This is a genomic window from Dysgonomonas sp. UBA7630 (assembly GCF_002483985.1).
GTDB lineage: Bacteria > Bacteroidota > Bacteroidia > Bacteroidales > Dysgonomonadaceae > Dysgonomonas.
The window spans coordinates 1-57,671 of sequence record NZ_DLIY01000014.1; the positions used below are offsets into that span (position 1 = coordinate 1).

The window sequence follows — 57,671 nt, forward strand, 5'->3', positions numbered from 1 at the left end:
CTGTCGGCTTCAATGGTTGAAAAGGCGAAGTCAGGACACCCGGGGGGAGCAATGGGTGGAGCGGACTTCATCAATGTTTTATTCACTGAATTTCTCGTTTACGATCCGCAAAACCCCACATGGGAAGGTCGTGACCGTTTTTTCCTCGACCCCGGACACATGTCACCTATGCTTTACAGCACATTGTGCCTGACTGGAAAATTCACACTCGAAGACTTACAACAATTCCGCCAATGGGGAAGCGTTACTCCCGGACACCCTGAGAGAGATATCAACCGCGGAATAGAAAATACATCCGGACCACTGGGCCAGGGACATACTTTTGCCGTAGGAGCCGCAATCGCTGCGAAATTCTTAAAACATCGCTTTGGTGAGCGTATGGATCAGACCATATATGCATTCATCTCGGATGGAGGTATCCAGGAAGAGATTTCGCAAGGAGCAGGGCGTACAGCCGGACATCTGGGACTTGATAACCTGATCATGTTCTATGATTCGAACGGAATACAGTTATCTACCAAAACCAAAGAAGTAACAGAAGAAGATGTTGCCGCTAAATATCAGGCATGGGGATGGAGAGTGATCACCATCAAAGGTAATGATGCCTCCGAAATACGTGCTGCTCTGACAGAAGCTAAAGCTGAAAAAGAAAAGCCGACCCTTATTATCGGTAAAACAATCATGGGTAAAGGTGCTATTAAAGCAGACGGTTCAAGCTTCGAAAATGAGACTGAGACCCACGGACAACCCCTAAGTGCTGCCGGGGCTTCTTTCGAGAAAACAATCGAAAACCTAGGAGGTGACCCCACAAATCCGTTCGTTATTTTCCCCGAAGTAAAAGAGCTATATGCCAAACGTAAGGCTGAACTCGAAGAAATAGTGACAAAGAAACACGCCGAAAAAGAAGCCTGGGCTAAACAAAATCCTGAGCTTGCCGAAAAAATGCAGAAATGGTTCAGTGGCTATACACCGGCAATCGATTGGGCAGCCATAGAGCAAAAACCAAATCAGGCGACTCGCGCGGCATCGGCAACCGTGCTGGGTGTGTTGGCAAAGCAAGTGGAGAACATGGTTGTTTCCTCTGCCGACCTTTCCAACTCGGATAAAACAGACGGTTTCCTGAAATATACCCACAGCATGAAAAAAGGGGACTTCTCGGGGGCATTCCTGCAGGCAGGGGTATCGGAACTGACAATGGCTTGTCTGTGTATCGGCATGACACTGCATGGCGGTATCATTTCGGCTTGTGCAACTTTCTTTGTTTTCTCTGACTACATGAAACCGGCCATACGTCTGGCTGCTCTGATGGAACTGCCGGTTAAGTTTATCTGGACGCACGACGCTTTCCGTGTAGGGGAAGACGGACCGACACATGAACCCGTAGAACAGGAAGCCCAGATTCGTCTGTTGGAGAAATTGCAAAATCACAACGGGCACAACTCCATGCTGGTACTGCGTCCGGCGGATGTTACAGAGGCAACCGTTTCGTGGAAAATGGCAATGGAGAATCAAACAAGCCCGACAGGACTGATTTTCTCGCGTCAGAACATCAACGACCTGCCGGCAAAAGAAAATCGGTATACTGAAGCTCTCCAAGCAGAGAAAGGAGCATATATAGTGGAGGAAGATGCCAATTACGATATCATCCTACTGGCTTCAGGATCGGAAGTATCGACACTCGTTGACGGAGCAAAACTACTGAAAGAAGACGGTATAAAAACACGTATTGTTTCCGTTCCATCCGAGGGAGTATTCCGCACACAAAGCAAAGAATACCAGGAAAGCGTATTGCCGAAGGACAAGAAAAAGTTCGGATTGACTGCCGGGCTACCCGTGACATTACTTGGGCTGGTTGGCGACAATGGCAAAATTTGGGGTATGAACTCTTTCGGGTTTTCTGCTCCGTACAAAGTACTCGACGAAAAACTAGGATTTACACCTGATAATGTATATAAACAGGTCAAAGAATATCTGAAGTAATATAAAAAAGCAAAGCTGATATACAGAATGGCTCGTTAACCAACCAGAAGTATATCAGCTTATCTATTTTTAATAGTATTTATGTATAGAAATTAAATCAATATCAATGAAGAAATTATTTACAACAATATTCTCTTTCGTTTGCGTCATTCACTTTTGTGCTCAGGAAACTACTCCTAAAATAAAATATTTTGATCTGAAAGACATAACGTTATTGGATAGTCCTTTCAAAAGGGCACAGGATCTTGATAAAAAATATCTTTTAGATTTAGATGCAGATAGACTTTTGGCACCATTCTTAAGAGAAGCTGGATTGCAAAAAAAGGCAGAGAGTTACACGAACTGGGAAAACACTGGTCTTGACGGACATATCGGAGGGCATTATGTTTCAGCTCTAGCTTTAATGTATGCTTCTACAGGAGATGAACAGATAAAAAATCGTCTTGACTATATGATAAGTGAATTGAAACGATGTCAGGATGAAAATGGTAATGGATACATTGGAGGTGTTCCGGGCGGAAAAGCTATTTGGGATGAAATAGCCAAAGGTGATATTCGAGCCTCTGGTTTTGGGCTAAATAACAGGTGGGTTCCTCTCTACAATATTCATAAAACTTATGCAGGCTTACGTGATGCCTACCTTATTGCAGGCAATGAGACAGCAAAGGATATGTTGATTAAAATGACAGACTGGGCTATAAAACTAGTATCGAATTTGTCTGAAGAGCAAATACAAGATATGCTGCGCAGCGAACATGGAGGATTAAACGAAACTTTTGCGGATGTTGCCGTAATAACCCAAAATGAAAAATATTTGAAATTAGCCCATCAGTTTTCTCACCAGTTAATACTAAACCCATTATTAGCTCATGAAGATAAACTAACGGGCTTACATGCGAATACGCAAATCCCTAAGGTACTGGGCTTTAAACGAATTGCTGATATTGAAGGAAATGAATCTTGGTCGGAGGCTTCTCGTTTCTTTTGGGAAACCGTAGTAGAACATCGCTCGGTATGTATAGGCGGAAATAGTGTAAGAGAACACTTCCACCCAACAAATGATTTTTCGAGTATGATAACAAGTAATGAAGGCCCGGAGACTTGTAATACATACAATATGCTACGTCTATCTAAAATGTTTTATCAAACATCCTTAGATAAGAAATATATTGATTATTACGAAAAAGCATTATATAATCATATCCTTTCAAGTCAAAATCCTCAAACCGGCGGCTTAGTTTATTTCACACAAATGCGCCCCGGACATTATCGTGTATATTCGCAGCCTCAAACCAGTATGTGGTGTTGTGTTGGATCTGGAATAGAAAGCCATGCAAAATATGGAGAAATGATTTATGCACACACAAGTGATGCTTTATATGTAAACCTATTCATTCCTTCTTCATTAAACTGGAAAGAAAAAAATGTTGAGATTGTTCAGGATAATAAATTCCCCGACGAATCAAAAACAGAAATCACTGTAAACTCTAAGAAAAAAAGTGAATTTACAGTGTATGTACGCTACCCATCATGGGTAGAAAAAGGAACAATGAAAATTAGACTCAATGGAAAAACATATTCTGCAAGTGAAAAGGATGGTTATATTGCAATAAAAAGAACTTGGCAAAAAGGAGATCGTATAAGCGTAGAATTACCGATGACTATTGTTGCAGAGCAACTTCCTGACAAATCAAATTACTACTCATTTCGATATGGACCAATTGTTCTTGCTGCGAAAACAGGACAGGAAGATATGACTGGTTTGTTTGCTGATGATAGTCGTGGCGGACATATAGCACACGGAACTCTTCTTCCTTTGTCCGAAATGCCTCTACTGGTTAGCGATAAACAAGATATTACTTCAAAAATTAAACCTGTACCAGGTAAGCCTGTGACTTTCAAATTGAGTAGCCTTTATTCCACCAAATATCCGTCAGAATTGGAATTTATTCCTTTTTTCAGACTGCATGAGTCTCGCTATATTATATATTTGCCCCAAACAACAACTGAAGGATTAGCTAGTTTGCATGAACAAATAAAGCGAGAGGAACAAGAACGTATAAAATTAGACTCTAAAACCATAGATAAGGTAGCTTGTGGAGAACAACAACCGGAATCAGATCACTTTATACAATTCGAAGAATCGAATGCAGGATCATTCGAGAACATTCACTGGCGAGAAGCAAAAGGTTGGTTTAGTTATCAAATGAAAAATAAAGAAAAGAAAGCCAATGTTCTATATGTCAAATATCAGGCTTCTGATAAACCAAGTATTTATGAAATTTCGGTCAATGGGGAGAAAATTCAGAATCTAAGCATAGATAATAAGCCAGAATCGGGAATCCAATTTATACTATTAGATATCCCCCAAAGTGAGAGGACAAAGGATATATTAGATATTAAATTTACTGCAAACAAAGGATATACAACACCAAGAATTGTAGAGGTTAGGTTATTAGAAGATAAATAGCTGTTTAGTATTACCTTGCATATTAAAGTAAAAAAGAACCAAGACTAGCTGCGTCTTGGTTCTTTTTATAATAACATTAATGGTATACACCAAATATTAATCAACATAAGAAAAAAAGGAATACCCTTTTTTCAATAATTCATCATATTTTTCTTTGTTGAATTTGTAGTAAAAAGCACCTCGCTTCGAGGTTGATTTATCTTTATCCTGTTGCTTTTCCAAAACATTCATTTCCAGCATCTTCTTTCTAAAATTACGTTTATCTAATTTTGTTTGATAGATTGCTTCATAAAGGGATTGCAATTGAGGTAAAGTAAATTTTTCAGGTAATAAATTGAAACCGATAGGCTGAGTCGCCGCTTTTCGTCTAAGTATCACTAATGTATCTGATAGCATCTGGTTATGGTCGAAAACTAATTCTCCAACCTTATCCACTTCTTCCCATCTGGCATTGTGGACCTTACAAAGTTTATCATCGAACAACTCCAGATCAATCAATGCATAATATGCGATAGACACAACCCGTTCTCCTTTATCACGATTAATATCACCATATACACCAACCTCTTCCATATATACGTTCTGAATACCGGTATATTCATAAACAACACGAGAGATTGTTTCATTAAGATGTTCATTCGAACGCAAAAATCCACCCATGAGTGTATCATGACCTTCTAATGGATTAAATTTTCGCTTCGAAATAAGTAAATACATTTTATCGTCTTTAAAACCAAGTATTATACAGTCGACGGATATATAGAATTTTTCTTGCTCTTTATAGAATGATGGTGTCATCTCAATTTATTTAAATTAAAAACAAACAATAGAGTGTATAATAAACACTTATTACATGCAAATATACCATCTTTTTTATAATTATTTATCCGACCCGTATTCATTATATAATATTGCATCATCCGACAAAAATATGAATAGACAACAACTAGAATAAAGACACAGATAGCTAAACACTTAACTACGAACTATATTATATTCTCTAATAAGTAAAACTTGTTTATTCTTGAAATATTCGTCTGACAAAATTATACAGGCTATTCTTCCATACATCAAAATCGTGCCCTCCGGGTGTAATGTAATAGATATGCTCTATTCCATTCTTATTAAGTGTATTATTATATACTTCTGGCCATTCTTTTACGACATCATCATTGCTTCCTTTTACTATCATTATCAGAGTCGATTTCTTATACTTTGAAGGCACAGTAAGCGTTTCTTGTGTAAAAAGACCTTTCTCTACATCATAAGGCAGAACACCTACTGCAGGAGTGAATGCTCCGATATATGCAAATTCATCAATCATTTCTATTCCAATATGGAGAGCAGAACGACCTCCCATGGATAGACCTGCTACAGCACGATTATCTCGTCCGGAAAGCACCGGATAATTTTTCTCTATATATGGCAACAGGTCATTTTTAAGGTCATTCAAAAAATTATCATATTCCTTAAAATGTTGGACAGAGTAAAACTCCGGGGCAACTTTCACACTATCATGCCTGGCTTTGATATTGGGAATAACAACTATCATTTCTTTACATTTTCCCTCATGGAGTAAGTTCGATATAATTTGATCCGGATTGCCGCCAAACCAGTCATTCTCATTTCCACCCAAACCATGAAGAAGATATAAGGTCGGGTATTTCTTATTCTTATCATAATTTGGCGGTAAAATTATTTTAGCGAGCCTATTGCTATTGGTTGTCTTCGAAAAATAGCTGACATCGTTAACTACACCATACCTTACATCCGGTTTGCGTAGATCGAAGCCAATAGGTGCATCATAATTGTTATCTACAAATGATTTCACCTTAGATGTAGTACAACTTACTAATAAAATCAGAGATATACTGAACAGAAAGAACAGCTTTTTCATCGTTTTTGTTTGAATATTAGAGGTAAAAATTGATTAAGGCACCGTCTCCAAGTAAGCCACTCATGATGAGTTCCTGGAGATTCGTAATATCTATTATTTATACCATTTTCCTTTAAGAAATCACTGATGCGTTTGCTGCCCATTCCCTCTTCTGAACCCATACCTAAGAAAAGAGTATGAACTTTTTTGTTGAAAACATCGGGCTGTGCAAAAACACCGTTGTAGGCTTTCTTTAGATTGTCTTCTTTCAAAAAGAAAAGAGCTCCACTAAAGGCTCCTATATGTGAAAACTTATCTATATTATTTAATGTAGTCTCAAATGTCTGATGTCCTCCCCACGACAAACCAGCCATGGCTCTGTTATCTCTATCCGAAAGGGTCCGGAAATTTGAGTCAATATAAGGTATAATATCATTCATAAGTATTGGGGTAAATAATGCTCCAAACTCCTTTTGAGATTCTCCTTTTTTAGTTCCATGTATATATCCACAATTACCATAATCCATTACAACAATCATCGGAACACACTTCTTTTCACTTATCTGGTTATCTAAAATAAATGCCATTTTTCCTTGTCTGCTCCAGCCGGTTTCGTCTTCGCCCATACCATGTTGAAGATACAGTACAGGATAACGTTTTGTAGGATTCGTTTCATATTCGGCAGGCGTATATACAAAACATCTACGTTGCTTCTCCTCTACTTTCGAAAAATAATAACATTCTCTAACTTGTCCATGAGGAACATCTTTTTGATACAAATAATAGACAGATTCTGCTTTAGGTTCCGGAATTTCTATGCCGCTCGCCATTCTTCCACAACCAAAAAACGTCTGGCTAGCGGGATCTACTACAGATACTCCATCTATTAATAAGAAGTAGTAATGAAATCCTACCACCAATGGGTCTGTTGTTGCTTCCCATATACCAGCTGCATCTTTTGTCATCGGATATTTTTTCCCGCATATATCAACTTGCACGCTTTGCGCAGAAGGAGCTTGGATGCGGAATGTAGCACTTAAATCTCTATTCACTATAGGATATTGACCTTCAGGAATATTGTACTCAGACGAAATCCCTCCCTCTAAGTCTTGTGCTAGGGCATTAGAGGCAATAGACAGAACTAAAACAAACAGAAAAATACAGTTTTTCATAATAATTAGATATTTAATAGTTAGGACGGAAATATTATTTTATAGTTTCCGCTTAAATGCATAAAAGCAAACAAATATAATAGTCCATCATAGTATGCATCGAAAAATCCATCTTCGTATGGCTTATGTTCAGAATTCCAAAGATGATGAACAAATTCACTCCTCTTAGGATAAGTAGACATTGTAGTTGCTGCAGCACTTGTAGCAACTAATCCTAAGGAGTGTCTTAAATTCTTTTTATAGTTCCCTGCCGGTAATGTATCAGAAACCATTCCTCCATCAATCGTATACTGGTCTACAAATGTTTCCAACCCTTGAGAGTATAAGAAACTTTGTATCTTAGTGCCGTAGTCTTGTTGCCATTCTTTGTCTGCACAACTCCACGAATAATCTAATGCTATATTCAAAGGGACTCTCCAAGAGTCAAATCGAAAATCTTCACCTACAATACCATATTCAGTGCGAAATGGTCTCCCGTCGTAATATGAATAATCAGGAGTTAAGCCTGTAACAGGATGTACAGCCTTATGCAGATAGTCTCGGCTAGAACGAGCACATTCTTTCCAAAAATCAGAACGTCCATCTGCAGCCCATTTAGCCCAAATTTCATAAAATACAGGAATGTGATATGATGGATCGGTAAACAGAGCGGCACCTCTGAAAGGCACAAAAGTAATCAGCTTATGCTCTACATCGATAAGGTTAGTCACTCCTTCTTTTCCCCCACCCTTGTTCATCGAACAGTTAAGTATATTCTGAGCTTCTTTCAAATAATCGATCCCTTCATCATTCCCCCAAAGATTAGATGCAAATATCAAAGAAGTAATATAATAGAGCTCTCCATCAGAGGCCGGTCCTTTTGCATTAGGTGTCCCATCAGTTTTGCAACTCCATGCGAAATAACCTTCAAAAGGTCCATCTTGATGTTGCATATTCTTTTTGCTCCAACGCCATAAACGATCAAAAATATCCTTCTTGTTCAGTTGTACAGCAATCATCATTCCATAAGACATTCCTTCTGTCCGCACATCATTATTTTTGACATCTGATATGTAAGCCATCGAATCTCCTACTTCAAAGTAAATCTTGTTCGGACCGAAAAAGATACCTTGAAATATTCCCTGTAATTTCTCATCAACCTGTTCTTTAGAGTATCCTACTTCAGTAAAAAGATTTCTATATTTCTGGGATTCAAAAGCTCCTATCTCCCATGGAGTGACTTCGATATGTTTATTATGATTACACGATATCAAAGAAAACAAGAAAAGGGCCGTGAATAATAATCTAGAATAATATTTTTCCATAAGTACACTTTAATTACTTCTTTAATGAACTTTCTTTATACAATTGCAGCATTTTCTCTGCATATCTAGTTCCTAAAGTTCGATATCCGGCAGCACTAAAATGCAATCGGTCTTTAACCCCTTCGCATCCTTTTGATGAAATGACATGGGCATTCGGTATAACGCTGGGTAAAGTATTTATTATTAAATTCATGTTTGCGCATGCCCCATATTGTTCTTCATCTAATAGTTCTCCAGCTAGTAAGGGGATTGAATTCGGCTCGAAATTGAGATCTTTTAGTATATTGTCATATACTTTTCTGACTTTTTCCGGCCAATCAGTCTCTCCGTTATTAGACTCACCTTGATGAAGTAATATACCTTTAATCACACCACCGTGACTTTGAGCCAGCTTAGCCATTTCTATCAATCGGGCATAAGGATTGCCATTATATTCATTAACCATATTTTTGAGCCATTCTGGAGATTGATCTACATAAGATTGAAAATTTTCTTTATCAAAGAGTTCTATTCTACAACCACCTACCGCAACATTGATTACACCAACCTTCGTATCTGACGGAAGATTTGCAACCATCGTTCTTCCAAAATAATCAGCAGGACTAAGTCCTGTATGACATCGTGCTAATGGTGGAATAGCTTTATACCAGTTTCCCTTAAAACGTCCCAGTTCAGGACAGTCAACAGTTTGCAACATCATAAAACGACCATCTATATCAATAGTATCTTGTGCTTCAATCTTCGCATGCCCCTCCATGTTGGATTGCCCAAAACATAAAAAAACATGAAACTTTTCCTGAGCCACAATGGACATATGAAGTGACATAAAAAACAATACAATAAAAAAAATATTTTTTTTCATATAAATGCATATTTAATAGTAAAATCTAAAGATATAATTGATTATAAAAGCATTATATCATTCAGCAAACCTCCAATAATCAAAGTACATGACATCAGTATTCTGAGGCCCTTTGAATACGAAATATAAATCATGTACACCTGTTATCTTAGGAACATCAATCGAAACCAACTTCCACCTGTCACAGCCTCCGGTACGTGGAACTTTTATTGTACCGAGTAAGGCTCCGTCTAGTTTATCTTGACGAATTTCAAATGTAACATTCGCATTATGAGTGGTTCCTATTCGTGCAAAAAACTTAGAAGCTCCTTTGTTTTGGAAATCAACATCTCTAACTTTTATATATGCCCCATCCTTTTTTGCGGTTACAAATACTCCCACCTGTTTATTTTGAGATGCCTTTATACCTTCAGACCAAGCAATTGTTTCGGCTTCTGTTTTTCGATAAGGATTGAGAGTCCCTATTCCTTGCTTAATTCCTTCTGTCATTTTCAATTGAGGGATAGAACCATCTGTATTAAACGTCATTTCCTCAACACAGACAGACCTTGTAAAACCGCTTCCACCGGGCAGTGCTCCATTATGATAGAAAAAGTAAGTTTTTCCTTTAAAATCGATCACTCCGGGATGGTTTGTAAAAGATTTACCTTCTGTAGGCATAACAATACCACCATATTTCCATGGTCCTATAGGGCTTTTGCTTGTCGAATATCCTATAAATTCGGGTAAAGGTCCTCCCGGCCAAAATAAATAATAAAGATTATTACGCTTATATAACCATGGCCCTTCCTCGTATGAAGTCGGTCTCTCCGGATTATTTTCTCTTTTGCCGAATGATTCTGCAACCATCGGAACACGGACTACATCACCCGAATAAGAGATCATATCTTCATTTAGCTTAACATAGTACAACTTAGGATTTCCCCAGTAAAGATAAGCCTGACCATCATCATCAATGAATACTGTAGGGTCTATATCTCCCCATTCAGTTTGTACTAAAGGTTCACCAAGAGCATCATAAAAAGGACCATACGGACTATCTGCCACTGCAACGCCTATTGCCCCCCTATTATTTATTCCGGATATAACAGGTACATACATATAAAATTTCCCATCACGCTCGATACATTGAGGAGCCCAAGCATCACCTTTAGCCCATTCGAAGTCTGTATATTTCAGAATTACACCATGATCTGTCCAGTTAACCATGTCATCTGTAGAATACAACTTCCAATCATTCATTGTAAACCATGTAGAGTTATCTTCATCATGAGTTGTATAAACATATAATCTGTCATTATACACCATTGGAGCCGGATCGGCTGTATACATCGTTTGTATGATCGGATTCTGTGATTGCAATAATGTTGGCATAAATATTGCCAACATTATTAAGTATATTTTCTCTTTCATATTTTTTTCGGATTCTAATTTTATTTAAATTCCCAATAATCAAGGAAGAACAAGTTATTTTTCTGAGAGGTGCTTCTAAAACAGAAATAAAGATCATGTACCCCCTTAGCACCATTTACTGCACACGACATCAGCTTAAACCGGTCCATTGCGCCCGAACGAGTTACTTCTAATGTGCCGATCAAAGGTCCACTGGTACTATCTAGGCGAATATCGATATAACCACCATTTACATTACATGCAGCAAGCACTGAAAATTCTTTTGCTCCTTTACCAAAATCAACTCCACGAACACACAATGATTCATTATCATCAATTCCGGTAAGACAAATTCTGCCATCAGGCATCTTTTCCGTTTTCAAACCATATCCCCAAGCCATAGTTTCGGCTTCCACTCTGCGATACGGATTAAATAATTCAATTTGCTCTAATACATTCTCTGTCCAATATGGAACTTCCTGAATGGTTCCATCCACATTATAATGCATTTTTGCTGCCATAGACGACCTACGCTCATGATGTTTAAAGGTTTCTAGGTGCATTAAATCGTAACTCAACCCAAACACATAAGAACTACCCTTATAATCGATTATACCAGGATGGTTTCCTCTAGTACGCTGGGTTGGTTTCATTATGTATCCTTTGGTTGTCCACGGGCCTGTAGGTTTGTCGCTCATGGCATACCCTAATCCTTCGGGACAGCAAGTAGCGGCAAAAGCCATATAATAATGTCCATTCCGTTTATATACCCAAGGTCCTTCCTGATAATGTTCAGGATTCTTATCTAATTTCACAATATTTCCAGAATAAGAAATCATATCTTCATTCAGTTTCACATAATAAACATTCGGATTCCCCCAATACATATATGCCTGTCCATCATCATCAATAAGAACGGTAGGGTCTATATCCTCCCAATGTTCTTTTTGCCAGACAAGTGGTTTGTTTATAGGATCTTTAAATGGCCCATAAGGAGAATCAGATACTAAAACACCAATACCTTGCCCATGTATCGGACAATACATATAGAATTTACCGTTTCGTTCAATAACTTGTTGAGCCCAAGCTCCATTATCTTTTGTAACCCAACTAAAGCTTTTTAATGATGCAACAGTCCCATGATCTGTCCAGTTTACCATATCCGTAGAGGTATAAAGCAACCAGTCGAGCATTTTAAATCCCTGAGAATCGTCCTCGTCATGGGTGGTATAAAGGAATACGGTATCATTATGTACCATTGGAGCCGGATCGGCTGTATATCTTGTCTGTATAAGTGGGTACTGTGCCTTAATTTGTGATAAATTAATAACAAAAAGACACACAAAACAGCTTAAAAGAGTTAATCTTATATTCATAATTTATTTTAATAAGTTAATACAAATCCTCCCTGAGACAAAATAGATATTTCTATATCTCCATTCTGTTTCACTTCTATTTCCTTCAAATAGGTTTCTCTATTTTTATCATCATTATACATTTTAATCTTCTTACCGGCATACATAGGTAAGTTTAATTTTAACTTCTGAGTTTCCTTCAAGGCATTTACTCCGGCAACATACCACTGATCTTTATTACGGCGGGCAATCACAGCATATTTCCCCGGATATCCGTCAATATATAATGTCTGATCCCAAGTTGTAGGTATTTTTTTCATAAAATCAAGAATGAAGCCTTGTGTATCTGTAAGGTTATTAGGTGTAAGAGCAAACATTTGAACAGCATTCTGATATAAAATACCTGTTGCCAGCTGAAAAGCATCGGTCGTTAATCGCTTTTGTCCCTGTTTGTTCCCTTTATTCAGGTATTTATTCAGGAATACACCACCAAACTCCATAGATCCTACCGTATTGCGAATAAACGGATGCAGCGAGGAAAAGAATGCCTCATTTTCTCGTATACCTTCCGAAAACACAAGCATTTCAGACGCCAATACAGCCTCGCTACCCACATAGTTCGGATACATGCGTTCCCAACCACGAGGAAGAGTACATCCATGGAAAATAATCATCAGTCCATAATCGTTAGCATCTGAAAGAATATCTTCGTACAAGCGCATCGTCTCTTGCTTATCACCACCGAAAAAGTCAACTTTCAGTCCCTTAACCCCAATCTTCTTTAGCCATTTCATTTCTTCTTTACGCGAAATAGATGTATTCATCTTATTTCTTGGCCCTTGAGGAGCATCATTAAAGCCTCCATTAGAATTATACCACAAGAACACATCTACATTTTTTGACTTCGCATATTTTATCAACTCTTCAATTTTTGTATAGCCGATATTTACATCCCATAATGCATCAATCAAAATATATTCGTATCCCATTTCGGAAGCTAAATCAATATATTTTACCTGATCATCCCAGTTCATACTATTATCTTGCCATACAATCCAACTCCAAGTTGCCCGACCATATTTATATGATTGGCTTGCTTGATATAGAGGATCAACAACATCAAATGGAATAGTAGTTTCTACAATAGGTTTGAGAGTTTCTCCTACAGTTATCGTACGCCAAGGTGTAATACCGGGCAAACTAACTTGAGCACCAGTGCTGCCAAATCCGTTATTTTGCCTTTTATCCGGAAATGCTACTGTGTATAAGCCTTCTTGCGTACCATCACTTAAATGTGATGCGCAATACAAACTGTTGACTCCTGTTTCTGAAACAAGAACCCAGCCGGCATCATTTATACGAAATAGACCGGGAAAAACATATCCTTGATTTTCGTGGGTTGGTTTTCCTACTTGTTCATCGTTGGTATAACCACTTTCGTAACTCGGTGAAGTACGAGCAAAAGCTTGCATCGGACTCATCATATATGACAAAAAGGTTGTAGTCGATTGAGGAAATTTAAAACCGGTAGCTTCCTTTTCTATAACACAAGCCTTTCTCTCACCCCATTCCGGAAGTTCGTAACGGAAAGCAATGTTATTGTTACTAACCTGAAACAGGATAGATACTTGATTCCCTTTTGGATTCTGAAATGTGCAAATCAAAGAATTTGCATTATAATGGATCTCTGATTGCTTTATCTTATCTTGTGTATATTTTTTATCTACTGCTCCCTCTTTTTTTGAAATATATTCGAGTCCTTTACTAAAATCACCTTCATTTGTAATAATACCTAATGGAGACTTTTCGAGCATAGCCTTATTTTTATACTCAACGGCATACATAGGAATCCCATTATCAAGGAAAATATTTACCGATAATAGTCCATCAGGGCTAGTCACTGTTGCTTTCTGACTATATGCCTGAAACATAAAAAAGGCTATAAAAACTAAACAAACAATTCTTTTCATTTTTTCTTTTATTCTATATTTAAGTATATATCAAAATTTTATTTCTAACTTATTACCATCGTATTCAACTGTCTTCTGGGTAGCATCCTGAAGAATTATTGTGAATTTTCGACTAAGTAACATCCCTTTATAAGATCCTTTTCGATCTCCGATAATTAAGGTACGGGAAGCATTATTCCATATAATAGGAATCTCAGTATATTCTCCCTTTTCATAATTATAATTGTCAAATTCATCTTCGTAAAGAACAAATGACCCGTTAGCACCTGTATATACACGTAGTTGCAAGTGAACCCATTGTTTCTCTGTGGCATATTGTACTTTTGGTCCAAATGGAATAATACTTCCGGCTTTAATAAATAATGGAGTATTATCGATAGATGTTTCCAGCTCTATTCTTTGTCCGCCTTTATATTGTTGATTAGTCCAGAAATCATACCAAGTAGTTCCTGCGGGGAGATATACCTGAGTACGCTTTTTCGCTTTAAAATCAACAACCATATTGCCATCCGCATCTTTTGCTTGATCTCTGTTCCATCCTTCTTCTTCATTTACCTTTACAATCTTTTCGGGCGTATATTGTGCTTTCACGATAGGAGCTACAAGGATTGATTTACCAAACATAAACTCGTCATTCAGGTCTAAAGCTTTAGGATCATTCGGGAAATCCATTACTAAAGCTCGCATAAAACTAGACTGCTTATTCGTTACTTCCCATGAGGTAGAATAAATGTATGGCAAAAGCGCGTAGCGCAGATTAATCGTTTTTTCAATAGCATCATAAATAGGCTCTCCTTTTGTTCCGAAATGATAAATCTCCCTTGGAGTATCTGTTCCGTGCGAACGCATCATCGGATTGAAAGCCCCAAATTGTAACCAACGAACATACAATTCCTGAAACATTGGATTACGAGTTGCACTGCCGTCATTCCACGTTTTATTATAAGCACCGGCAAAGAAACCTCCGATATCGCTATTCCAATGAGGCAATCCACAAATAGAAAAGTTAAGACCAGCCGGAACCTGATTGCGTAAAGATTCCCAAGATGAACTAACATCCCCAGACCAAACGTTAGCTCCATATCGTTGCTGACCGGCAAAACCAGAACGGGTAAGTATGAATACACGCTTATCGGAAGAGGTAGCCCGCTGATGATCATAAACACCGCCTACCGTCATCAAAGGAAATGCATTACGCACTTTTCTAAACGAACCGAGATAAGTTTTGATATCCATATCTTCGGGTTTCCAGTCCAAGTGGTCGGGTTCGGTAGAATCCATCCACCAGCCATCTATTCCGTATTTAAAAAGACCGCTATTTAAATATTTCCAATAGATATCTCGTGCTTTAGGGCTATAGGCATCATATACACGCACACCCGATGGATAATCCATATTAGGAGGCCAAGTATCCATACCGGACTGAGGCCATGTTGTAAAATTAAAGAGTAATCCGTTTTTGTCGAGTTCTCTGTAAGGCTTTGTTGCAGGACCGAATGACGACCAAATAGAAATAATCATATGAGCATTCATCGAATGAATATCATCAACCATTTTTTGAGGATCGTTAAATAGTGGGTTTTGAAAGTCCATCGCATTCCACAGATAATTATGTCCCCAGTATTGCCAATCTTGAATAATTCCATCAAGAGGAACGCCCAAGTCTCTATATTTTTTTACAACACCAACTGTTTCATCCTGACTTTTGTATCGTTCTTTACTTTGCCAAAAACCGTATGTCCATAACGGAAACATAGGTACTTGTCCTGTAAGTTCGCGCATTTGAGCAATTACTCCATCCGAATTTCCGCCATACATAAAGTAATAATCAACACAATCTCCTACTTCAGAGAAAAAAGAAGTCTCTTCTTGATCATCCTTAAATGTAGTTGGAGAATAATTGTCCCAAAATACACCATAGCCTTTATTTGATTGGAAAAATGTTACAACATTCTCTACATTTCCCTGAATTAAATATTTGGTTAAATTTCGTTGCTTCATTTTTCCATTTTGCAGCTGTCCTAAACCATAAATTGATTCATCCTTTTCAAGAGCAAATTTTTGAGAGACCGAAAACGTTTTCTCTCCGGCATCATCAAAATCCGTAAATACAGGCTTACCTTTTTCCTTTAGCAAAAGTCTATTTTGCGCATTGTAAAAAAACATTTGTCCGGATTTTAAATCCAGAGTAACATGCATTGAAGGAGTCTTCAATATAAGCTCATCTCCCTTTTGCTTTTTTTCGATATTTACAGTACGATTATTCTCAATAACCGAAAGACTTTCCTTTTTGTATTGATGATTTTGTGGAGATTTTAGAATTCTTACACAAGATGGGGTATAAAAGCGAAGCTCTATATCTATGCCATCTATGGTAGTTCGAATACCGAATTGTGTATCCTGATAATTTTGAGCTATTGACGGCAAAGTATAGCCACATGTCAGAAATAGAAGTAAAAAAATGAGACTGGGTTTCATTGTATATTAGATTTCATTAACAAATATGATTTAACAAAACTAATATCAGAACTCACTTTTTCATGTTTGATTTCAGATAAAAAACCTTACATTTTAGACAAATCAGCCTGTTTATTCCGATTACATGCCGTGTTATTATATTTCTGTTGGCGATTTTCCAAAATATTTTTTGAATGCTGTGCTAAAATAATTATTACTCGAAAAGCCACAGATATCACTTACCTCCGAAATAGTATATTGGTGTGTTTTCAATAATTCCAAGGCATGATTAAATCTTATTGATCTGATGAAATCGATAGGTGATTGTCCTGTAAGTGCCTTCAGTTTCTGATATAGAAGAGAAGAGCTGATGTGCATTTCTGAAGCAAATTCGTCTTTCCCAAATTGAGTGTTTGACATATTTTCATGAACTATACTCAATGCTTTTTTTATAAATTTATCATTCAACTCATTTAGGAAAATATCTTGCTCTGCATCAGATTGACTAATTAGCTTTAGAGCTTTATCCCGGACTATAATTCTATTTTTTAAGATTGTACTGATTCGATAATTAAGAATACGGATATCAAAAGGCTTTGTTATATAATCATCTGTACCAAGATCCAATCCTTCTATCAGATTTTCTTTTTCGGCAAGAGATGTTAAAAGTATAACAGGTATATGTGATGTTTCGAATGTTGATTTTACTAATTTACACAATTCCAACCCATTCATCTCAGGCATTAAAATATCAGAAAGAATTAAATCAAAAGATTTGGATTGAATAATTGCCCACGCTTCACCCCCATTACTTGCCGTTGTAACATTATATTGATCTCTAAAAGAACAAGCTAAAAAATTCTGAAGATCTATATTATCCTCCACAAGCAATATCGACATTAGTTTATCTTGAATATTTTTCTGATCTATATCTTTATAAAGCGAAATGTTATCTTTTAATTCTGTATTATTTTTCATTTCAGACAAAGCTGGTTTAGGACTTACTTCCTCAACGTGTTTATAAGGAACAACTATTTTAAAGCTAGAACCTTCATTTTCTTTACTTTCGAAAAGAATATTGCCTTCATGCATGAGTATATAACTTTTTACAAGTAATAGCCCAATACCCGAGCCAACTATTTTGGAATTTATATTATTGTCTCCTCTGTAAAATTCTCTAAATAATTTACCTTTTGCATTTTCGGATATTCCTAGTCCGTAATCTTTAACCTCTAAAATCCATTGTTTAGGCTCACATGTTAAAATTATATCGACTTGGGTATCATCGTGCGAATACTTTATTGCATTGGAAATAAGATTATCTACTACTTTCTCTATTTTCATATCATCCAATGCAGTAATATATGAATTTTGATTTGAAGAGAAGTTTAATTTTATATTTCTCTTTCTTGACATTTCTTCAAACATCAAACATCGCTGAGATATTAATGCTACAATATCTGTCTTCATCAAAAAAACCTGTCCTTTTCCGATATCTACTTTTTGGAAATCCAGCAATTGTGTGGCAACAGAGAGTAAACGTTTCGATTGACTTTGTGCTAAAGACAGGTAATATTTAGATTTTTCGGACATCATTTGATCTTTTTCGAGTTCTTCAATCGGAGAATTTATCAATGTTACCGAAGTTCGGATATCATGTGCAATATTGGTAAAGAATCGTATCTTATCTCTGGCATGCTTTTGTTTTAACCTATTGGAATATGACCTTAGAAGGTAAGCTATAATTCCTATTATAATTATAAAAAGAATAAGACGAAACCACCATGTTTGCCAAAATGGAGGGGTTACATTTATAAACAACGAACGTTCGTCAAGCTGATTGCCAGAACTATCAAACATTCGTATTTTCAAATTGTAATTTCCCTTCTGGAGATTTGTATATGTCAGAATGGATAAATCACTGGGGTTACTCCAGTCTGAATCAAATTCTTCTAATTTCCATGAGAATTTATATCCACTTAAAGAACTGCTTAATGGTAATAATTCGATCGTAAAATTATTTTGGTCATACCTCAATGTTAACCCAGTTCTTTTATTGATTGGTATATCACTCAATAAATCCTTATTTTGTCGTATAGATTTTCCTGATATAATTATATCCTGAATAAATATCTTCCCTTTAGTTTCATTATTATATAATAAATCAGGATTAAAAATAACCGCTCCTTTATTTGTACCCCAGATCAAGTTCCCATTTTTCTGTCTGTATTTCGAATTTGTATTAAATGATACTGTTTTTAATGATAATGATGATGGGTACTCATATACTGATTTATCTTTTATACTGAATCTACATAAACCACTTTCGGTACCAAGCCATAGACAATCATCGTCCAACATAATGCTATTTATGTAGTTCGAAGTCAATCCTGATTCAATAGTATATTTCTTTGAATTTCTTGTTTTATAATTGAAGTAAACCAATCCATTTCCTGAAGTCCCCAGCCAGATATCATCCCCATTAATAAGAATATCCTGTACAAGACAATCATTTAAGAGTAACTCTTTATTACCTGTATTTTTATTCATAGATATTAATCCATAATCACAAGCCAAAAGAAGTTTATCGGACGACAACTCTGCAAAAGCATACATGGATTGACGATCAAAAACACGAAAACGCTTTTCTTTCTCTTTATAACAAATAATATTGCCGGTGCCTCCAATCCAGATATTACCTTGAGAGTCTTTAAATATATCGGATATAAATTTACCGGAAAAACCATTTTCTTCTTTCTCTTGAAAATAATGATTCAGTTCTCTTCCTGTATCACCATCAAGAACATATACTCCGGACGAATAACTTCCTGCCCAAATATTCCCATCATTATCTTCACATAAGGCTAAAAAGACTTTAGCCTGTTCTTGTTTATTATCGTAAAATGCATCCCATTTATTTGATTTTGGATTCCATCTATTTACGCCATTATTCGTTGCAAACCATATATTTCCTTTTTTATCTTCAATTACCTTATTTACATGATTATTTATTAGCGAGTTTGAGTTATTAATTTGATGGGTAATTTGGTTTACAGGGAATATTTTTTGTTCAAAGAATGATAGACCTCCGGTATAAGTTGCCACCCAGATACGTTCATTATCATCACAGAATATATCATATACACCATCTCCATGAAGCGAGAAAAAGTCGTTAACATCTTCTTTATAGATATTCAATACTTTATCTCCATTTTCGCTCAACTCCCATAATCCTTGACCATCAATACCAATAAGAAGAGATGAGGTTGTATTTTTTTTTATCGACAATATAGGTTGTCTGGGCAATTTATTTGCTTCTTTATTCAATAATTGACGATTACTAAGATCATAAGACCAAAGCCCATTCGAAATTGTTCCTATCCAAATTTTATTTGTTTGCGCATCGTATAAAAATGAGGAAACTTCCAATTCGTTATCCCGACTATAGTTATATATATACTCGAGTTTATCTGTATTCGTATAAAAAACAGCCATTCCTTCAGGAGTAGCCAAGAACAAGCTGTTTGAAGTATATTTACTTATGAAAACGATCTCTACATCGTGTACTTTTAATTTCAATTGTTGATTCTCATACTTGTACAAACCATTCGAGGTGCCAATCCAAATACTTTTATTTTTATCTACTACAGCTCTTTTTGTAGCAATATATTCGTTATTCAATGATCGTTTCAAATCTACTTCTAGATTAAACCTATCATATAGAGGATCATATTTAAATATCTGGCTATTATTGGTATAAGCAATTAATGTCGAATCAGAATAATCAAGTCTTGTAAAATAAATATCAGTAGATTTATGGGGTAGTTGATATTTTTTATAATTATTAGAAGATATCCTTAATATGCCCGTTTTGGAGGCACCCCAAATAAATCCATCGTGATCTTTAGTTATAGAATATACTTCACGAATAGACGTTCCATAAACATCATTTATATTATAAAATCGGATATCAGCAGCTAGTGTACTAATTGTAAATATAAAAAAAAGAAGCAAAAGTAAAATATTCTTCATGATATATGATGTCCATTCATTAAAGCTATAATAGGCATAGTACTTTCTTTGCCTTGTATATAATTTCTGGGATAGAAAGAGTTAAAGATATCAGCTTTAAGATTATAACAAAAGTCTAAAACAGATAACAAATATAATTGAATAAAGCCATAAAAAAAAGAAATACAAAGAATAGAATCCTACTGATCACACATAAAAACACTGAAATAATAAATCTTTATATTTGATAGAATGATAGAGAGAATGTCAGATGTAATTAATACGATAGCATTTTTTGACCAATAGTCTAATTCCTGTGATTTGTGGACATTTACTGTTGAGTATTATCTATTAACTTTGTCAAATGAAAAAGTATCAATTAAAAAGCTTCAACAGTGTATTTTTCCTGCTATGGATTATTATTGCAGGTATCATATGGGCTGTAGATGACTCTAATTATCCATTTTTATTTCAAAAAATATTATCGGCGATTGCTCTTTTGGGAACTTTAATTGTTACTACACACCTTTTGTGCAATCGTATATTATCAGGAGCAATCCTAAAAAACAGAATGCCTCTAATAGTCTGCTGGATTTTCCTAATGGCTATTACTCAATCCATTCTGTTGTCGTTATTTTTAGAGGGATTCTACTTATTGGAATCACATGGAATATTGCCATTATCTGAAAATTCAGAAAATAAAGAGCTGTTTTTTGCAGAAGTATTTGGTTTTTTACCATTGACTATTCTGGTTAATCTTGGTTTTGGCGGGCTAAAGTTTTATTTTGAGCATGCTAAGCTCTATGAGCAACATCTTATATTACAAAAAGAACATCTGGAAACTCAACTTCAATCCTTGCAAGCTCAGATCAATCCGCACTTTATGTTTAATGTGCTAAATCACATACATATACTGATACAAAAAGATTCAGATTTGGCCTCTTCGTTGCTCATAAAATATTCAGACATTCTTCGCTATCAACTCTATGGCTCTGATAAAGAGAGTGTGAATATAGAAGATGAAATGCGATTTATGAAAGGTTACATAGAAGTTGAGAGGTATCGTTGGGAAAACACCCTGGTTTTTAACGCGAACTGGCAATTGGAAAACCCTAAGATGCAAGTACCACCACTACTACTTATTCCGTTTATAGAAAATGCTTTTAAACATGTTTCGCGGTCAAAGTCACAAAAAGGATATATCAGCATCAATCTGAACCAAAACAATAAAGAATTAACTTTTGAGGTTGAGAATTCAAAATCATCTATAAAACGAACAACAGCTTCCAATTCGGGAATAGGACTGGATAATGTCAAAAAACGTCTCAATCTTTTGTACCCCAATAAACATAGTCTCATAATCAGTGAAACTGAAAATGTTTATCATTCGAAACTTATAATAAACTTCAGCAATGATGGAGAATCTAAATAATATACGACTGAGATGCTTGATTATTGACGATGAGCCGGGCGCAATAGAAGGAATCAAACTTTATATTGGCAAATTAGATTTTCTAGAAATTGTAGATACCTGCTTCTCTGCTATCGATGCATCCACCATACTCAAAGAAAAGGAAATTGACCTGATGTTCCTTGACATTAACATGCCGGATCTCACTGGGCTTGAATTTCTCGAATCGTTGGAAACTGCGCCTTTAACTATTCTTACAACAGCATACTCTGAATATGCTTTGGAAGGTTATCGTCTCAATGTTATCGACTATTTGTTGAAACCTATTGCTTTTCAACGCTTTTTTCAAGCTGCACAAAAAGCGAAAAATACTTATACTTCGCAGTTACTCTTCAAACAAAATTTGGAAAATGATGACAATGATATTTATATTAAGCAAGGCGATTCATTTATACGTATTGTATGGACAGATATACTGTATATAGAGTCGATGCAAAATTATGTAAAAATTCATCTGCCGGATAAAATTCATATCGTACATCAGACAATGGCTGCTACTGAGGAGATGCTACCTAAAGAATCATTCTTCAGAATCCACAAGTCTTTTCTTGTAAATATCTCACATATCGACAGTATAAAAGGAGGTAGAATTTATGTAAAAAATAAGGAACTGCCTCTATCAAAATACCGGCGCGGTGATTTATTTAAAATAGTTATCAATAAAAAACTCTTTGGTAAGTAACCTTTATCAGAAGGTATAAGATACTCCTATGCTATACTGTTTTTGGGAAATAATAGGAACAATAGCCAGGTTCTTATTAACATCTTCAATTCCAAACATTTTCTTAATATGAGGTAGCAACAGATAAGCTGTTTCTGCACTCAAAATACCAATCCCTGCTCCTGCCACTACATCGCTCACCCAATGTTTATTATTCATCACTCGCAAGACTCCTGTTGCAGTAGCAACGGCATAACCACTTACAGCCAGCCACAAATTAGAATCCCGGTACTCTTTGAATAGAATATGTGCATTAACAAATGCGGTAGCTGTATGCCCTGAGGGGAAAGATTGCCTGTTTGAACCGCTCGGACGCATAACTTTAGTGGTATGCTTCAATGTCTGTACCGTCGCACACATCAAGAGATTCGATGTTGCCATTAGAATTGTACGATCCCTGAGGTTGTGTTTTGCTTTTATTCCCATCAAATCAAAAGCATAGACACCTACTGCTGGAGCAAACTGAATATAATCATCTGCCGGGATACGCTTGGTTACATGCTTTATTGCAGATAATTGAGCTTCTTTATCTAATTTCTGCAAAGGCTTGACATATTGAGCAGCAATACCATAAGAGATCAACAACGATGGAGCGATCAGATTCACATAAGGAATCTTTATTTTAGGCTGGTTATTATTCTCAAATTTCAAATCGGCTAGTTTCAAATCTATATTATCTTCTTCTAACCATACGGGAGTAAGTATCGGCTGTAAAAATACAGAATCAGCCTTCCCCTCCATATCAATTTGCTTGTTAAGTAGATGTTTATGCAATATCAATGTATCATTTTTTATTTCGGTCTGCCCCTTAAGAATTAAATAGAAGAAAATAAGAAGGATAGAAATAGAAGCTCTTTTAGTCATATCAATACTTTAATAGTTTACAGACACAAATTTCTTGAGCTTTAAGAGGCTTTTCAAAAAGGATTGACAAGTGGACATTAGGTGTTGACCCATGGACTAAATAATATATCAAGTAGATGTTTGAATATTAGAGGAGGAGAAGGTAAAAATAAGAGAAAAGGCTCGTTATACCCCATTTTAATATTTTGAATATCTTTGTTTTCGAAATACGTAATAGAAATCGAATGATGGATAAAATTTTAGCATTGTCTACACAAAATCAGCAAAAAGCTTGGGAAATTATTAAGGATACTAACGTAATAAATATATGGAAATCTATAGGAGCAACAATCAATCTGATTGGGTCTTTAAAGCTGGGACTTATGATGAAGCACTGCGATATCGATTTTCATATATACACATCTCCATTCTCGTTAACTGATAGCTTTGCAGCTATGGCTCAACTAGCTGAGCATCCTTCTATAAAACGAATAGAATATAGTAACCTTTTAAAGGAAGAGGATGCTTGCCTCGAATGGCATGCATGGTATGAAGACAGGGATGGAAAAATGTGGCACATTGATATGATTCATATCGTCAAAGATTCTCGCTTTGATGGATATTTTGAAGATGTTACGAATCGTATTGCTAGCGTATTGAACGAAGAAACAAAAAATACTATTCTACGTTTGAAGTACGAAACGCCTGACGATCAAAAAATAATGGGAATTGAGTATTATCAGGCTGTAATTGAAGGAGGTGTGAGAACATATCAAGACTTTATCCAATGGCGTAAGGAAAATCCGGTGACAGGTATAGTAGAATGGAAACCCTAATTTTAGACATTAAACAATCTCATTTAAGCCCATAAAAGAATATTAGTAAAAGAATAAGCATAGAGGAAAATAAGCATAAGAAAAACGAAGGCATCTCAATGCGAGATGCCTTTGCTTTTATAAAGATTTTTATTTTCTCTATTTTTATTTTTTAGTTGTCAGGCGTAATACTGTCAACGAATTACCAGGGAATAAACGTGTAAGTTTTTTCCCTGAGAATTTGAAATTCTCACTCTTAGGCGAAACTTTTGTGGGTTCGTCCAATGTGTTTTCATCAAAGGGACTAGCAGACGTCAATACTATAGCCTCCCCATTTCCTGTAAGCAAATCAGTACCCTTCAAGTCAATCTCAGTCTTTACACTTTTACCCGTAACATTCACGATTTTCAAAATAATATCGCCTGTTTTATCATCACGTGAAGCACTTGAGCAAAGACTTTTTACTTTCAGACTTTCATCAGCAGAGACTTCCTGTATAAGTTTACCGTCCAGATATGCTTTCACTGAAGTGCCGCGAAGCTCTATCTTCACGTCATACCAACGACCGGGTTCTACATTATAAGGCATACTTTCCGTTATCAAACCGACCTCTAACATGTTCACAGAGTTCGTAAATCCACCTAAATCCCACCGAGTACGCTCTCCTCTATTCTTATTGTGGAAATAAATTTGAAATCCATTTTCTCCTTCAATCTTACGAGCTTTCACTTTTATAGTGTAATCCGTCCAGAGGGTATCTCCCATATAAATAGTGGTATTTGGTGAAATTGCAGATTGTTTCAACACACCATTGGTTGCAGACCATTCACTGCTAGGTGTATGTTTCCATGTTTCATCTATTTTACTAAAATCTGGTTTGAATAGTACTTTACCATTCGGTGCTGTTACCTCCAAATCTTTGAACTCTGCCGAATTCAACCAAGTTCCCAATCCAATACAACCGCTCGAACGAGGCATCTCAACATTCGGGGCATAGTCTATATTAACGGGCAAATTTACTGTCCCTTGATTGGTTGCGAACATCTGCTGAACATAATAGCTTGGAATACCGAACCAACGATTATTATCAAAATTGATCAGGTTTACAGGCCATGCCTTATGCTTGGCATGACAAAAAAGTGGCGCATAAGCTGCCATAACCACGATATCAGAATTGCGTTCCATACCCGTCATCCAAGCTGCTTCACCGATAGCTCCACGTAGATTTCCATTCCCTGTACCACTTGTGACAGCATACTCTCCCACAAATATTTTAGAGCCATTGCGATCATAACTGTCATATTTATTTGAATTCCAAATAAACCAATCAGGATTGCTATAATAATGCTCATCCACGATTTGTGGTTTTGGATTTTTGGGATGTCCCCCAGCCCATTCGTTAGCAATTAAAACAATATCAGGGTATTTATCATGAATAGCCTTCACAAAGAGTTCCCAGCGTTCAGCATAAGGAGCCATTCCATTTTCATTACCTATCTCTAAATATTTCAAGTTGAATGGTTCGGGATGTCCGTTTTTGGCACGAATACTCCCCCATACAGAAGTGACAGGACCATTTGCATATTCAATCGCATCCAAAGCATCTTGTATCCATTGTCCCATCTGATCCATTGGAACCACCTCGCGGTGCGAAATACCGGCATTAATGCAAAATAAAGGTTCAGCGCCAAGATCTTCGGATAATTGTAAATATTCATGATACCCCAGGCTGTGTGTAGCATTATATCCCCAGATATTCCACAATGGAGTACGGGTATCTATATTACCGATAGTTTTTTTCCAATTGTTCATATGGGCTAAATCTTCGCCTTCTACCCAACAGCCTCCTGGGAAACGAAGAAAGGTAGGTTTTAAAGCGTTGATTGATTCAGCCAGGTCGATACGTAATCCACTGTTATTCCACGTTTTCTCAGGAATCAATGAAACCATATCCAGAAATAATTTGCCATTTCCACTACTTGAAATTTCAAGCCGGGCATTAGAGTCTCCTGCCGATGCTGTAAGTACGAGAGGATAATATTTCCATTCTGAAGTGATACCGTTTATTTCACCCGAAGCAAGAACATTTCCGTCTGCACTCACAATCTTTACTTGCAATGGGGTTTTTAGTCCGCCAACAGCGCAGGCAGCCAATTTGAACAAATATCGTTCACCACTAGCAACATGAATCCCCCAATAACCGTTATTTTCTAATTTGAAGGAGCCATCAAAATCGATAAGAAGTGACTTACGATTGTAAGGATTTAACGGTGGCACGGGTGGACTCGAATGAACATTGGCCTTAATGATACTAGCTGTTGATTTTTTTTGAGCCCCAATAAACTTCCAGTACTGTAATGTATCGGCATCTTCAAACGAACGGTTGCGAATCAGTTCTGCATACAACCCTCCATCAGCCGACAAGTTTATATCTTCGAAAAATATACCGAACAAAGTAGGCGAAATTGTATGTCCCGGTGTTCCGACATCAACAGTTATTTTAGCCGTCGAAGATTTCTGAGCATAAAGTTGCAAAAACGAAACAGATAAAGTCAGGCTCAAAAAGAGACAAGCTTTTCTAATTATTTTTGTTGTCATAATTCTAAATGATATAATTTCAGTTCTTGATATACTTTATCAAACGGGCTTTACACCTTCTTTTGTTTGTACAACTTTCTGAATCGTCCCATCCGGATTAAAATATAAATAATCTACACAAATAGAACGGCGATAGCTTCCTCCAGTAGGAAGAGCCCCGTTGTGATAAAAGAAATAAGTATTGCCTTTAAAGTCAAGAATTCCGGGATGAGTCGTAAAACTATTGGGTACATTATCTTGTATTATTCCTTTATATTCCCATGGTCCTTCAGGACTATTCGACATACAGTATTCGATCATCTCGGGTTTTGTACCTGCTCCTGCATAGATTAAATAATACATTCCATTTCTCTTGTAAAGCCACGGACCTTCAATATATCCTTCCGGCTTGAAAGCTGTGATCTCACTATCAAGTTCAATCATATTTTCTTTCAGTTTAGCCCATTTGCAACTGCCGTTTCCCCAATAGAGATAAGCTTGTCCATCATCATCTATAAATACAGCCGGATCAATATCATCCCATCCATGTTTCATATCTGTAGTCATTTCATTCACGACGAGGGCTTTTCCTATTGCATCCTTGAATGGTCCTATAGGACTATCAGAAACAGCGACACCTATTGCTGCGCCGCCTTTAGAATTTTCGTCACTTTTATGAAAAGTTGAGACATACCAATAGAATTTGCCATTACGTTCAACACAATGTGCAGCATAGGCATCGCCTGTAGCCCACGAAAATGTTGAAGGTGAAAGACATGATCCATGATCTTTCCAATTTACCATATCGGTAGACGAAAAAACATACCAGTCGGGCATTTTATAATTTGTATCTTGTTCGGTTGCACCATCGTGACCGGCATAAAGATATACTGTGCCATCGTGTACCAAAGGTGCAGGGTCGGCTGTAAACATGTGAGTGATAATTGGGTTTTGAGCATTAGTAGCTATCGCCAATGGCAAAACACCCAAGAAAAAAATCAAAGCTTTCTTTTTCATTAGATTATATTTTGTTGTTCCTTTAACAATTGTTTTTCACGTATATGATACTTGTCAATTATATTCATTTCTTACAATTCAATCTTTAGACTATTATTATTTTCGTATAACAATCTAATTATATCGTTACTTAAATAGCAACTCAGCAAATTGATTCAATGATCTTCTCCATGTCAACCATTCGTGGGATGTTCCCGGCGATTCGTAATAAACATGTTTAATTCCTGCTTTCTCGAATTCTTTATGAAAGTTATTTACGGTTTGATACATATTTGTCGGCTCGGCAGTTCCAATACTTAAATATATCAATTTCACTTTTTTGTTGAATGCATCAACGTCGGCCCAAACATTATTATACATTTTAGAAAAATCAGCGCCTTGTTCTATTATTCCGCCTCCGCTAAATCCGCCTACATAAGCAAATTTATCCAAATTTGTCATAGCAATCTGGAATGACTGAAACCCTCCCATCGATAAGCCTGCCATAGCTCGATGATCACGATCCGGAATAGTACGAAATTCTTTATCTACCAAAGGGATAATCTCGTTAATAAAAACTTTTTCCAATGCACTGTTCTGAAACAATCCTCTAAGCCCCTGAGGTGAATTAGCTGAAGATGCCGACGGATCTACAGCATAGCCGTTATCCATAACTACGATCATCGGCTTAGCTTTACCTTCTGCTATTAGATTATCCATAATTGCATCCATTTTGCCTTGGTTAGGCCATCCTGTTTCGTCTTCGCCTCCACCATGCTGTAAATAAAGTACGGGATATCTTTGCGAAGTATTTGTATCATATCCTGCCGGCGTATATACAAATGCTCTACGCCATGCTTTGGTCACATCTGAGAAGTAACGAATCTGCCTTATTTGTCCGTGAGGTACATTCTTTAAGTTATAGTAATCCACCCCTTCTTCCGGAATTTCAATCCCGCTTGCCATACGGCTCATACCATAAAAAGTACGACTTGCAGGATCACAAACCGCAACACCATCGATAAGGATAGAGTAATAATGAAATCCTTCAACAATAGGTTCGGTAGTAATTGCCCATGAACCTTCTTCTTCTCGAACCATGTCATATTTCTTTCCTAAATCCACTTGCACTCTTTTAGCATCAGGTGCTTTTATGCGAAATAACACTCTGTTCTCAGATAATATCTGAGGATATTGAGCCCCGGGAACATTTGTTGATGCAGGGATACCGACCTCTGCTTCTTCAGGAATATAGCTGTATTGTTCGATTAGATCAGCGGTCACAGGTTTAAAAAGCAATTGGGAGAACATATACAAGTTTTGCTTCCAAATATTAAAATCGTGATATCCATTCGGTATAACCTGATAAACATGAGGAACTTGATTTTTAGCTAAGTAGTCATGAGTACGCTTACTGAAGTTAAGTAATCCGTCTTTGTCTCCACAAGATATCCAAAGGAGCTTTAATTTTTTCTTTGCTTCATCTGGATTTGGGACTAACACTTCTGGAGCTTTAGTGTTTGGCGCAGAAGAAAAACCTCCTACCCATGCAAATGTATCAAGATTCCCGAGGCCAAAATTCAAAGATTGCCCCCCCCCCATCGATAAGCCGGCAAGCGCACGATTTTCCTGATTTTTCAACACAGGATAAGTTTTCTGGATAAAAGGAATGAGGTCATTTAACAAATCTTTCTCGAAAGTAGCAAATGCCTCTACTTTTGGTGCCTCCATTATATTTCCAATAGCACGATCATCTTTCATAGCACGTCCGTTGGGCAATACGACAATCATGGGTACTATTTTCTTATCAGCATACAAATTATCAAGAATTACTTGAGGCTGTCCATGGCTAAGCCACTCTTTTTCATCGCCTCCAATACCGTGCAATAAATACAATACAGGATATTGTTTGTTTTTAGAGTATCCGGGAGGAGTATAAACGAGCGCTTTTCTATTAGTATCTACGGTCTTAGAATAATAAGTTACCGTATCTATTTGTCCATGAGATATTCCAGTGCGGGGTACATCGTATCCATTCGGCGCACTTTTATAATTTTGACTGATAGCCCCGACAGTCAGTCCCCANNATAAATTTAAAAAGAAAATTTTTTTCATACTATATGATTTAGATTAAGTATATCAACTTATGCATAGAATAAAAACACTACGGTTAGGATTTATTTCACCTTAGAAACTATTTAGCGCTTGTACATTCATATTATTCGCTTTTAGCATATTCAAAATAGTCAATATCAACATACCCTCCAGCAGCTTTAGTGGCATAATTGTATATTGCAAAACGGTTGCCCATAAAATGTTTCAGGTTATAAATCATATGAAATTCGGTACCTAACTGTATCCAATTTTCTTTATCAACACTATAGAAAAAATTAGCATTATCGGTATTGAAATCACAATCCATACGTAAATATATCTTATCAACAGACAGATCAACTCTAGCTTTTTCTTGATCTCGGTCTGTCATAACAAGGTACTTTTTATTCCCTTCCATTACCACGGATATTAATCCCGGTTCTGCACAGTATGCTCCGAGCCCTGCAATATCTCCATCTTTCATATTCGAAATATCCATAGAAATAATACCACTACATTTTGGTCCCTCTGTCCTTTGTGATAAAATATTACGAGCTTCAAATATAGTTTCAACTACTTTACCTGTTTTCAATCTCATATAACCTGGACGTTCTGATAAAGACCACAGATTATTATCGGGATTATGATTCCATTGCCAGTTTAGAGCTAATTTATCATTATCGAAATTATCGCTTATAACTAACGGTGTTGCATTAAATCCTTGTATAGGCTTTTCCATTACTTTAGGTACTTTTCCTTCTTCATTACCTAGTATTGGCCAACCATCTTCCCAACGGCAAGGCATCAATACCGGCACGCGTCCTACAGCACCTCTGTCTTGAAACAAGAAACCATACCAATCTCCATCCTCTGTGTCAATAATAGCACCTTGTGCAACACCAGCACCGGGTCTATCCATAAAGTCCGACAATATTACTTTTGATTCATAAGGACCTCCGATCTGGTCTGAACGAAAGCATAATTGAGTACGAATGCCCCCCTGAGGCCACCAGATTAAAAACATATAATATTTATCGTTGTATTTATATAGATGAGTACCTTCCAACAGATTAGGAAAGCCATCTTCTTTTCCTTTGATTACAACGACATCAAGTCCGTCAGGTTTAATATCCGAAAGATCACTCTTCAATTCTGTTATGCGAATCTGACCGCTACCATACGCCAGATACACTTTACCATCATCGTCGAACAAAAGTGATGCATCATGGAAGTTTTTATCAAACTCGCTTATCTTCTTCCACTTGCCTGTAGGATCTTCTGTCTCATAAATATATGTTCGCTGAGGTCTGTTCGTAGCAAACAAAACATAAAATTTCCCATTATGATATCGAAGAGATGACGCCCATTGCCCTTGCCCATATATATTACCACCTTCTAAATCATACAAAGGGCTATCTTTAATTTCATCAAAAAGGTAACTTACAATTTCCCAATTAACAAGATCTTTCGATCGCATAATAGGAGCTCCGGGCATTAAATGCATAGTAGTACTAACCATATAGTAGTCACTACCAACTCTGATTATATCCATGTCAGGAACATCTGCATATATTACAGGATTCGTAAACTTATCTTTTTTGACTGAAGGTGTGTTTTTACACCCAGCCAAAGCTGATATAAATAAGGCTAATACTAAAATAATATTTTTCATATGGTAAATATTTAGATTATTTATTTTTCATATTTAGAATAAGGATTTTGATTATTCACATTGGTAGAGACCAAACCAACGGCATACTACAAAATTAAAACAAGCAAAGAGAAACAGAGACTATTGTTGTATACTATTACCCAAGTAAATGTCTTATCTATATTGTATTTGTTGCATATCCTTTCGCTATTGTTGCACACGATAAACACGGCCACTTATCTACAAGAATAATTATAGCCTCATTTTTAATCACATATAGACACTTCACATAAAAAATGACCTAGACACAAACATTATCGCCTCCTCCCCCAAAAACATGTGGCAGTAAATTTTATTACATCCGCAGCGAAATCAGAAATAAAAAATCTCTATTCGTTTTTAAGAAAAAAAATACAATTAGCTTACCAATTATTTACCGACATTCATATTTTTCTTTATTTCAACTCTCAACACTTCTTAAACAAAGGCCTCCTATATTTCAATTAATATTAAAGAACTCCTGCCGAAAAACAATATAATTTTAAAAGCAACAATATTCAAAAGAAATACAATTTCACACGAACCTAAAAACAACAATTTAAGACAGTTTTAATTCTAAAATTAAACAATAAGACAAAAACGAAAGGATATGCAACAAATACAATATAGATAAGACATTTACTTGGGTAATAGTATACAACAATAGTCTCTGTTTCTCTTTGCTTATTTTAATTTTGTTTAATACATATTGTACATAATCTTAGACTAAAATTAATCGGTTTTATATCGGTATGATGATAAAACTATCGATACTGAAAATCTATCATATATCATGAAAAATATAAAGTACATTCTATTAACGATCTGCTTATTTCCTTTGATTTTATTTGCTCAAGCGGATCAATTTGTATCCTTCTCTCACAAAGGGGATGCTTTCACACTGATAAAACCTTTTGTTGCTGCACCTATATTGATCGATAACAATATAGATTCCGGAATACTGAAAGCAATAGTCAACCTATCTGTGGATATAGATAAGGTAACAGGAGTATCTCCCATATTGAAATTAGATAAAGTGTCTGCCGAAGAAACTGTATTGCTGATCGGCACTATAGGTAAATCCAAGTACATTGATGATTTGGTAAAAAACAAAAAGATCAATGCCTCTGAATTGCAAGGGAAATATGAGAAATATCTGATTCAAACGGTACAAAATCCTTTCGAAGGAGTAAAGGAAGCCTTAGTTATAGCTGGTAGCGATAAACGAGGGACAATATATGGTATATACGAACTGTCTAAACAAATAGGAGTTTCTCCTTGGTATTATTGGGCAGATGTTCCGATAAAAAAACAACAGAATATATATATAAAGAGAGGAAAATATACAGAAGGAGAACCTGCTGTAAAATACAGAGGCATATTCCTGAATGATGAAGCCCCTGCCCTTAGTGGTTGGGCTAATGTAACATTTGGCGGCTTTAATAGTAAATTTTACGAGAAAGTTTTTGAGTTAATTCTTCGCCTGAAAGGCAATTTCCTCTGGCCGGCCATGTGGGGAAGCGCATTCTATGACGACGACCCTCAAAATGGAATTTTAGCAAACGAAATGGGGATTGTCATGAGTACATCTCACCACGAACCCATGGCTATGGCACAATCTGACTGGCATCGTTATGTAAAAAGAAATAACTTACCAAATATGTGGGATTATACTAAAAACACAAAAGCGCTACAAGAATCTTGGAGGTTCGGAATGAAGCGAGCTAAAGACTGGGAAAAAGTAGTAACAGTGGGCATGCGAGGCGATGGAGACGAAGCAATGAGCGAAGATACAAACATAGCTTTACTCGAAAAAATAGTGAAGGATCAACGAAAAATAATAAGCGAAATTACAGGAAAGAAACCAGAGGAAACGCCTCAAGTTTGGGCTCTGTATAAAGAAGTACAAGACTATTACGATCAAGGTATGCGAGTGCCTGATGACGTCACACTCCTTTTTTGTGACGACAATTGGGGAAATGTACGAAAACTTCCCGAAATCAACTCGAAACCGCATAAAGGAGGATATGGAATGTACTATCACTTCGATTATGTAGGCGCTCCCCGAAACTCGAAGTGGATCAATATAAATCCGATACAACGTGTATGGGAACAGATGAATCTTACTTACACACATGGAGTAGATCGTATATGGGTTGTTAATGTAGGAGATCTTAAACCAATGGAATATCCAATCAGTTTCTTCCTCGATATGGCATGGAATCCCAGCCAATTCAATCCGCATAACCTTTTGGATCATACAGAAAAGTGGTGCGAACAGCAATTTGGAAGTAAATATGCAAAAGAAGCGGCACGATTGATTAATCTTTACTCAAAATACAATAGACGTGTTACTCCTGAACTATTAAATGATAAGACTTACAGCCTTGAAAATTATAACGAATTTGAGACTGTAATGAACGATTATCGCAATCTGGTAATCGATGCTATGCGTTTATATTACCTCATGCCGAGTGAATATAAAGATGTATTCGATCAGCTGGTATTGTTCCCAATCAATGCATGTTCCAATCTTTATGAAATGTATTATGCTCAAGCAAAGAATAAATTGTATGCAGCTAAAAAAGATGTACAGGCTAATTATTGGGCAGATAAAGTAAAAGATTGTTTTAAGAGGGATTCATTACTGACTGTCCATTACAATCAGACTATAGCCGGAGGTAAATGGCCGCATATGATGGATCAGGTACGTATAGGATATAGAAGCTGGAACAATCCACCTAAAAGCATTATGCCTAAGGTAGAATACATAATGCAGACAGCAGACTATAAGGACAAAGTTTTTGTCGAGAAAAACGGTTATGTTTCTATTGAAGCGGGCAATTACAGTCGCTTGAATAATTCAGACAAGATACATTGGGAGATGATACCGGATATGGGGAAGACAAAATCAGCCATGACTACTTTCCCTCAAAATATCTATCCAAAAGAAAATGATAATATCTATATCGAGTATGACATTGATTTCGAATCAACAGGAGACTTTAATGTACATCTATTACTTTCTCCGACATTGAACTTCAATGCGAATAAAGGGCTTCGTTATGCAATCTCATTTGATGGTAGGAATGAACAAATCGTAAATTTCAACGGACATTACAAAGGCGAGCTTGGTCTATGGCAGGCAGAAGCTATAATTAAATCGACCACAAAGCATACGATAACGGGAAAAGGAAAACACACTCTCCGATTCCGCGTATTAGAACCGGGCATTGTTCTACAAAAAATATTAATAGATACTGGAGGTCTGAAACCGTCGTACTTAGGTGCACCTGAAAGCGAATTGAAATAAAGTTTAATAATATGCAAAGTAAAAATATTGTAAAATTCTGTTTGATTGTACTATTCATTTTGGGTTTTGGTATACAATCAAGTGCGAAAGTAAAATTACCTCGCCTGATTAGCGACGGAATGATACTTCAAAGAGATACCCCTGTCAAAGTATGGGGCTGGGCATCACCTAAAGAATCTGTAATTGTAAAATTTCGAGGAGAAACATATAAGACAAAAGCGGATAAAAATGGAGATTGGACAGTTATTTTGCCGGCACAAAAAGCAGGGGAACCTTCCGAAATACAGATAAATGACATCATAGTTAAAAACATTTTATTTGGAGATGTTTGGTTATGTTCTGGGCAATCTAACATGGAATTACCGATCAGACGAACACTCGATTTGTACCGTGAAGAAGTAAAGGCGATTAATAATCCGTATATAAGACTTTTCCGTATGCCAAACAATTATGCATTCGGGGAGCCACTTATTGATTACAAAGGAGGAGAATGGAAAGATGCTTCGCAGGCAAACATCATGGAATTTTCGGCTACAGCGTACTTTTTTGCAAAAGAGCTGTATGACAAGTACAAAATTCCAATAGGACTTATAAGTACTGCCATTGGTGGCACTCCTGTTGAAGCTTGGATCAGTGGCGAGACTATAAAGAAATATCCTGAGCTGAATGCTGAAGCAGAAAAGTTTGCAACAATAGGATTTATCGAAGAAACAAAAAAAAGAGAACAAAAAGAAAGACTTGAAGGATGGTCTGGCATCAGACCAATTGACAAAGGTGCTGGTAGCTGGCATAAAGAAGGTATTGATATATCGGAATGGAAAGATTATTATCTCCCGGGCTCTTGGAGAGAAAAAGACATGGAAGTAAATAGAAGTGTCATCTGGTTTCGTAAAGAGTTTGAACTAACAAAAGATGAAGCAGCCCAAGCAGCAATCTTACGCTTAGGATATATAATAGATTCAGACTCAACCTTTGTTAACGGGCAACTTGTTGGTACAACAAGTTATCAATATCCGCCGCGTATCTATAATGTTCCCGAAGGAATACTTAAAGCCGGGAAAAATACGGTTGCGATAAGAGTTGTTACCAATAGAGGAGGTGCATTTATGGAAGAAAAGCCATATAAGATAATTCTGAGTGACAGGACAATTGATTTGACTGGAGAATGGAAATATCGTGTCGGAATAGAAAATCTTCCTATAGAAGGCGGTTTTACTTCTTATCAGGATAAACCTACCGCACTGTATAACGGCATGATTGCTCCATCAAACAACTATAAGATCAAAGGTGTAATCTGGTATCAAGGTGAGTCGAACATAAGCAGGGCAAAAGAATACGAAGCCTTATTTAAGGATTTGATCAAAGATTGGAGAATCCAACGAAATGAACCGGAACTACCATTTATATACGCTCAACTGCCGGAACTTAATAGAGCAAACAAATATCCTTCGGAGAGTGGCATGGCCGAACTTAGAGAAGCGCAAAGAAAAGCCTTGAGTTTACCATATACAGGTATGGCTGTCACATTAGGACTCGGTGACTGGAACGATATTCACCCACAAAACAAAAAAGGAGTGGGTCATCGTTTGGCTTTGGAAGCTGAACGTGTAGCTTATGGTGACACCACAATTGTAAGCAAAGGTCCACAATTGGAAAGCTTCGAGGTTAAAGGTAATAATATCATTCTCACTTTCTCTTCTGTAGGATCTGGTCTATATTCCAACCAGGTGCTTAACGGATTCACTGTTGCAGGGGCAGATAATAGGTATGTTTGGGCAGAAGCGGCTGTAATAAACAAAAACACAATAAAAGTATGGAGTAATCAGGTGCAACAACCTGTATCTGTACGATATGGCTGGGCTGATAATCCCGAAGGAGCCAACCTGAAGAATAAGGAAGGTCTTCCCGCATCTTCATTCCAAGTTGAATTAATAAAAAATAAATAAAACATACAATGGAATCAACATCACAAGGTAAAGCCGAATCAAAAGGTTTTTACAAATTATCGGGAATACAACGCATTGGATTCGGCTCAGGCGATTTAGCCCAAAACCTTATCTATCAGACGGTATCGATGTACCTTCTCATTTTCTACACAAATGTATTCGGCATTTCTGCTGCCGCAGCAGGCATCATGTTTCTTATAGTACGTATTGTTGACGTAATCTGGGATCCTATAGTGGGTGCATTCGTGGACAAACACAATCCTAAATTAGGGAAATACCGTTCTTATCTGGTGCTTGGAGGCGTACCGCTTACCGGCTTTGCCATCCTTTGTTTTTGGAATGGATTTTCGGGATCATTGCTCTATGCCTATATCACGTATGTTGGTTTATCGATGCTTTATACCCTTATAAATGTTCCTTATGGAGCGTTGAATGCCTCACTTACACGCGATACAGATGAAATCACCAAACTAACTTCGGTGCGTATGTTTATGGCAAATCTGGGAGGACTGGCGGTAGGCTATGGAATACCTATTCTTGTAAAGTTCTTCTCATCCGACGGGAAAATTAATTCGCCGGAATCTGCCAACGCATGGTTTATCACAATGACTATCTATGCCATAGCCGGATTAACCTTATTAATTTTCTGCTTTACACAGACCAAAGAACGGGTCGTAATGGCAGAAAAAGAAACAGAAAATGTAAAAGTTTCCGACTTGTGGATAGAATTTAAACATAATCGTCCTCTGAGAATATTGGCTTTTTTCTTCATCACAGCTTTTGCTATGATGGCAATCGGCAATTCAGCCGGGTCGTATTATATGATTTACAACGTGCAGGCTCCCGATATGCTTCCATACTTTATGGCTTTAGGATCTATCCCTGCCTTTATCTTTATGCCGATGGTACCTGCCATCAAAAGAGCAATCGGCAAAAAGCAAATGTTCTATGTATTTCTAACAGTTGCCATTATCGGTATGGGGTTACTATATGCCATTTCGGTAATACCTGCGCTTAAGACTCAAGTCTGGCTGGTCTTTATTGCCCAATTCATCAAATCGACAGGAATAATTGTTGCTACGGGTTATATGTGGGCTCTGGTTCCGGAAGTAATATCGTATGGAGAACATACAACAGGTAAAAGAATTTCAGGAATAGTCAATGCATTGACAGGTATCTTCTATAAGGCAGGAATGGCCTTAGGTGGTGTTGTTCCGGGGCTTGTTTTGGCATTTGTCGGATTCGACAAAGACAACGAAGTTACCCAATCGGCCTTTGCCGAACAAGGTATTTTATGGCTTGTTGCTGTCATACCTGCAATACTTCTTCTTTTAGCCATGTTCATTATATCCCGATATGAGCTGGAAGATAATGTAATCGACAAAATAAACATGGAGATTGAAGAGAGACATTTGAAATAAAAATAACGCTATAAAACATTTTAGTATGAAAAAAAACATCTATTATTTTCTCATTTCTTTATTGCTGATGACAGCATTTGCCTGTAGTGCAAAAAGTAATAAAGAAATAAAAAATGAACCGTCACTAAAAGGAGCCCTAAAAGGAAAATTTTATATAGGGACAGCTCTTAATCTAACCCAGATACATGGGAAAGATACCGCATCGATAAATATTGTGAAAAACGAATTCGATGCCATAGTAGCAGAAAACTGTATGAAAAGTATGTTTCTACAACCCAAAGAAGGTGAATTTTTCTTTGAAGATGCTGATAAGTTTGTAGAATTTGGAGAACAAAACAATCTTTATATTACAGGACATTGTCTAATTTGGCATTCACAAGCCCCATCGTGGTTCTTCGTAGATAATGATGGAAAAGACGTATCAGCTGAAGTTCTTAAACAACGCATGAAAAATCATATCACGACAGTAGTGTCTCGCTACAAAGGACGTATAAAAGGTTGGGATGTGGTGAATGAAGCGATTATGGAAGATGGATCATATCGTAAAAGTAAGTTTTACACAATTTTGGGAGAAGAGTTTATTCCTTTGGCTTTCCAATATGCTCATGAGGCTGACCCTGATGCTGAACTGTATTATAACGACTATAACGAATGGCATAAAGGCAAACGTGAAGCTATTATCAATTTGATAAAATCGTTTAAGGAAAAAAATATACGAATCGACGCTGTTGGTATGCAAGGTCATTTTGGCATGGATGGACCAAGTCTGGAAGAATATCAGGCAACTATTGATGATTATACTTCAACAGGTGTAAAGGTTATGGTTACAGAATTAGATCTTAGTGCCCTACCCTCTCCTCGCCGCAACACAGGAGCAAACATCTCTGATATAGAAGCATATAATCAGAAAATGAATCCATATACAACCGGACTACCTGATTCTGTTTCAGTAGCGTGGACAGAGCGCATGGGTAGTTTCTTTAAGCTCTTTATAGATAATAAGGAAAAAATAACCCGTGTCACCTTATGGGGTGTAAGCGATGTAGATTCATGGAAAAACGATTTTCCAATGAAGGGTCGTACCGACTATCCTTTATTGTTTGACAGACAATATAAGGCTAAACCTGTTGTTCAGGAAATCATCAAGATAGCCGGTCTTCCTGAAGAGAAAAGATAAGCAAAAATAATAAGCATCATTATCTAATAAAAAAAATGAAACAAGCACGATATTTATTTCCGAAGGATTATATGGCTGACCCATCTGCACATGTATTCGAAGGTAAGATTTACATTTATCCTTCCCACGATTGGGAAAGTGGCATTGCAGAAAATGACAACGGAGATCATTTTAATATGAAAGATTATCATGTCTTCTCGTTGGAAGATGTGGAAAACGGAGAGGTAACCGATCATGGAGTTGTTCTTTCAGTGGAAGATATTCCCTGGTCTGGTCGTCAGCTATGGGATAGCGATACGGCTTTTAAGGACGGTAAGTATTACTTGTATTTCTCAATGAAAGACAAAAATGATATTTTCCGTTTGGGAGTAGCCGTTAGCGATAAACCTTACGGGCCATTTATACCACAGGATAACCCAATAAAAGGAAGTTATAGTATAGACCCTTGTGTATTTGAGGAAAACGGACAATACTATATCTATTTCGGAGGCATCTGGGGCGGGCAGCTGCAACGCTATCGCAAAAATAAAGCATTGGAGTGCGCTGCTTTCCCGGCTGAAAATGAACCCGCTTTGTGTGGAAAAGTAGCACGCCTGAGAGATGACATGCTTGAGTTTGACGAAGAGCCTCGAGATGTGATTATTCTTGATGAACATGGCAATCCATTGACGCAAGGTGACACCAATCGACGATTCTTTGAAGCCTCGTGGTTGCACAAATATAATGGAAAATATTACTTCTCGTATTCTACAGGAGATACGCACCTTCTATGCTATGCTATAGGCGACAACCCTTACGGACCTTTCACTTATAGTGGCGTAGTACTCACCCCTGTAGTAGGCTGGACAACGCATCACAGCATTGTCGAATACAAAGGCAAATGGTATCTTTTCCATCATGACTCTGTGCCCTCGAGCGGAAAAACATGGCTTAGAAGTATGAAAGTTATCGAACTGGAATATAACAATGATGGTACAATTAAAACAATAGAAGGGTTAGAAAGCTATTAGTTTATTTTAGGTTTAAAGGTTTTAGGTTAATTTTTTGGACTCTTAGTTTTCTGGCAAGGGCGAATGAATATTCGCCCTTGTATTTAATATTAAAAGGATTAATATGACAATCAGATACATTTCAATCTTTATTATTTTTATTTTATCATCTCTCTTATCATGGGCTGAAGACGGGAGCCGCTTATGGCTACGCTACCCTGAAATAAAGCAAAAAGAGAAATCGATACTATCATCACATAGTAGCCCTACTATCAATATTGCTTTGGATGAATTATCAAATCATTGGCAAGGACAGACCATAGAGTTACAGTTAAATAAAAAACTCAAGCACCTTAAAGATGGATATAGTATTAAGTCTAATAATCAGAAAATTATTATTTCAGCAGCTTCTGATGTCGGGCTACTATATGGATCATATTGTTTATTACGATTGCAACAAACAGGAGCAGATTTAACTACTTTAGATATAGAAGAACTGCCCTCTTACGATATACGTATCCTCAATCACTGGGATAATCTGGACGGAACTATCGAACGTGGATATTCGGGTTATTCGTTATGGAAATGGGAGGAACTGCCCAATACACTTTCTCCACGATATAAAGAATATGCTCGGGCGAATGCTTCGATAGGGATTAACGGAACTGTACTGAATAATGTTAATGCTTCTCCTAATATTCTAAAGAAAGATTATTTGGAAAAAGTAAAAGCTTTAGCTGACATCTTCCGTCCCTATGGACTTAAAGTTTATCTCTCTGTAAATTTCTCTTCTCCTAAGGTATTGGAAGGTCTATCCGATTCTGATCCATTAAACCCGGAGGTGCAGAAGTGGTGGAAAGCCAAAGCCAAAGAAATCTATTCACTAATCCCCGATTTCGGAGGGTTTCTGGTAAAAGCTAATTCTGAAGGGCAACCCGGACCTCAAGATTACGGACGAACCCATGCCGATGGCGCCAATATGCTGGCCGATGTACTCAAGCCATACAAGGGTATAGTTATGTGGCGAGCATTTGTATATAATCCGAGCATGGAAGACCGGGCAAAACAGGCATATCAGGAGTTTGTACCATTGGATGGACAATTTCGGGATAACGTCATTATTCAGATAAAGAACGGCCCTATCGATTTTCAACCACGTGAACCATTCAATCCTTTGTTTGGTGCACTGCGTAAGACTCCGGCAATGGTAGAATTTCAGATAACACAAGAGTATCTCGGTTTTTCTAACCATCTTGCATATCTGGCTACTATGTTCAAGGAAACTCTTGACAGCGACACATATTCGGATGGGAAAGGTTCTACGGTAGCCAAAATAACAGACGGAACATTACGTCCGGCTAAAACAACGGCCATATCGGCTGTAGCTAATATAGGTGAAGATACAAACTGGTGTGGACATCATTTTGCACAGGCAAACTGGTATGCATTCGGACGTTTGGCTTGGAACCATCAACTTTCTTCAAACCAAATAGCTGATGAATGGATAAGAATGTCATTCTCCGATAATAACGAATTTGTTGAGCCGGTAAAAAATATGATGCTGAATTCCAGGGAAACCATTGTTGACTATATGATGCCTTTGGGACTTCACCATATTTTTGCCGAAAACCATCATTACGGACCTGAACCTTGGTTGTCGGAAGCAGGTAGAGAAGACTGGACTTCTGTATACTATCACAAAGCGGATACTATAGGGCTCGGTTTTAATCGTACAACAACGGGGAGTGATGCCGTGTCCCATTATTTTCCTCCTTTGAATAATATTTATAATGACATATCAACCTGTCCTGAGAATTTACTCTTGTGGTTTCATCATGTTCCCTGGAATTATAAGATGAATGACGGTAAAACGATGTGGGATGCTCTTTGTTATAAGTATGATTCGGGTGTACAGCAGGTAAGAGAGTATCAGAAGGTTTGGGATAGAATGGAGCAATATATAGACTACAGACGTTTCGAAGAGGTTCAATCTAAATTAAAAATTCAGGCTCGAGATGCCGTATGGTGGAGAGATGCTTGTTTGTTATATTTCCAGACATTCTCAAAAAAGCCTATCCCCTATGAGCTTGAACGTCCTATATATGAACTTGATGACCTGATGAAAATAAAACTAGATATGAAACACCATAATTAACTGGAAAATGAAAAAGACATGGAGGTGGTTCGGGAAAAAAGATAAGATTACACTGCCTATGTTAAGGCAAATCGGAGTCGAAGGAATTGTTACTGCATTGCATGATATACCGAACGGTGAAGTATGGTCGTCGGAAGCAATCAATGATCTGAATAACTATATAGAAGAAGTCGGGCTGTACTGGTCTGTTGTAGAAAGCCTGCCTGTTAGCGAAGCTATTAAATATGGAGGAGATAATAGGGATTTATTGATAGATAATTATATTACAAGTCTCAGAAACCTTGGAGAAGTGGGTATTAAGACTGTTTGCTACAACTTTATGCCCGTTATAGACTGGATTCGCACAGATCTCATGTATCCATGGTCTGACGGTACTTTCTCTCTCTATTTTGATAAGACACGTTTCGCTTACTTTGATTGCATGATCCTTAAACGGGAAGGTGCAAAAGAGGATTACCCAAAAGAAGAAATGGATAAGGTCTACCAACTGGATAAGGTTATAACAGAACATGAAAAAGAACAGTTGATAGACACTATCATTGTAAAGACACAGGGTTTTATCAATGGTAATATAAAGGACGGGGATAAAAATCCTGTTGCTATTTTTAAAACACTTTTAGCATTGTACAATGGGATAGATCAAAAAGCACTAAGAGAAAACTTAAAATACTTTTTAGAGTGTATAATGCCTGTCTGTGACGAATACGGTATTAAGATGTGTATTCATCCAGACGATCCGCCATATCCGGTATTGGGTTTACCCCGTATTGTTTCTAACAGAGAAGATATTGAATGGATATTAAATGCTGTTAACAATCCACATAATGGACTTACATTTTGTGCAGGATCGCTAAGTTCTGGAATACACAATAATGTTCCGGAACTGGCTCGTCAATTTGCATCGCGTACACGCTTCGTACATTTAAGGAGTACAAATATCCTTTCGGATGGTAATTTTATCGAAGCACCACATCTGGAAGGACGGGGACATCTAATAGAATTGGTGCGTATTTTTGAAAAAGAAAATCCGTTACTGCCCATGAGAGTAGATCATGGCAGACTAATGCTAGATGATGCTGATAAAGGCTATAATCCAGGTTACTCATTCTATGGGCGCATGTATGCCCTAGCACAGATGGATGGAGTAATAGAAACTATAAAAAACGAATTGAACAGATGACAGATATTAATACAAAAACAAAAGAGAATCTCTTTTGTATAGAAGGTAAAGTTGCGATTGTAACAGGAGGATACGGAGTATTAGGCGGCAGTATCTCCAGGCACCTTGCACAACAAGGAGCAGATGTTGTAATACTGGGACGTAACGAAGATAAAGGAAATGCTCTTGTTAAGGAAATTAATGAAAATGGAGGTAAATCTTTATTCATCAAATGCGATGTGATGGATAAAAATCAGTTGATAGAAAGCCGAGAAAAGATACTCAGCATATATGGCAAATTAGATATTCTCGTTAACGCAGCAGGTGGTAATGTTCCGGGAGCAACATTAGCTCCTGATCAGGATTTTTATACAATGAAAACAACGGATTGGGAAAAAGTTATAAAGCTCAATATGGACGGTACTGTTTTTCCAAGTCTGATATTTTCAAAAGTTATGGCTGAACAAGGAAGTGGAAATATTATAAATGTCTCTTCCATGGCTGCATATTCTGCAATAAGTCGTGTTCCCGGCTATTCGGCAGCAAAAGCAGCAATAAGTAACTTCACACAGTGGATGGCTACCGAAATGGCTCTGAAATATGGAGATAAGATCAGGGTAAATGCTATTGCTCCTGGATTTTTTATCGGAGACCAAAACCGTGCTGTACTTATCAATCCTGACGGTTCTTTAACAGAGAGAAGTAAAAAGGTATTGGCTAAAACCCCAATGGGACGTTTCGGAGATATTACAGAACTAAACGGAGTTGTACAGTTTCTATGCAGTGATGCAGCTAATTTTATAACCGGAGTAGTGCTTCCTGTCGATGGTGGGTTTAGTGCTTACAGTGGGGTTTAAATATTTAGATTGTAGTACAATCAGCCTTTTTGGTTTGTAATACAAAAGCGAATTATAAAACCAACTGTATAATCTTCTATAAAAGATTTAATCCTGCCAGTGTTATTCTTGGCAGGATTATTTATCTATATATGGGTTAGTCGAATGAAAAAGTAACAAGGAAATATATACAATAACCTGTTACTTTTGTCACCTTTGTCACCTTTTTCGCATATCTACTTACAGTTAAATAAATTAGCAAACTAAATTTCAAAAGGCCTGCAAAACTCTTTTTCGATATCAAAAATAAACCTCAAGATAATTCTTGAGGTTCATATTAATTCTATTTTTTTGCATCATCTTCATCCTGAGCTTTCATTATATACTCAGTAGGAGAAATGCCATAGAGTTTTTTAAACATTGTGGAGAAATAAGATTGATTCGTGAATCCGACAGAATATGCGACTAAAGACACATCCATCTTCTTTTCTCTGAGCAGATTAGCAGCTTGCTTGAGTCGAATATTCTTAATAAAGTCTACTGGTGCTATACCGGTCATATCTTTCATACGCCGATGTAGCTGCGACCGACTAAGGCCAACTTGAGATGCCAGCATATTTACATTGAGTTCGGTATTACTTATGTTCTCATTTATGACCGTAACAACACGCTCCATTAAGATATCATCGCCTGATTTGAAGTCGATCGGCTTTATTTTATCTTCTTGATCCTGAGCTCCCGAAAATTTTCCTTTAAGTAGCCTCCGGTTTAAAATCAGATTATTTATAGTGACAATTAGTTCTTCTATATTAAATGGCTTCGACAAATAGGCGTCTGCTCCTCGATCTAAACCCTGTATACGGTCTTGATATTCGGCTTTCGATGTTAGAAGAATAATAGGTATATGGCTTACATTATTATTATTTTTAAGTCTTTTCACCAAATTCAAACCATCCATATTGGGCATCATTACATCAGAAATAATTAAATCGGGCTGTCGATCTATCGCTACTTGTAATCCATCAACACCATCAACAGCCGTAATTACTTTAAATAACTCACCCAATTCTTGAGAAAGAAAATCTCTTATTTCTTCTTCATCATCGATTATTAGAATTTTATAATTTGTTCTTCGTCTATACGTTTCGGATTTTTCATTTGCAACATTTTCTATAAAATTCCTTTGGTTCAACAACGGACGACTGTCTGATGCCTGATCTGCGATCTCATCCTTTCTCAAATGCTGATTTCCTAAAGGTATACGAATTGTAAAACAACTTCCTGTAGCACCCTCTCTGTTCTTAGCTGTAATAGCACCATAATGTAATAGCACCAATGTCCGAGCAAGATTTAATCCTATCCCCGAACCTACAGTAGTGAACGTCTCCTGATTTTGTCCTTGATAGAACCTATCAAATATTTTTTCTATCTTCCCTTCTTCTAAGCCTATACCTGAATCAATGATTGATATCTCCATGTATTTCTGAAGAGGCCCCCAAATGCTGTTATCGACTCCTGTGGCTAATGATACATTTATTTCTCCACCATCAGGAGTATACTTGAACGCATTTGATAATATATTCATCAATATTTTGTCGAAGTTATTCCGGTCAATCCACACTTCTAAGTTGTCATCTTGGTGTTGAAAGGTAAACTGAATATTTCTCCTGACTGATTGATATTCGAAAACATCAAACAACTCCTTTATGAAACCAACCATATCAGTCTTACTAAACCTCAACTTCATTTGTCCTTTATCCAGCTTTCTTATATCGAGCAATTGATTCACAAGCCCCAATATTCGGTTTGCATTACGATGCATATTTTGCAAAGTTTGCATGGTTTCTGTATCGAAATTACTTTTCAGAAGTTTTTCCATAGGACTTATTATCAGAGTAAGAGGAGATCTTATCTCATGGGAGATGTTAATAAAAAACTGAAGCTTCGATTCATTTATCTGTTCATTTCTCTTCTTCCGAATAAGATTTACGATCAATACTCCAAAAATAAGAATGAGAAATAAGTAAAATGCATATGCCCATGTACTCTTATACCAGGGAGGTGATATAATGATAGAAAACTGCTTCGGCTGAGAGAAAGCACCAAATTTACCAGCCTTAACTTCTAATGTGTATTTTCCTGGATTCAGATGATTATATGTTACCTGATTAATTCCCGGTAGAGTTGAACTCCACTCGCTACTTAATTCTTTTAATCTATATTCGTAGTATATATTCTCCGGGTCAATGAAATCCATAGTTGAGAATTCGAAAGTGAAAGTGTTGTCTTCATACGAAAATTTAAACTCTTTCGCTGATAGTATCTCCGAATCGATTATATGTTTCCCTCCTGATAATGTATTAATATTCACAGACTGATTATGGACATACAGATTAGTAGTCAATATCTCATGTTCATAACTGGGCGTAATAATATTTTCAGGATAAAAAGAAGTTATTCCATTATTCCCTCCCCAATAAATAATCCCATCAGCACCCTGAAAATAAACACCTCTATTATAAATCTTATCAAATAGTCCATTTCCGATATAATAGTTTATTATTTTATTCTCTTTTATTTTTATTTGATTAATACCCTGAAAGGTACTACACCAAATATTCCCCTCTTTGTCTTGAGCCAAGCCACAAATAACGTCACTCGACAGCCCATCTTTTACTGTGTAATTCTTTATATCCTGAGTAGCTCTATCTATAGAGAAAAGTCCATTATATGTTCCTAACCATATATTGCCATCGTTACTCTCCATAATAGACAAACATATCTGATTTGATAAAATACTATCATACTTGATAGGAATAAAACGATTTTGAGATGGGTCAAAACAACTCACCCCTTTATAATGGGCAAACCATATTAACCCTTTGGAATCACATAGGATAGAAGTAATCCAATCATTGCCAAGCCTACCCTTTTGCGGGTCCTCTTGCCGCATATTATACTGTTTGTGAACACCTGTTTGAGGATTATATTGAATAAATCCGGCTCCAAAAGTTGATATATATAGTAAATTATCCCGACCTTCCCTTATTGTCTTCATATAGCCAGAATAAGGTATATTCAAGAAATTACATTTGCCTGTATTACGATCCAACTTAGCAAGCCCCTTACTATAAGAACCAATCCAAAGATTATTTTTTGAATCTTCCACTATAGATATTATATCATCAACATCAGTAAACTGTTTTACAACTTCTCCTTTATTATTTAGTTTAAGAACTCCTACTCTATCTACAGTGCCCCAAATATAGCCTTCATGATCCTTACATATTGATGTTATTAGATTTCCTAATTGATTTTGACTATTTATGATACTCCAAAAATTAAATTGAGTCGATTTATTAGGAATTACTAATAACCCTTTCATAAAACAGCCCAACCAAAGATTTTTATCACGATCCTCTAATAGTGTATAGATCTTTGCAGTATTAATTGCTATACTATTTGTAGGATTTGTATATGTTAAAACTTTTCGGCTAACCTTATCGATATACTTCACTCCCTGCCCTTTAGTTGTAGTACTAATAAATACAGTTCCATTATGACTTAGCATCATATCGGTAATTCCATACCCAGGTTGTCCATCCCATTCTAAGGGTATAAACTTTTGACTATTTCGCTCAAAATAACTCACTGATTTTGATGTACTCATTAGCAATCTATCGTTGTCATCTTCAAGCATACAAATGATAGAATTAGAAGGAATATTCGGAGTCGTAAATTTCTTCGTTTTTTTTGTGACAGGATTCATTTGAATAAGCCCTTTGTCATTAATTCCAAACCAAATGTATTTTTCTTTATCCTGATAGACATATGCAATAAAATCGCCCGTCAAACGTGTAACCTCTACTAGAGGCTCTGCTGTCAGGTTATCTCTGTTGATAGAAAAGACTCCACTACCTGCTGTCGTCACCCACATCTGACCATCATGCAACTCTATTATATTGGAAACGTGAAGAGATAAATTTTCAGGGAAACTTATTGTTTTAAAAGAATTCTCTAAAGAATTATAACATTGAATTCCCTTGTTAGTACCGATCCATAGTATACCATCCTTATCGATCATCAATGTTTTAACATTATTGCTTAACAAAGATGTACTATCCTCTTCCAGGTGCAAATACTGAGTATATTTTATTCCATCAAATTTATTTAATCCGTAATCAGTTGCAACCCATATATAACCATCAGAATCCTGAATTATTTTATTGATAAGATTTGAGGATAGTTCTGTCATTCTATAATCTTTCATAGTGAAAGGGCGATTGTGCTGCGCTGACAGTTTACTTAGGCAAAAGAATGACAATATAGATAAAAGGTATACGTATTTCATGGTTTAAGTTTAGATTGTAACAAAGATACTATTTATAAGAGAAACTTTCTTATCCATCATCAATAATACCATTCCTTAACAATGAGCTCAACAAGTATAACCCAACACACAAACAAACCATCAACACAATATAAATCAAACAATTATATAACAAACTATTGCTTTTTCCAACCCAGGTAATATTAAAGATTTTAGGATGCGACAAAAACAAAACAATATGCGACAAAATAGATTTTGGTACAACAATTTTAAACAAATAGAAGATAGTTTCATTAAACAATAATCCATGCTAGTTTCTAGATTTGTTTAACGTATTTTTGCATAAGCGCCGGTATATATTGCATAAATATTATAGTGGAATCTGAACTGTGTTCAGAAGGATATAACGATTGGTGTATAGTTTTTATAACTATCGCTGAGTGATTCTTTTTGTTATAAAATATTTTATATTATGAAAAAGCTGCTAAAAATCAAATCTATTACAACTGAACTTTGGGAAAATTTAACCTAAAAAGATAATGGCTGAAAGCTGTTATTTTGAGAATCTAAATCGATAGTGTTTTATAAAAATTTCTTTTTACTGATTAGCCTAAGTCTATGTAGAATTCCTATCAAATTCTAAAAGCCTCTGTAGAATAAAACAACAAGTGATGAAAAATACAAAACATTAAATTATATATTTATGAAATAACATGTAACAAAAAAGAAATAACATCAAGCTTCTTATAAAGAAGATATTGCTAATAAAACAATTAAATTTTTAATACTTAAAATTGTTATAATGAAAAATACATTTTTATATAAACCTACTTCTCTAACCAAGAGTAAGTCGTTTTTAGTCATATTACTATTAGGTATTTTATATAGTTTACCGACTTTAGCACAGCAAAAAGGTAGAACAATAAATGGTAAAGTTTTAGATGAAACACAGGAAGCACTCATTGGAGTTTCTATTGTACAAAAGAATACAACGAATGCAACTGTAACAAATACAGATGGAGAATTTAATATTGAACTTACCTCAGGAGAGCAAGTCCTCATAGTCTCATACATCGGAATGGAAACACAACAAATTGATGTTTCGAACAAAAACAATATCCAAATTATTTTAAAAGAAAATAACAAGAGATTAGACGAAGTTGTGGTTATTGGTTATGGTGTGCAAAAGAAACGAGACCTTACAGGGGCTATATCTCAAGTGAAAGCCGAAGACTTGATTGCAACAGCACCAACAACCATACAAGAAGCGCTGCGTGGAAAAGTAGCAGGGATGATGGTTGCGGGAGCAGATCTTAATGCCGACCCAATGATTCGTATACGAGGAAATCGCTCTATTGAAGCAACCAATGATCCGTTATTCGTTATTGACGGAATACCATCGGCCAGTGGTGTAAGCGTAATCAACCCATCGGATGTCGCTTCGATCGAAGTTTTAAAAGATGCATCTGCAACAGCAATATATGGCTCTCGTGGAGCAAATGGAGTTATACTTGTAACGACCAAGAAGGGGGAAGAAGGAAAAGTTAATGTAGAATATAATGGTTATGTTACTATTGGTAAAATAGATAATATGAGGAAAGTGCGAAATGCAGCGGAATATATAGAGTATCTACGTGAAGCCGATCGTAAATATATCTATGATGGACAAGGGGGGTATACCTTAGATCCTACTTCGGCATACCCGTCCATGACTCCAAATTGGGAATATGATCAAAAAATGGAATATATTACGCGTGATCAATCCGGATATGTACTTGAGTCTGTACGCAAAGCATGGGAAAGTGGGACATATAACCCATCTATGCTTCGCGGATTCAACTGGCAAATGGCAGGATACAGGGATGAGGCAATATCTCAAAATCATAACATAAGCATACGTGGTGGAAGTAAGGATACCAAAATCTTCCTATCCGGATCGTTTATGGATAATCAAGGAATTACCCCACGATCTTTTCGAACAAGATATACCTTACGTATGAACGTAGACCAAAAACTTGGTAAACATATAAATATGGGAGCCACTACAAACTTCGCTTATTGGGAATATTTTAATGGTACTGGAGTTGGAGGAAACTGGAACCCATTAGGGACTCCTTATTATACTCCGGGCGGTAGTGGTGATTACGGTAATGGAGGTGATGTTACAAAAAATGGAGATCCTGCTCTAGGGTTAGTTCCACATCCAACAGGAGAAGGTATGTTATGGAACCCTTTCTATGACTTTACTGGAAATCAAGGAAAAACCAAAAGAAATCAGATTGATGCAACCCTATATGCTCAAATAACATTAGACAATGGATTATCATACCGAGCTAATTTCGGAACAAATTATTATAGTGGACAAGAGCAAGCTTTTTACGCTTCTGCCTCTACACAACAAGGTTTTGGTCATGCCAGAGCCAATCAAAATCTGGAGTTTAAAAGAAGTTGGACCTTTGAGAACATACTTAGCTATAACAAAACGTTTGGGCAACATAGCCTTAATTTAACAGGAGTACAATCTGTTGAGAAATCAATTGATGAACCTGTTACGGCAAGCGGTGTGGGTCTACCAATTGAGTCTCAATGGTACTACAATTTAGGAACAGCAAGTACACAATCTGCTACAAGTGGTTACACGCAATGGTCAATGATGTCATGGATGGGTCGTGCTATCTATGGTTTCAAAGACAATCGCTATATGTTAACAGCCTCTATCCGTAGTGATGGTTCTTCTCGTCTAGCTGAAGGTCATAAATGGGTTGCATTCCCATCTGCATCTTTTGCATGGCGTATTTCCGATGAAGCGTTTATAAAAAATAATATACCAGTAGTTTCTAATTTGAAGCTTCGTTTAGGTTATGGAAAGACAGGAAACTCTGCTGTTAATCCATATCAAACTATAGGACAAATCTCCAGTAGTCGCTACACATGGGGAGAGATAGGTGCAATAGGTTATGCTCCTAATTCGCTATCTAATCCACTCTTAACATGGGAAACTACAGGACAATACAACCTCGGAGTTGATTTTGGAATATTAAGAGGGCGTATCTCAGGTTCCATTGATGTTTACAAGCAAAATACAAAGGACTTGTTAATGTTCCGTGCGTTACCTGAAGTATCTGGATTTGGTCAAATTCTTTCCAACATCGGAGAAACAGAAAATCAAGGGATTGAAGTAGCCATCTCCACTGTAAACTTTGAAACAAAAGACTTCAAATGGAATACCTCTTTACAGTTTTCGATGAATAAGGAAAAAATTGTAAAATTAGCATCCGGCCTAGAAAAAGATGTAGCAAATATGTGGTTCGTAGGACACCCCGTTGATACATATTACGATTATGTAAATACTAAAAACGTTTGGGGATACTCAAAAGAGGACATGGAAGAAATGGCAAAATTCAATGCAAACGGACACTCTTACAAACCCGGTGATTTACGTTTTGTTGACCTAGATGGAAACTATAAAATCGATGAAAAAGACCGTGATTTCCGCGGACAAAAAATGCCAAAATGGAATCTTGGTATGGGGAATAATTTCTATTATAAGAATTTTGATCTTTATATATTTATGTATGGAATGTTTGGGCATACAATTTATAGCGATCCCGGAGTAGGACACGATGGTCGTATGAACACACGGGTTGTAAACTATTGGACACCTGAAAATACGCAGAGCAGATTCAGAAAACCTACAAAAGGAGATGCTGACCAACCACATAGAGAAGCATATTGGTATAACAAGGGCGATTTCGTGCGAATATCAGATATTACGTTAGGATATACTTTACCGACTAGTCTTACAAGAATTGTAGGTGTTGAAAAAGCTAGATTCTACGCACAATTGCAAAATCCGTTCACTTTTACTAGTTACCCAAATAACGACCCTGAAGGCTCGGTTAAGGCAACAAGAGACTATGCTCGCAAACACGAATCCTATAATGAACCTACAACCCTGAGAAATTATATGTTTGGCGTAAATTTAACATTTTAACAATTAAATAATAAGAAACATGAAATCCTTAAAATATATAATTACAATTGGAATATTTGGATGTATTATGGCATCCTGCTCAGATTTTTTGGAAGAAAAAGGATATAACACGAATTATACCTACTACAATTCCAACGAAGGGCTTAATGCGTTGGTTGTATCAGCTTACCAAAACGGAAGGGGAATGTTTTCAACATCGAATACTCCATCAGGAATAATCTTTCAAGAGATCGGTACAGATATGTACACAATAGGAGGAGATGGAGGTACTGATTTTGCTTTATATACATCGGCAATGAATCCTTCGAATGAGACATTCTCTGCCTTTTGGACAGATTGTTACAATGGAGTAGCTAGAGCTAACCTTGGGTTAAAATACATAGAATCAAATACAACTATGGCCGCTGATATCAAGAGCATAAGAAAAGGTGAGCTATTGTTTCTGAGAGCCTATTATTACTACGTGCTGGCTATACACTATGGTGATTGCCCGCTGGTACTAGAGCCGGTTGATGCACCAAAGCTCAATTTTGTACGTTCGCCTCAAAAAGAAATTTGGGCACAAATCATAAATGATGCTACAGAAGCATGGAATTTACTTCCGTGGGCTGATGCACAAGGAAAAGTAACCGGTGATTATGGTCGTGTGGGTAAAGGTGCTGCAGGACACTTATTGACAAAGTCACATATGTTCCGTTACTGTCAGAAATATACACAAAATCAGTCTGACCCTAAAATGAATGAAGATCGTGGAGCAACTGCAGACGATTTAGATTTGGCGATAAAATATGCAAGTGCAGTTTGTAATTTTGGTACAGGTGCAGGAAGTGGTAGTAATCATACTCTTAGCCCCGACTATGCTGACTTATGGAGATTTAACCCTAAGACAGGAGGTCCTACTCCGGGTGATTATGCCGGTCCTGAGATTCTTTTTAGCATACAGTTCTCAACCAACCATTTTTATAATAACCAAACTCCAGACAAAGTTAATGATGGTGGTAACTGGCTACATATGATGTTCACTACACAGGCTGACGGTATGCCTATGGTTACAGAAAATGGAAAAGGTACAGAAAGTGTAAGTAGAGGTACTAGTATGGGAATAGGTCGTGATTTAATTACAGGTCGCGGATGGAGACGTACTTCTCCAACACCTTTCTTGTATGCTGATAACGGACTCTACGGACCACAGTATTATGCAAGTTCTAAACAAGGTAAACTGATAGACTCTCGTCTTTATAAGTCTCATGTATGGGTATATTATGCCAACCAGACACCTTCGGCTGATGTGAGTTGGAAATCTTTCACGAATGCCGCAGGAACCTTTGATCCTACATCGATAGGTAAAACTGAAGGGTCACCTCGTTATGTGGTAGGCGATACAGCCATTGTATTCTCTGTAGAGAATCTGGATAAACGTTTCCAGAGTGGAACTCGTTCTGAGAAGCTTGCTTTAGCACGTTCTATGGAACCTTACTGGTATATACCAATGCAATCTATCACAAAAACCGAGATTGGAAATAGAGGTATCAGAGACGGAATAACAAATACTTTCCCTACTCTAATAAAATATTTGGATAGTCGTCGAGCATCAACCAACGATCAGGCCGGATTTAGGGATTATTTCTGCTACCGCTTAGGAGAAACATATATCTTGTTAGCTGAAGCTTTGGCTATGAAAGGAGATTATGCAAATTCGGCTGCAGCTCTAAATATTGTCCGCGAGCGCGCTGCATGGAAAGAAGGAGAAAGCAAATATTCACATTATTGGAAATATGATGGAGGTAACTACGCTGACAGAAATAAATCGACAGTAGATGAAATGAAAGTTACTGCAGGCTTTATCAGTGCTATGACCGATGATGCCAGATTAGTATTCTTCCTTGACGAAAACGGTAAAGAGACAGAAGGTGAATTACATCGTTTTGAATATTTAGTAAGAAATGGAGCTGATTTCTTTGTCAAAATGCTCAAAGAACGTAATTCTTTTGCTGCACCGAATGTTAAGCCGTTTCACCGATTCAGACCTATACCTCAAAAACATTTAGACCGAGTAAGTCCAATGGATCCAAATGGACAGAATTACGGATATTAAAGAAATGTAATTATTCTTCAAGCATAACTTATTTTGGAAAAGCCCCGAATCTTATATAAGAATTCGGGGCTTTCTTTTTTGTAGAAAGCATTTGAAAAGCTCTCATAAAAGGATTGTCCGCCCTTAGACAAGCAAAAACTCCTTAAATATCATTTTAACAAAAGACAGAAAATCATTAGAATGGAATATCTAATTTTAATAACTTTCTAATTGAAAACAAGAAGAATAAACAAGCTGGAGACTCTATTTTTGTATCGTGAAAAAACCGACAAATAAATCCCTAATAAATTATATGCGAAACAAAATAACACTTTTTCTCTTTATAGGAATAGTAACAACAGTGAGTGCACAAACAAATAACGAGAAAGACACAATTATAGTTGAAAATAAAGGTTTTATAAAACCGGCGATTAGTTATATCGAAAATACAGTTTTTCAATATTTACAAAAATCGGATCAAACGTCATCAGACAAATCTTTTAACTATTCTGTAATCGGAGGTCCTTATTATACGAATGAAACTAAGGTTGGTATGGGGCTTATAGGCTCAGGGCTATTTCGTCTAAATGGTTGTGAAAAAGATAATGATCCGTCTAATATGTCTTTATATATCAACGCCACCTCCTCGGGGGCTTATGCTCTTGGAATACGCAGTAGTATTTATTTCCCTAAAAAGAGATATTGGATAGATTCAGATATTTCTTTTTCCGATACGCCTTCCCAATATTGGGGTGTTGGTTATAATGCAGGAAGAAATTCATATTATACTGATTATAACATACAGGATATGCAGGTAAAAGTCAATTTATTCAAGAAAATAGATAACCATACTGCGATAGGTTTGATGACAAATGCTCGAGATATAAGGGGCAAATATTTTGATGACATGAGTGTGCTGAATGGAGAGAAAAGAAAAATCACAGTTATAGGTGCCGGAATGACTTTAATCTATGATTCCAGAGATAATATTACAGAACCTCATAAGGGAATCTATACAAAAATAGGAGATGTATTCTATCCTAATTTTTCTAGTAATACTTCAGGTTTTAACAAAACAGAGATGACATTCAGATATTACAAACAACTCAATAAGAGTACTATCGTTGCTTTTGATCTTGGAGGGCAATTCAACAGGGGAGATGTCCCTTGGAACCTGATGGCTCAAGCGGGAGATGCAAGCCAAATGCGTGGATATTATACAGGACAATATAGAGATAAAAACTTCATAGAATCACAAATCGAATTAAGACAGCATATCTACAAACGAAGTGGTATGGTTGCATGGGTAGGTGCAGGAAATGTTTTCCCTAAATTAAGCGATTTCAAGATGAAAGAAACCTTGTCTACTGTTGGTCTTGGATATCGTTTTAGGGTTAAAGACCAAACTAATCTTCGAATTGATTACGGGATAGGTAAAAGTCAGTCGGCATTTTATATTAACATAAATGAAGCTTTTTAATATTCTTAGTTCACTGTAAATTCAATCGTAAAAGTGGTTCCTTTATCTACAACAGAATGAATATTTATTATGCCTTTATGCAGAACTATTACTTTTTTCACCAAAGCTAACCCGATACCATTCCCCTGTACATATTTTTTGTTAGTTCCCCGGAAAAACGGAGTAAACAGATGTTCTATCTCATCCTCGGGAATACCTATACCAGTATCTGAGAATCGCAAAATAACTCTTTTGTCAATAAGGGAGATTTCAACAGTAGAAGTTTTATTATGCGAATATTTGCAATTATTCTCCATTAGATTAACAAAGGCTGTCTTTAAAAGATACTCATTTCCAATAATAGATAGTTCTGTATTCTCCATAATGCCTTGATTGAAAATAAGCTTAATATCATATTCAGGATTTCCTTTTAAAACTAATTCTACTGCCTCTAAGAGTGCTTCATCAATCTTTACGGGACTCATAGACATATTGTTTTCATCGTAACTGGCTTTTGCCAAATCGAGCAGACCATTAAGCAGTTTTATCAGTTTACTTGTATCCTGACGCGAGTTTATTAAAGTATTTCTATATTCTTCTGCCGTACGTTCTTTTAATAATGATAGATCTATTTCTCCTATTAGTGTTGCCAAAGGTGTACGAAGTTCATGTGATACATTGCTGACAAACATTTTCTGCGACTCAAAGGATGTCTCTATTATATCCAATGCTTTATTAAATGATGCTGCAAGTTCTCCAAAT

33 protein-coding genes (1 of these 33 running past the window's edge) are annotated in these 57,671 nt (G+C 36.6%); 16 read left to right on the forward strand and 17 right to left on the reverse strand.

All coding sequences use genetic code 11. The annotated features are described in order from the left end of the window. Together B3P17_RS05100 and B3P17_RS05105 are read left to right on the forward strand one after the other, a co-directional pair. Window positions 1-1,980 (forward strand): transketolase family protein (locus B3P17_RS05100; protein WP_291104079.1); only part of this gene is annotated, 1,980 nt, incomplete at its 5' end. A gap of 106 nt (window positions 1,981-2,086) precedes the next feature. Beyond that, entirely contained in the window at window positions 2,087-4,450 is a 2,364-nt protein-coding gene (locus B3P17_RS05105) for a glycoside hydrolase family 127 protein (protein WP_291104084.1), read from the forward strand. A 96-nt stretch (window positions 4,451-4,546) separates the two neighbouring features. On the opposite strand, the gene B3P17_RS05110 is transcribed toward B3P17_RS05105, so the two are convergent. The 10 genes from B3P17_RS05110 to B3P17_RS05155 all read right to left on the reverse strand — a co-directional run bounded on the left by B3P17_RS05110 (window position 4,547) and on the right by B3P17_RS05155 (window position 20,870). Beyond that, window positions 4,547-5,248: an NUDIX hydrolase gene (locus B3P17_RS05110; protein WP_291104087.1), complete on the reverse strand. Its 702-nt coding sequence runs from the start codon at window positions 5,246-5,248 to the stop codon at window positions 4,547-4,549. Window positions 5,249-5,468: 220 nt separating this feature from the next. Continuing rightward, complete coding sequence (locus B3P17_RS05115) at window positions 5,469-6,347, reverse strand: alpha/beta hydrolase (RefSeq protein WP_291104090.1); 879 nt, start codon at window positions 6,345-6,347, stop codon at window positions 5,469-5,471. Continuing rightward, complete coding sequence (locus B3P17_RS05120; protein WP_291104093.1) at window positions 6,344-7,498, reverse strand: alpha/beta hydrolase-fold protein; 1,155 nt, start codon at window positions 7,496-7,498, stop codon at window positions 6,344-6,346. Before B3P17_RS05120 ends, B3P17_RS05115 begins: the two co-directional genes overlap by 4 nt. Window positions 7,499-7,518: 20 nt before the next feature. Then, window positions 7,519-8,802, reverse strand: coding sequence for a glycosyl hydrolase family 8 (locus tag B3P17_RS05125; protein ID WP_291104096.1), 1,284 nt, complete (start codon window positions 8,800-8,802; stop codon window positions 7,519-7,521). A 13-nt stretch (window positions 8,803-8,815) separates the two neighbouring features. Continuing rightward, window positions 8,816-9,628: a sialate O-acetylesterase gene (locus B3P17_RS05130; protein WP_291104099.1), complete on the reverse strand. Its 813-nt coding sequence runs from the start codon at window positions 9,626-9,628 to the stop codon at window positions 8,816-8,818. Window positions 9,629-9,721: 93 nt separating this feature from the next. Continuing rightward, window positions 9,722-11,077: a glycoside hydrolase family 43 protein gene (locus tag B3P17_RS05135; RefSeq protein WP_291104102.1), complete on the reverse strand. Its 1,356-nt coding sequence runs from the start codon at window positions 11,075-11,077 to the stop codon at window positions 9,722-9,724. A 20-nt stretch (window positions 11,078-11,097) separates the two neighbouring features. Continuing rightward, the gene (locus tag B3P17_RS05140; RefSeq protein WP_291104106.1) at window positions 11,098-12,432 is read right to left on the reverse strand and encodes a glycoside hydrolase family 43 protein; all 1,335 of its coding nucleotides are present in this window, start codon (window positions 12,430-12,432) and stop codon (window positions 11,098-11,100) included. A gap of 8 nt (window positions 12,433-12,440) precedes the next feature. Next, complete coding sequence (locus B3P17_RS05145) at window positions 12,441-14,381, reverse strand: glycoside hydrolase family 97 protein (protein ID WP_291104109.1); 1,941 nt, start codon at window positions 14,379-14,381, stop codon at window positions 12,441-12,443. Window positions 14,382-14,411: 30 nt separating this feature from the next. After that, window positions 14,412-16,859, reverse strand: a complete 2,448-nt coding sequence (locus B3P17_RS05150; RefSeq protein WP_291104112.1) for a TIM-barrel domain-containing protein — start codon at window positions 16,857-16,859, stop codon at window positions 14,412-14,414. Window positions 16,860-16,994: 135 nt separating this feature from the next. Further along, window positions 16,995-20,870 (reverse strand): hybrid sensor histidine kinase/response regulator transcription factor, encoded by a 3,876-nt coding sequence (locus tag B3P17_RS05155; protein WP_291104115.1) that lies wholly within the window; start codon window positions 20,868-20,870, stop codon window positions 16,995-16,997. 343 nt (window positions 20,871-21,213) lie between these two features. On the opposite strand from B3P17_RS05155, the gene B3P17_RS05160 reads away from it, so the two are divergent. Further along, a complete protein-coding gene (locus B3P17_RS05160) occupies window positions 21,214-22,281 on the forward strand; it encodes a sensor histidine kinase (RefSeq protein WP_291104118.1) in 1,068 nt (355 codons plus the stop codon). Then, the gene (locus B3P17_RS05165) at window positions 22,262-23,002 is read left to right on the forward strand and encodes a LytR/AlgR family response regulator transcription factor (RefSeq protein WP_291104121.1); all 741 of its coding nucleotides are present in this window, start codon (window positions 22,262-22,264) and stop codon (window positions 23,000-23,002) included. The genes B3P17_RS05160 and B3P17_RS05165 overlap by 20 nt, the downstream gene beginning before the upstream one ends. Before the next feature lie 6 nt (window positions 23,003-23,008). Here the strand turns inward: B3P17_RS05165 and B3P17_RS05170 are convergent, their stop codons facing one another. Then, window positions 23,009-23,905 (reverse strand): phosphatase PAP2 family protein, encoded by an 897-nt coding sequence (locus B3P17_RS05170; RefSeq protein ID WP_291104124.1) that lies wholly within the window; start codon window positions 23,903-23,905, stop codon window positions 23,009-23,011. Between the two features lie 227 nt (window positions 23,906-24,132). Between B3P17_RS05170 and B3P17_RS05175 the strand changes: the two genes are divergently transcribed. Further along, window positions 24,133-24,720: a phosphoglycerate mutase family protein gene (locus B3P17_RS05175; RefSeq protein WP_291104127.1), complete on the forward strand. Its 588-nt coding sequence runs from the start codon at window positions 24,133-24,135 to the stop codon at window positions 24,718-24,720. Between the two features lie 144 nt (window positions 24,721-24,864). On the opposite strand, the gene B3P17_RS05180 is transcribed toward B3P17_RS05175, so the two are convergent. The 4 genes from B3P17_RS05180 to B3P17_RS05195 form a co-directional block, all read right to left on the reverse strand. Continuing rightward, a complete protein-coding gene (locus B3P17_RS05180; RefSeq protein WP_291104130.1) occupies window positions 24,865-27,297 on the reverse strand; it encodes an alpha-L-arabinofuranosidase C-terminal domain-containing protein in 2,433 nt (810 codons plus the stop codon). Between the two features lie 39 nt (window positions 27,298-27,336). Beyond that, entirely contained in the window at window positions 27,337-28,293 is a 957-nt protein-coding gene (locus tag B3P17_RS05185; protein ID WP_291104133.1) for a glycoside hydrolase family 43 protein, read from the reverse strand. 126 nt (window positions 28,294-28,419) lie between these two features. Beyond that, on the reverse strand, window positions 28,420-30,387 hold the full coding sequence (locus B3P17_RS05190) for an alpha/beta hydrolase-fold protein (RefSeq protein ID WP_291104136.1): 1,968 nt from the start codon (window positions 30,385-30,387) through the stop codon (window positions 28,420-28,422). 103 nt (window positions 30,388-30,490) lie between these two features. Beyond that, entirely contained in the window at window positions 30,491-32,038 is a 1,548-nt protein-coding gene (locus B3P17_RS05195) for a glycoside hydrolase 43 family protein (protein WP_291104139.1), read from the reverse strand. An 811-nt stretch (window positions 32,039-32,849) separates the two neighbouring features. On the opposite strand from B3P17_RS05195, the gene B3P17_RS05200 reads away from it, so the two are divergent. From B3P17_RS05200 to B3P17_RS05235, 8 genes are all read left to right on the forward strand, one after another. Next, window positions 32,850-35,369: a glycosyl hydrolase 115 family protein gene (locus B3P17_RS05200; RefSeq protein ID WP_291104142.1), complete on the forward strand. Its 2,520-nt coding sequence runs from the start codon at window positions 32,850-32,852 to the stop codon at window positions 35,367-35,369. Window positions 35,370-35,380: 11 nt separating this feature from the next. Continuing rightward, window positions 35,381-37,315 carry a sialate O-acetylesterase gene (locus tag B3P17_RS05205; protein WP_291104145.1) on the forward strand — a complete coding sequence of 645 codons (1,935 nt, stop codon included), beginning with the start codon at window positions 35,381-35,383 and terminating at the stop codon, window positions 37,313-37,315. Between the two features lie 8 nt (window positions 37,316-37,323). Next, complete coding sequence (locus B3P17_RS05210) at window positions 37,324-38,736, forward strand: MFS transporter (protein WP_291104148.1); 1,413 nt, start codon at window positions 37,324-37,326, stop codon at window positions 38,734-38,736. A gap of 25 nt (window positions 38,737-38,761) precedes the next feature. Beyond that, a complete protein-coding gene (locus B3P17_RS05215; RefSeq protein ID WP_409517028.1) occupies window positions 38,762-39,913 on the forward strand; it encodes an endo-1,4-beta-xylanase in 1,152 nt (383 codons plus the stop codon). A 35-nt stretch (window positions 39,914-39,948) separates the two neighbouring features. Beyond that, a complete protein-coding gene (locus B3P17_RS05220) occupies window positions 39,949-40,923 on the forward strand; it encodes a glycoside hydrolase family 43 protein (RefSeq protein ID WP_291104151.1) in 975 nt (324 codons plus the stop codon). A 103-nt stretch (window positions 40,924-41,026) separates the two neighbouring features. Further along, on the forward strand, window positions 41,027-43,057 hold the full coding sequence (locus tag B3P17_RS05225; protein WP_291104153.1) for an alpha-glucuronidase: 2,031 nt from the start codon (window positions 41,027-41,029) through the stop codon (window positions 43,055-43,057). 7 nt (window positions 43,058-43,064) lie between these two features. Beyond that, window positions 43,065-44,237 (forward strand): mannonate dehydratase, encoded by a 1,173-nt coding sequence (gene uxuA / locus B3P17_RS05230; protein ID WP_291104157.1) that lies wholly within the window; start codon window positions 43,065-43,067, stop codon window positions 44,235-44,237. Further along, window positions 44,234-45,073, forward strand: coding sequence for an SDR family oxidoreductase (locus B3P17_RS05235; RefSeq protein WP_291104159.1), 840 nt, complete (start codon window positions 44,234-44,236; stop codon window positions 45,071-45,073). Before uxuA ends, B3P17_RS05235 begins: the two co-directional genes overlap by 4 nt. Before the next feature lie 322 nt (window positions 45,074-45,395). Here the strand turns inward: B3P17_RS05235 and B3P17_RS05240 are convergent, their stop codons facing one another. Beyond that, on the reverse strand, window positions 45,396-49,322 hold the full coding sequence (locus B3P17_RS05240) for a two-component regulator propeller domain-containing protein (protein WP_291104162.1): 3,927 nt from the start codon (window positions 49,320-49,322) through the stop codon (window positions 45,396-45,398). An 862-nt stretch (window positions 49,323-50,184) separates the two neighbouring features. Between B3P17_RS05240 and B3P17_RS05245 the strand changes: the two genes are divergently transcribed. The 3 genes from B3P17_RS05245 to B3P17_RS05255 all read left to right on the forward strand — a co-directional run bounded on the left by B3P17_RS05245 (window position 50,185) and on the right by B3P17_RS05255 (window position 56,930). Further along, window positions 50,185-53,376 carry a SusC/RagA family TonB-linked outer membrane protein gene (locus B3P17_RS05245; protein ID WP_291104165.1) on the forward strand — a complete coding sequence of 1,064 codons (3,192 nt, stop codon included), beginning with the start codon at window positions 50,185-50,187 and terminating at the stop codon, window positions 53,374-53,376. Between the two features lie 19 nt (window positions 53,377-53,395). After that, complete coding sequence (locus B3P17_RS05250; protein WP_291104168.1) at window positions 53,396-55,471, forward strand: RagB/SusD family nutrient uptake outer membrane protein; 2,076 nt, start codon at window positions 53,396-53,398, stop codon at window positions 55,469-55,471. A 292-nt stretch (window positions 55,472-55,763) separates the two neighbouring features. Continuing rightward, a complete protein-coding gene (locus B3P17_RS05255; protein ID WP_291104171.1) occupies window positions 55,764-56,930 on the forward strand; it encodes a BamA/TamA family outer membrane protein in 1,167 nt (388 codons plus the stop codon). A gap of 5 nt (window positions 56,931-56,935) precedes the next feature. Here B3P17_RS05255 and B3P17_RS05260 read toward each other — a convergent pair whose 3' ends face one another. Continuing rightward, a protein-coding gene (locus B3P17_RS05260; RefSeq protein ID WP_291104174.1) for a sensor histidine kinase crosses the window boundary here: on the reverse strand, window positions 56,936-57,671 show its 3' portion. It continues 599 nt past the right edge of the window; 736 of the gene's 1,335 nt are visible here — the last part of the coding sequence; its start codon lies beyond the right edge, outside the window; the stop codon is at window positions 56,936-56,938.

Bases quoted from the DNA above. Each gene is read 5' to 3' on its own strand.
- B3P17_RS05105 (WP_291104084.1), top strand. From the start codon at position 2,087: ATGAAGAAATTATTTACAACAATATTCTCTTTCGTTTGCGTCATTCAC.
- B3P17_RS05110 (WP_291104087.1), bottom strand. From the start codon at position 5,248: ATGACACCATCATTCTATAAAGAGCAAGAAAAATTCTATATATCCGTC.
- B3P17_RS05115 (WP_291104090.1), bottom strand. From the start codon at position 6,347: ATGAAAAAGCTGTTCTTTCTGTTCAGTATATCTCTGATTTTATTAGTA.
- B3P17_RS05120 (WP_291104093.1), bottom strand. From the start codon at position 7,498: ATGAAAAACTGTATTTTTCTGTTTGTTTTAGTTCTGTCTATTGCCTCT.
- B3P17_RS05125 (WP_291104096.1), bottom strand. From the start codon at position 8,802: ATGGAAAAATATTATTCTAGATTATTATTCACGGCCCTTTTCTTGTTT.
- B3P17_RS05130 (WP_291104099.1), bottom strand. From the start codon at position 9,628: ATGTCACTTCATATGTCCATTGTGGCTCAGGAAAAGTTTCATGTTTTT.
- B3P17_RS05135 (WP_291104102.1), bottom strand. From the start codon at position 11,077: ATGAAAGAGAAAATATACTTAATAATGTTGGCAATATTTATGCCAACA.
- B3P17_RS05140 (WP_291104106.1), bottom strand. From the start codon at position 12,432: ATGAATATAAGATTAACTCTTTTAAGCTGTTTTGTGTGTCTTTTTGTT.
- B3P17_RS05145 (WP_291104109.1), bottom strand. From the start codon at position 14,381: ATGAAAAGAATTGTTTGTTTAGTTTTTATAGCCTTTTTTATGTTTCAG.
- B3P17_RS05150 (WP_291104112.1), bottom strand. From the start codon at position 16,859: ATGAAACCCAGTCTCATTTTTTTACTTCTATTTCTGACATGTGGCTAT.
- B3P17_RS05155 (WP_291104115.1), bottom strand. From the start codon at position 20,870: ATGAAGAATATTTTACTTTTGCTTCTTTTTTTTATATTTACAATTAGT.
- B3P17_RS05160 (WP_291104118.1), top strand. From the start codon at position 21,214: ATGAAAAAGTATCAATTAAAAAGCTTCAACAGTGTATTTTTCCTGCTA.
- B3P17_RS05165 (WP_291104121.1), top strand. From the start codon at position 22,262: ATGATGGAGAATCTAAATAATATACGACTGAGATGCTTGATTATTGAC.
- B3P17_RS05170 (WP_291104124.1), bottom strand. From the start codon at position 23,905: ATGACTAAAAGAGCTTCTATTTCTATCCTTCTTATTTTCTTCTATTTA.
- B3P17_RS05175 (WP_291104127.1), top strand. From the start codon at position 24,133: ATGGATAAAATTTTAGCATTGTCTACACAAAATCAGCAAAAAGCTTGG.
- B3P17_RS05180 (WP_291104130.1), bottom strand. From the start codon at position 27,297: ATGACAACAAAAATAATTAGAAAAGCTTGTCTCTTTTTGAGCCTGACT.
- B3P17_RS05185 (WP_291104133.1), bottom strand. From the start codon at position 28,293: ATGAAAAAGAAAGCTTTGATTTTTTTCTTGGGTGTTTTGCCATTGGCG.
- B3P17_RS05195 (WP_291104139.1), bottom strand. From the start codon at position 32,038: ATGAAAAATATTATTTTAGTATTAGCCTTATTTATATCAGCTTTGGCT.
- B3P17_RS05200 (WP_291104142.1), top strand. From the start codon at position 32,850: ATGAAAAATATAAAGTACATTCTATTAACGATCTGCTTATTTCCTTTG.
- B3P17_RS05205 (WP_291104145.1), top strand. From the start codon at position 35,381: ATGCAAAGTAAAAATATTGTAAAATTCTGTTTGATTGTACTATTCATT.
- B3P17_RS05210 (WP_291104148.1), top strand. From the start codon at position 37,324: ATGGAATCAACATCACAAGGTAAAGCCGAATCAAAAGGTTTTTACAAA.
- B3P17_RS05215 (WP_409517028.1), top strand. From the start codon at position 38,762: ATGAAAAAAAACATCTATTATTTTCTCATTTCTTTATTGCTGATGACA.
- B3P17_RS05220 (WP_291104151.1), top strand. From the start codon at position 39,949: ATGAAACAAGCACGATATTTATTTCCGAAGGATTATATGGCTGACCCA.
- B3P17_RS05225 (WP_291104153.1), top strand. From the start codon at position 41,027: ATGACAATCAGATACATTTCAATCTTTATTATTTTTATTTTATCATCT.
- uxuA (WP_291104157.1), top strand. From the start codon at position 43,065: ATGAAAAAGACATGGAGGTGGTTCGGGAAAAAAGATAAGATTACACTG.
- B3P17_RS05235 (WP_291104159.1), top strand. From the start codon at position 44,234: ATGACAGATATTAATACAAAAACAAAAGAGAATCTCTTTTGTATAGAA.
- B3P17_RS05240 (WP_291104162.1), bottom strand. From the start codon at position 49,322: ATGAAAGATTATAGAATGACAGAACTATCCTCAAATCTTATCAATAAA.
- B3P17_RS05245 (WP_291104165.1), top strand. From the start codon at position 50,185: ATGAAAAATACATTTTTATATAAACCTACTTCTCTAACCAAGAGTAAG.
- B3P17_RS05250 (WP_291104168.1), top strand. From the start codon at position 53,396: ATGAAATCCTTAAAATATATAATTACAATTGGAATATTTGGATGTATT.
- B3P17_RS05255 (WP_291104171.1), top strand. From the start codon at position 55,764: ATGCGAAACAAAATAACACTTTTTCTCTTTATAGGAATAGTAACAACA.